This window comes from Ascidiaceihabitans sp. (genome assembly GCF_039986515.1).
GTDB lineage: Bacteria > Pseudomonadota > Alphaproteobacteria > Rhodobacterales > Rhodobacteraceae > Ascidiaceihabitans.
Window position 1 is genome coordinate 167780 of sequence record NZ_JBDWQO010000019.1, and the last position, 57493, is coordinate 225272.

At 55.7% G+C, this 57493-nt stretch carries 54 protein-coding genes, 1 tRNA gene, 1 other RNA gene and 1 pseudogene (2 of these 57 cut by a window edge); 27 read left to right on the plus strand and 30 right to left on the minus strand.

Annotated elements, in window-relative coordinates; genetic code table 11:
- Positions 1-401, plus strand: partial view of a guanine deaminase gene (gene guaD, locus ABJL60_RS19690; RefSeq protein WP_348374081.1) — the end only. 892 nt of this gene lie to the left of the window's left edge; only the last 401 of its 1293 coding nucleotides appear in the window; its start codon lies off the left edge, out of view; it ends in the stop codon at positions 399-401.
- A gap of 103 nt (positions 402-504) precedes the next feature.
- Here guaD and ABJL60_RS19695 read toward each other — a convergent pair whose 3' ends face one another.
- The 4 genes from ABJL60_RS19695 to ABJL60_RS19710 all read right to left on the minus strand — a co-directional run bounded on the left by ABJL60_RS19695 (position 505) and on the right by ABJL60_RS19710 (position 4390).
- Positions 505-1845 carry an 8-oxoguanine deaminase gene (locus ABJL60_RS19695; protein ID WP_348374082.1) on the minus strand — a complete coding sequence of 447 codons (1341 nt, stop codon included), beginning with the start codon at positions 1843-1845 and terminating at the stop codon, positions 505-507.
- Complete coding sequence (gene hisN / locus ABJL60_RS19700) at positions 1842-2645, minus strand: histidinol-phosphatase (protein ID WP_348374083.1); 804 nt, start codon at positions 2643-2645, stop codon at positions 1842-1844. The genes ABJL60_RS19695 and hisN overlap by 4 nt, the downstream gene beginning before the upstream one ends.
- Positions 2646-2718: 73 nt before the next feature.
- Positions 2719-3093, minus strand: a complete 375-nt coding sequence (locus tag ABJL60_RS19705) for a helix-turn-helix transcriptional regulator (protein WP_108829123.1) — start codon at positions 3091-3093, stop codon at positions 2719-2721.
- 415 nt (positions 3094-3508) lie between these two features.
- Positions 3509-4390: a LysR family transcriptional regulator gene (locus ABJL60_RS19710; RefSeq protein ID WP_348285135.1), complete on the minus strand. Its 882-nt coding sequence runs from the start codon at positions 4388-4390 to the stop codon at positions 3509-3511.
- Positions 4391-4519: 129 nt separating this feature from the next.
- Between ABJL60_RS19710 and ABJL60_RS19715 the strand changes: the two genes are divergently transcribed.
- Both ABJL60_RS19715 and ABJL60_RS19720 read left to right on the plus strand, forming a co-directional pair.
- On the plus strand, positions 4520-4738 hold the full coding sequence (locus tag ABJL60_RS19715; RefSeq protein WP_348374084.1) for a DUF1127 domain-containing protein: 219 nt from the start codon (positions 4520-4522) through the stop codon (positions 4736-4738).
- A gap of 171 nt (positions 4739-4909) precedes the next feature.
- Positions 4910-5710: a Bax inhibitor-1/YccA family protein gene (locus ABJL60_RS19720; RefSeq protein ID WP_348285137.1), complete on the plus strand. Its 801-nt coding sequence runs from the start codon at positions 4910-4912 to the stop codon at positions 5708-5710.
- A 71-nt stretch (positions 5711-5781) separates the two neighbouring features.
- Here ABJL60_RS19720 and ABJL60_RS19725 read toward each other — a convergent pair whose 3' ends face one another.
- The gene (locus ABJL60_RS19725; RefSeq protein ID WP_348374085.1) at positions 5782-6258 is read right to left on the minus strand and encodes a GNAT family N-acetyltransferase; all 477 of its coding nucleotides are present in this window, start codon (positions 6256-6258) and stop codon (positions 5782-5784) included.
- A 112-nt stretch (positions 6259-6370) separates the two neighbouring features.
- On the minus strand, positions 6371-6538 hold the full coding sequence (gene rpmG, locus ABJL60_RS19730; protein ID WP_011454349.1) for a 50S ribosomal protein L33: 168 nt from the start codon (positions 6536-6538) through the stop codon (positions 6371-6373).
- Between the two features lie 342 nt (positions 6539-6880).
- Here rpmG and ABJL60_RS19735 point away from each other — a divergent pair, with 342 nt between their 5' ends.
- Both ABJL60_RS19735 and ABJL60_RS19740 read left to right on the plus strand, forming a co-directional pair.
- Positions 6881-8695, plus strand: coding sequence for a CHASE domain-containing protein (locus ABJL60_RS19735; RefSeq protein ID WP_348374086.1), 1815 nt, complete (start codon positions 6881-6883; stop codon positions 8693-8695).
- Complete coding sequence (locus tag ABJL60_RS19740; RefSeq protein ID WP_348374087.1) at positions 8696-9166, plus strand: response regulator; 471 nt, start codon at positions 8696-8698, stop codon at positions 9164-9166.
- Positions 9167-9279: 113 nt separating this feature from the next.
- On the opposite strand, the gene rnpB is transcribed toward ABJL60_RS19740, so the two are convergent.
- The 5 genes from rnpB to gatC all read right to left on the minus strand — a co-directional run bounded on the left by rnpB (position 9280) and on the right by gatC (position 13002).
- Positions 9280-9697, minus strand: an RNA gene (rnpB, locus tag ABJL60_RS19745) — RNase P RNA component class A.
- Between the two features lie 91 nt (positions 9698-9788).
- Positions 9789-10328: an N-acetylmuramoyl-L-alanine amidase gene (locus tag ABJL60_RS19750; RefSeq protein ID WP_348374088.1), complete on the minus strand. Its 540-nt coding sequence runs from the start codon at positions 10326-10328 to the stop codon at positions 9789-9791.
- 53 nt (positions 10329-10381) lie between these two features.
- Positions 10382-11176 (minus strand): hypothetical protein, encoded by a 795-nt coding sequence (locus ABJL60_RS19755; RefSeq protein ID WP_348374089.1) that lies wholly within the window; start codon positions 11174-11176, stop codon positions 10382-10384.
- Positions 11177-11233: 57 nt separating this feature from the next.
- Positions 11234-12715 (minus strand): Asp-tRNA(Asn)/Glu-tRNA(Gln) amidotransferase subunit GatA, encoded by a 1482-nt coding sequence (gene gatA / locus ABJL60_RS19760; protein WP_348374090.1) that lies wholly within the window; start codon positions 12713-12715, stop codon positions 11234-11236.
- Positions 12715-13002: an Asp-tRNA(Asn)/Glu-tRNA(Gln) amidotransferase subunit GatC gene (gene gatC, locus ABJL60_RS19765; RefSeq protein WP_348285144.1), complete on the minus strand. Its 288-nt coding sequence runs from the start codon at positions 13000-13002 to the stop codon at positions 12715-12717. Before gatC ends, gatA begins: the two co-directional genes overlap by 1 nt.
- Before the next feature lie 113 nt (positions 13003-13115).
- On the opposite strand from gatC, the gene ABJL60_RS19770 reads away from it, so the two are divergent.
- Complete coding sequence (locus ABJL60_RS19770) at positions 13116-13526, plus strand: VOC family protein (RefSeq protein ID WP_348285145.1); 411 nt, start codon at positions 13116-13118, stop codon at positions 13524-13526.
- A gap of 12 nt (positions 13527-13538) precedes the next feature.
- Here the strand turns inward: ABJL60_RS19770 and ABJL60_RS19775 are convergent, their stop codons facing one another.
- Positions 13539-13997 (minus strand): nucleoside deaminase, encoded by a 459-nt coding sequence (locus ABJL60_RS19775; protein ID WP_348374091.1) that lies wholly within the window; start codon positions 13995-13997, stop codon positions 13539-13541.
- Positions 13998-14061: 64 nt separating this feature from the next.
- On the opposite strand from ABJL60_RS19775, the gene ABJL60_RS19780 reads away from it, so the two are divergent.
- From ABJL60_RS19780 to dtd, 10 genes are all read left to right on the plus strand, one after another.
- On the plus strand, positions 14062-15096 hold the full coding sequence (locus ABJL60_RS19780) for a pseudouridine synthase (protein ID WP_348374092.1): 1035 nt from the start codon (positions 14062-14064) through the stop codon (positions 15094-15096).
- A 165-nt stretch (positions 15097-15261) separates the two neighbouring features.
- Positions 15262-16080, plus strand: a complete 819-nt coding sequence (locus ABJL60_RS19785; RefSeq protein ID WP_108830201.1) for a tellurium resistance protein TerC — start codon at positions 15262-15264, stop codon at positions 16078-16080.
- 155 nt (positions 16081-16235) lie between these two features.
- On the plus strand, positions 16236-17138 hold the full coding sequence (locus ABJL60_RS19790) for a 5-bromo-4-chloroindolyl phosphate hydrolysis family protein (RefSeq protein ID WP_348374093.1): 903 nt from the start codon (positions 16236-16238) through the stop codon (positions 17136-17138).
- 17 nt (positions 17139-17155) lie between these two features.
- Entirely contained in the window at positions 17156-18352 is a 1197-nt protein-coding gene (locus ABJL60_RS19795; RefSeq protein ID WP_348285149.1) for a toxic anion resistance protein, read from the plus strand.
- Between the two features lie 38 nt (positions 18353-18390).
- Positions 18391-19332, plus strand: coding sequence for a DUF2927 domain-containing protein (locus tag ABJL60_RS19800; RefSeq protein ID WP_348318584.1), 942 nt, complete (start codon positions 18391-18393; stop codon positions 19330-19332).
- A gap of 25 nt (positions 19333-19357) precedes the next feature.
- Positions 19358-20473, plus strand: a complete 1116-nt coding sequence (locus tag ABJL60_RS19805) for an SPFH domain-containing protein (RefSeq protein ID WP_348285869.1) — start codon at positions 19358-19360, stop codon at positions 20471-20473.
- 43 nt (positions 20474-20516) lie between these two features.
- Positions 20517-20897: a hypothetical protein gene (locus tag ABJL60_RS19810; protein ID WP_348502181.1), complete on the plus strand. Its 381-nt coding sequence runs from the start codon at positions 20517-20519 to the stop codon at positions 20895-20897.
- A gap of 110 nt (positions 20898-21007) precedes the next feature.
- The gene (locus ABJL60_RS19815; RefSeq protein ID WP_348374095.1) at positions 21008-22123 is read left to right on the plus strand and encodes a TFIIB-type zinc finger domain-containing protein; all 1116 of its coding nucleotides are present in this window, start codon (positions 21008-21010) and stop codon (positions 22121-22123) included.
- Positions 22120-22794 (plus strand): nitroreductase family protein, encoded by a 675-nt coding sequence (locus ABJL60_RS19820; protein ID WP_348374096.1) that lies wholly within the window; start codon positions 22120-22122, stop codon positions 22792-22794. Before ABJL60_RS19815 ends, ABJL60_RS19820 begins: the two co-directional genes overlap by 4 nt.
- The gene (gene dtd / locus ABJL60_RS19825; RefSeq protein WP_348374097.1) at positions 22791-23234 is read left to right on the plus strand and encodes a D-aminoacyl-tRNA deacylase; all 444 of its coding nucleotides are present in this window, start codon (positions 22791-22793) and stop codon (positions 23232-23234) included. Before ABJL60_RS19820 ends, dtd begins: the two co-directional genes overlap by 4 nt.
- Before the next feature lie 139 nt (positions 23235-23373).
- Here dtd and ABJL60_RS19830 read toward each other — a convergent pair whose 3' ends face one another.
- From ABJL60_RS19830 to ABJL60_RS19845, 4 genes are all read right to left on the minus strand, one after another.
- Positions 23374-24564, minus strand: coding sequence for an HlyD family efflux transporter periplasmic adaptor subunit (locus tag ABJL60_RS19830; protein WP_348374098.1), 1191 nt, complete (start codon positions 24562-24564; stop codon positions 23374-23376).
- Positions 24561-26801, minus strand: a complete 2241-nt coding sequence (locus ABJL60_RS19835) for an ATP-binding cassette domain-containing protein (RefSeq protein WP_348285863.1) — start codon at positions 26799-26801, stop codon at positions 24561-24563. Before ABJL60_RS19835 ends, ABJL60_RS19830 begins: the two co-directional genes overlap by 4 nt.
- The gene (locus ABJL60_RS19840; protein WP_348502183.1) at positions 26801-28048 is read right to left on the minus strand and encodes a TolC family protein; all 1248 of its coding nucleotides are present in this window, start codon (positions 28046-28048) and stop codon (positions 26801-26803) included. Before ABJL60_RS19840 ends, ABJL60_RS19835 begins: the two co-directional genes overlap by 1 nt.
- Before the next feature lie 216 nt (positions 28049-28264).
- Positions 28265-31426: an Ig-like domain-containing protein gene (locus tag ABJL60_RS19845; protein WP_348374100.1), complete on the minus strand. Its 3162-nt coding sequence runs from the start codon at positions 31424-31426 to the stop codon at positions 28265-28267.
- Positions 31427-31676: 250 nt separating this feature from the next.
- On the opposite strand from ABJL60_RS19845, the gene ABJL60_RS19850 reads away from it, so the two are divergent.
- The 6 genes from ABJL60_RS19850 (at position 31677) to ABJL60_RS19875 (ending at position 40106) form a co-directional block, all read left to right on the plus strand.
- On the plus strand, positions 31677-32777 hold the full coding sequence (locus ABJL60_RS19850; protein ID WP_348374101.1) for a DUF4147 domain-containing protein: 1101 nt from the start codon (positions 31677-31679) through the stop codon (positions 32775-32777).
- 58 nt (positions 32778-32835) lie between these two features.
- Positions 32836-34845: a CocE/NonD family hydrolase gene (locus ABJL60_RS19855; protein WP_348374102.1), complete on the plus strand. Its 2010-nt coding sequence runs from the start codon at positions 32836-32838 to the stop codon at positions 34843-34845.
- A gap of 126 nt (positions 34846-34971) precedes the next feature.
- Positions 34972-36558: an ABC transporter substrate-binding protein gene (locus ABJL60_RS19860; protein WP_348285858.1), complete on the plus strand. Its 1587-nt coding sequence runs from the start codon at positions 34972-34974 to the stop codon at positions 36556-36558.
- 9 nt (positions 36559-36567) lie between these two features.
- A complete protein-coding gene (locus ABJL60_RS19865; protein WP_348285857.1) occupies positions 36568-37524 on the plus strand; it encodes an ABC transporter permease in 957 nt (318 codons plus the stop codon).
- A 55-nt stretch (positions 37525-37579) separates the two neighbouring features.
- A complete protein-coding gene (locus tag ABJL60_RS19870) occupies positions 37580-38395 on the plus strand; it encodes an ABC transporter permease (protein ID WP_348285873.1) in 816 nt (271 codons plus the stop codon).
- 73 nt (positions 38396-38468) lie between these two features.
- Positions 38469-40106, plus strand: coding sequence for an ABC transporter ATP-binding protein (locus tag ABJL60_RS19875; protein ID WP_348374103.1), 1638 nt, complete (start codon positions 38469-38471; stop codon positions 40104-40106).
- Between the two features lie 75 nt (positions 40107-40181).
- Here the strand turns inward: ABJL60_RS19875 and ABJL60_RS19880 are convergent, their stop codons facing one another.
- Complete coding sequence (locus ABJL60_RS19880; RefSeq protein WP_348374104.1) at positions 40182-40676, minus strand: thioredoxin family protein; 495 nt, start codon at positions 40674-40676, stop codon at positions 40182-40184.
- Positions 40677-40772: 96 nt separating this feature from the next.
- Complete coding sequence (locus ABJL60_RS19885) at positions 40773-41411, minus strand: glutathione S-transferase (protein ID WP_348374105.1); 639 nt, start codon at positions 41409-41411, stop codon at positions 40773-40775.
- A 112-nt stretch (positions 41412-41523) separates the two neighbouring features.
- Between ABJL60_RS19885 and ABJL60_RS19890 the strand changes: the two genes are divergently transcribed.
- Positions 41524-41964 (plus strand): ACT domain-containing protein, encoded by a 441-nt coding sequence (locus ABJL60_RS19890; protein ID WP_348374106.1) that lies wholly within the window; start codon positions 41524-41526, stop codon positions 41962-41964.
- A 3-nt stretch (positions 41965-41967) separates the two neighbouring features.
- A complete protein-coding gene (locus ABJL60_RS19895; RefSeq protein WP_348374107.1) occupies positions 41968-42804 on the plus strand; it encodes an alkaline phosphatase family protein in 837 nt (278 codons plus the stop codon).
- A 42-nt stretch (positions 42805-42846) separates the two neighbouring features.
- Here ABJL60_RS19895 and ABJL60_RS19900 read toward each other — a convergent pair whose 3' ends face one another.
- The 4 genes from ABJL60_RS19900 to ABJL60_RS19915 form a co-directional block, all read right to left on the minus strand.
- Positions 42847-43782, minus strand: a complete 936-nt coding sequence (locus ABJL60_RS19900) for an alpha/beta hydrolase (protein ID WP_348374108.1) — start codon at positions 43780-43782, stop codon at positions 42847-42849.
- Positions 43779-45680 carry an acyl-CoA synthetase gene (locus ABJL60_RS19905; RefSeq protein ID WP_348285850.1) on the minus strand — a complete coding sequence of 634 codons (1902 nt, stop codon included), beginning with the start codon at positions 45678-45680 and terminating at the stop codon, positions 43779-43781. Before ABJL60_RS19905 ends, ABJL60_RS19900 begins: the two co-directional genes overlap by 4 nt.
- Before the next feature lie 283 nt (positions 45681-45963).
- Entirely contained in the window at positions 45964-46392 is a 429-nt protein-coding gene (gene lysM / locus ABJL60_RS19910; RefSeq protein ID WP_108829156.1) for a peptidoglycan-binding protein LysM, read from the minus strand.
- A 68-nt stretch (positions 46393-46460) separates the two neighbouring features.
- Positions 46461-48275, minus strand: coding sequence for an ABC transporter transmembrane domain-containing protein (locus ABJL60_RS19915; RefSeq protein WP_348374109.1), 1815 nt, complete (start codon positions 48273-48275; stop codon positions 46461-46463).
- A gap of 239 nt (positions 48276-48514) precedes the next feature.
- Here ABJL60_RS19915 and ABJL60_RS19920 point away from each other — a divergent pair, with 239 nt between their 5' ends.
- Complete coding sequence (locus tag ABJL60_RS19920; protein ID WP_348285848.1) at positions 48515-49240, plus strand: hypothetical protein; 726 nt, start codon at positions 48515-48517, stop codon at positions 49238-49240.
- A gap of 49 nt (positions 49241-49289) precedes the next feature.
- Here the strand turns inward: ABJL60_RS19920 and ABJL60_RS19925 are convergent.
- Positions 49290-49363, minus strand: a tRNA-Gly gene (locus ABJL60_RS19925).
- 270 nt (positions 49364-49633) lie between these two features.
- On the opposite strand from ABJL60_RS19925, the gene ABJL60_RS19930 reads away from it, so the two are divergent.
- Positions 49634-49792: a hypothetical protein gene (locus ABJL60_RS19930; protein WP_348285847.1), complete on the plus strand. Its 159-nt coding sequence runs from the start codon at positions 49634-49636 to the stop codon at positions 49790-49792.
- Between the two features lie 35 nt (positions 49793-49827).
- On the opposite strand, the gene ABJL60_RS19935 is transcribed toward ABJL60_RS19930, so the two are convergent.
- The 4 genes from ABJL60_RS19935 to ABJL60_RS19950 form a co-directional block, all read right to left on the minus strand.
- On the minus strand, positions 49828-50568 hold the full coding sequence (locus tag ABJL60_RS19935) for an Asp/Glu racemase (protein ID WP_348374110.1): 741 nt from the start codon (positions 50566-50568) through the stop codon (positions 49828-49830).
- The gene (locus ABJL60_RS19940) at positions 50565-51599 is read right to left on the minus strand and encodes a pyridoxal-phosphate dependent enzyme (protein ID WP_348374111.1); all 1035 of its coding nucleotides are present in this window, start codon (positions 51597-51599) and stop codon (positions 50565-50567) included. The genes ABJL60_RS19935 and ABJL60_RS19940 overlap by 4 nt, the downstream gene beginning before the upstream one ends.
- A gap of 100 nt (positions 51600-51699) precedes the next feature.
- Positions 51700-53940 carry a molybdopterin cofactor-binding domain-containing protein gene (locus tag ABJL60_RS19945; RefSeq protein ID WP_348374112.1) on the minus strand — a complete coding sequence of 747 codons (2241 nt, stop codon included), beginning with the start codon at positions 53938-53940 and terminating at the stop codon, positions 51700-51702.
- A 4-nt stretch (positions 53941-53944) separates the two neighbouring features.
- On the minus strand, positions 53945-54403 hold the full coding sequence (locus ABJL60_RS19950) for a (2Fe-2S)-binding protein (protein WP_348374113.1): 459 nt from the start codon (positions 54401-54403) through the stop codon (positions 53945-53947).
- 78 nt (positions 54404-54481) lie between these two features.
- On the opposite strand from ABJL60_RS19950, the pseudogene ABJL60_RS19955 reads away from it, so the two are divergent.
- A pseudogene (locus ABJL60_RS19955) lies at positions 54482-54733 on the plus strand (CreA family protein); the annotation flags it as partial.
- A gap of 56 nt (positions 54734-54789) precedes the next feature.
- Here ABJL60_RS19955 and ABJL60_RS19960 read toward each other — a convergent pair.
- From ABJL60_RS19960 to ABJL60_RS19970, 3 genes are all read right to left on the minus strand, one after another.
- Positions 54790-55902: an S-(hydroxymethyl)glutathione dehydrogenase/class III alcohol dehydrogenase gene (locus ABJL60_RS19960; RefSeq protein WP_348285872.1), complete on the minus strand. Its 1113-nt coding sequence runs from the start codon at positions 55900-55902 to the stop codon at positions 54790-54792.
- A 79-nt stretch (positions 55903-55981) separates the two neighbouring features.
- Complete coding sequence (locus ABJL60_RS19965; RefSeq protein ID WP_108829165.1) at positions 55982-56761, minus strand: IclR family transcriptional regulator; 780 nt, start codon at positions 56759-56761, stop codon at positions 55982-55984.
- A 78-nt stretch (positions 56762-56839) separates the two neighbouring features.
- Positions 56840-57493 carry the final stretch of a TRAP transporter large permease gene (locus ABJL60_RS19970; protein WP_348374114.1) on the minus strand. 711 nt of this gene lie beyond the right edge of the window, so only the last 654 of its 1365 coding nucleotides appear in the window; its start codon lies beyond the right edge, outside the window; the stop codon is at positions 56840-56842.

Below are 57493 nucleotides of genomic sequence, written 5' to 3' on the forward strand. Positions count from 1 at the left end.
TCATTGGATCGGGCCTGTTCGATCTGGCGGGCATGAAAGCAAGGATGCCTGTAGGCTTGGCCACAGACACCGGGGGCGGATCATCCTTTTCGATGCTGCGCACGATGGCGGCAGCTTATGAAATCGCGCAGTTGCGCGGCACCCCCACACACGCCGCCCAGCTTTTGTGGTTGGGTACAGCGGGCTCTGCGCGCAGCCTTCATTTACAAGACAAGATTGGCCATCTGGGTGTCGGATTCGAAGCGGATGTTTGCGTGTTGGATCTGGCCTCAACGCCTGCCATTGCGCAACGCAGCCAGCGGGCCAAAGATGTCTGGGACGCAGTATTTGCGACCATCATGATGGGTGATGACCGTGCCGTGGCGGATCTGTGGGTTGCAGGGCGTCAGGTGCAAGAATAATTTTCAGGCCTGAATTCAGCTTTGGTTTCGCAATCGGGTGGCTTCGGGGGTCATTTGCGCCCCTGCCGATGCGATACCAAAGCCAATGCAACCAACAGGCGCGTTACAATGCATCTCTTAGTTGTCGCGCCAACCGGTTTTGCGTTTGAACCGTTTTCTCCAGATCCATCGTGACCATATGTCCGTCGCGCACAATCTGTCGCCCTTCAACGACCAAGTGCTTCACTGTCGTAGGTCCCGCCAAAAGCAACGCCGCAGGATCCCAGCTGCCAGCGCTTTCGATGCCGGAGACATCCCAGATCGCCACATCGCCCCGTGCGCCCGTTTGCAGTCGTCCGCATTCGGGGCGCCCCAGCACATCAGCACCGCCGCGCGTCGCTATTTCAAGGGCTTCGCCGGCGCTCATGGCGTCGGCCCCGTTTGCGACCCGTTGCAACAGCATCGCTTGTCGCGCTTCTGCGACCAAATTGCCCGCATCGTTGCTGGCCGATCCATCCACCCCCAACCCTGTGGGCACGCCTGCATCGCGCAAAGCGCGCACAGGCGCGATGCCACTGCCCAAGCGGCAGTTGGAACAGGGACAATGCGCAATCCCGGTTTTGGTTTCTGCGAACATTGCGATTTCGGACGCATCCAGTTTAACGCAGTGGGCATGCCAGACATCGGGACCCGTCCAGCCCAAATCCTGAGCATATTGCCCGGGTCTTTTGCCAAATTTTTCAAGACTGTACGCGATGTCTTCGTCGTTTTCGGCGAGATGCGTGTGCATCATCACGCCTTTGTCCCGCGCCAAAATAGCCGCATCACGCATCAATTCCGTGCTGACCGAGAACGGCGAACACGGGGCCACACCGACACGGCACATCGAATTGGGAGAAGCGTCATGGAAGGCGTCGATAACACGAATACAATCGTTCAGAATATCCGCCTCACGTTCCACCAGGCTGTCTGGTGGCAAACCGCCATCGCTTTCGCCAATGCTCATGGCCCCGCGTGTCGGTTGAAAGCGCAATCCGACTTCGGACGCGGCATGAATGGTGTCCTCAAGCCGTGCGCCGTTGGGATAAAGATACAAGTGATCCGAGCTTAACGTGCATCCAGACAGCGCCAGCTCTGCCAGCCCGATCTGTGCGGATGTAAACATATGATCTGGCGTGAAGCGTGCCCAGATGGGGTATAGCGTTTGCAACCAGCCAAACAACAGCGCGTCTTGTCCACCGGGCACCGCACGTGTCAGCGTTTGATACAGATGGTGATGCGTGTTCACCAGCCCCGGCGTCACAACACAACCCGCCGCATTGATGACGTCGCCCAAAGGCGTTAGCCCGTGCCCGACTTCGGTAATTTGCCCGTTTTCAATTTGCACGTCCGCACCGTGCAACGCGCGACGCGTGTCATCCATGGTCAGGACAACGTCGGCATTTTGGATCAAAACCGTAGTCACAAGTGGTTCTCTAGAACAGCCAATGCTGCTTTATGAATGTCTGCGTTGGCTGCGGCGATCACACGTCCCCCATGATGCGCAGGTCCCCCCGCCCAGTCCGTTACAATGCCGCCTGCCCCGTGAATGACGCCAATGGGTCCTTGAATGTCATAGGCATTCAACTGCGCTTCAATCACCAGATCAATCTGCCCTGCAGCCAGTAAAGCGTAAGCATAGCAATCCATGCCGTATCTTGTCAGCCGCGTTTGGCCTGCGACCGCATGAAAGGCTTTTGCCTCTGCAGCGGTTCCCACTTCCGGAAAAGTTGTGAAAATTGTCGCGTCGCTTAACGGGCGGGGGCCGCGCGTTTTGAGAGTTGAGTTGCCATGCGGTCCTTGAAGGTTGGCGCCTGCAGGTGTGCCAGTGAAACGTTCACCGATGTAAGGCTGGTCAATGACACCGATCACCGGCCCTGCATCGTCACCGACAGCGATCAAGACACCCCACGTTGGTGTCCCCGAAATGAAAGCACGCGTGCCATCTATCGGGTCCAATACCCAAGTCAGCCCAGTGGTGCCCGATGTCGCCCCGAATTCTTCACCCAAGATTGCATCATCAGGACGCAAGGCCGCCAAAACATCACGCATCGCTTGTTCCGCCGCCCTGTCGGCGACAGTGACGGGATCAAACCCGTCATTTAGCTTGTTGTCGGACACAAGGTCCACACTGCGGAAATGCGGCAGAATGGCCTGACGTGCAGCGTCCGCAAGCGCATGTGCCACTTCGGTCAGAGCTGCGATTTGATCATGTGAAACTGTCATAAAAAAGGGGTGCCACGACGCACCCCGTTTTGCAACTTAGGTTTTTGAATGCAATCACATGCCCAAGGCGTGATCAGGCCACATCACTAAGGACACGCGCCAATTCGAACAAACGACGACGCTGGGCTTCGGGGATCGCATAGTATGACCGAACCAAATCCATCGCTTCTTTGTCAGCAAACAGATCAGATGGTACCATGTTGCCCGCTTCGGCTGCTTCGGATCCTGCAGGTTCCAGCCCTTCGAAGAAGAATCCCACAGGCACGCCAAGCGATTCCGCGATGTCCCAAAGGCGTGATGCACTGACGCGATTTGCGCCCGTTTCATACTTTTGGATTTGTTGGAATTTGATCCCGACAAGCTCTGCAAGTTTTTGTTGGGTCATCCCGATAAGCCAGCGACGCTGCCTAATCCGTTTTCCGACGTGAGTGTCGACGATGTGAGCCATGAGTTTTTACCTGCGATGCGCAATGCCTGAAACCCGAGCCATACGACGCGCAATGCGCACAGTCCGAACGATCCCAAAGCAATACTAGCCTGTCGGGATTGGCCGTAAGGTACGCGACAACGCGCCTCATAAGCAACAAGTTCTGCACGTATGAGCTGATTTGCAGCACCTTTATGCTCGCTAGACGCTATAGCTTTGTTAACGTTTTTCGTCAGTTCGGAGTCCCCTCCTGATGCCTAAGCAGGGCCAGAATGGACCCTTTTTAAAAATAATCTGGCGATAACAACGCGCTAGCAGAGATGCGAACAAATGTAGAAAATTGACGCCAATTGACGTCAATTTTCACTAAATTCGATCCGAAGTAGCAGCAAACTTATACAAAATTTTTCAGATTATGCTGTGCATTTTGATGGTTTCAACCTGAAACTGCACGCAGCTTGACCGAATCACTGCCCGCAAAGGCACGCCTTAGAAGGTCAGCCAAAGTGTCATGCACGACCCCTTTGGTGCTTTGTGCCCCGTATAAGTTGATGTGTTGCGCAGGCAATTCAGGCAGGCTTTCGTTATGATCTATCTTCTCCAGATGCGGCGGCTCTGTGCCTTCGATCATTGCATGCACAGCAAGGTCAGCTGCAACAGTTGCTTCAATCGTCCTGTCACTTTCGGTTTCGACCATTAGTTCCCACTCCAAACCGGCGGTGTCCAACCGTTCCACCACTTTCGGACGGAATGTACATTGCCGCCCGAACGCAAGCCGTAATGGTCTTTGCCGCCACGCGGACCCATCGGGCGCCCCGATCCAACACAACGGCTTTGTACAAAGCAACTCACCGCCCGCATCAATCGTTGTCTCTGTTGTTAGGATCAAATCACAAGTGCCCTGCCCAAAATCCCGTTTCAAAGCGCGTGTATAGGATGAAATCAGCTGCACTTTCACACGCGGAAAGGCGGCATGAAATTGCTTCAGGACGCGCGGGATCGCTGGATAAACGATATCATGTGGTACCCCAAGCGTGATCTCACCTTCAAATGCCTGATCCGTCAGCCGGGTTATGACTTCATCGTTCAATGCAATCATGCGGCGCGCATAGACCAGCAACTGCTCTCCGGACGCTGTTAATGCAATCGTACGCCCTGAACGGTCAAGCAATTCAAGCCCCAGCATCTCTTCCAACCGCTTCAACTGCATGGACACCGCAGATTGCGTCAAATGCAAAAACCCTGCAGCCCGTGTCACCCCGCCGCTGTCAGCGACAGCAACAAAAGACCGTAGCGTCGTTATATCCAAATTTCTCATATATCACGATCCTTGATGATAACCTTAACAAACATTCGTTTTTAAAATGTACATAGCTTTGCCATATACATCAACATACCTGATGCAAAATATGAAACGCATCGTTTTTTGTTAAATTGGAGAGACCCGATGGCTGTTACTGATCAAACCGGCATGATGTGCCAATCATCCTTGCACACATCCCCCGCCACCCCGTCTGTTTGGCAAATGCTGAGTGTCTGGCGCACGCGCCGCCAATTGCGGTCGCTTGATGCAAAACAGCTTGCAGATATTGGCGTGACCGCGCAAGACGCCCAGAAAGAAGCCAACCGCCCGGTCTGGGATGTGCCTGCCACGTGGCGCCAATGATCCCATCCGCCATAACAATATAGGCAAAACGTCCATTCCTGACGTTTTTTGTTAACTTGTGACGTTTTGCCTGTCGAAAACACTTGAAACGCCCCCCTCAGAGCCCGATATTCAAATACAGATATGCGTGGGAAGGTCCCGCGCCTACAGTGTTTAACTTGGAGGTCTGAAATGGCTGACGTGAATACAATCCGGAGCGCGGCCGGTTCCCGCGCCGCCCAGATTGACGTAGGGCTTCGCGCCCACATGAACAAAGTGTACGGACAAATGTCCATCGGCATGCTGATCACGGCATTGGCGGCTTGGGCGATTGCAGGTCTGGCAGTCACAGCTGACCCTTCCGCAGCAGCAAGCACATCCGAAGGTGTCTACGCTTTGCGTGAAGGCCAATACCTGACAGGTCTAGGCGTGGCGTTGTTCGCTTCCCCCTTGAAATGGGTTGTGATGTTCGCCCCCTTGGCATTCTTGTTCTTTGGCTGGGGCGCTTTGATGAGCCGTGGTTCTGCCGCAGCTGTGCAAGTTGGCTTTTTCATCTTTGCCGCCGTAATGGGCATTTCCATGAGCTCCATTTTCCTGGTGTTCACATCGTTTTCCATCGTGCAGACGTTTTTGGTTACTGCGATCGCCTTCGCATCGCTAAGCCTTTACGGGTACACGACAAAACGTGACCTGAGCGGCATGGGCACATTCCTGATGATGGGTGTTATCGGCTTGGTCGTTGCGATGTTGCTGAACATGTTCATCTTCCAGTCTGGTCCGATGATGATGGCAATCTCTGCGATTGGCGTTCTGATCTTCGCCGGTCTGACGGCCTACTACACGCAGGACATCAAGGCGACTTATGTGGCGCATGCTGCACACGGCGATCAAGAATGGTTGGACAAGGCGGCATCTGATGGCGCGTTAAGCCTCTACATCTCTTTCTTGAACATGTTCCAGTTCCTGCTGATGTTCATGGGCCAACAAGAGTAAATTCTGTTTCACAGAAACTGCTGGGGCCATCCGGAAACGGGTGGCCCTTTTTCTTTGTACCGGTGATATTTTTACAAGAACATAGTCATACGGATTGAAGGGAAGGCCACGGTGCCTCCCGCCATCGCGTCGATAGGGCCAATCGTGCTAAACCCTAAGGTGGCATAAAACCCTTCAGCATAGCGTGTTGACCAGCATTCCATTTCCGTGATCCCAGCCGCTTTGGCTGTTGTAAGACAATGCATAATCAGCGCTTGTGCGATGCCTTTGCGCAGGTGCGCCGGGTCTGTTGCCACGTGCCGGATATGCCCCTTGTCAGCGCGTGTTTTGTCTACGCTCCAGCCCCCTGCCCCTGCAAGGGTACCAGCACAGTCCCAGACAAAGAAGGTACCCGATGACAGCAACGCAGGTTGCGCCCTGATCATCTGGGGCAAAGCCATCTTCAGTGTTTCTGCATCATAGACGTCTTTCAACAAAGTTGGGTAGCTTCGCTCAAAAAGCCCATCCAAAGCCGATTGATCGTCAAGATTTGCAACACGCAGTGTCATTTCCATTTCCCTTCTTTGAACCCCAATACCGCGCCGCTTGGGTCCGAAAGCTGAAAACGCAAAAAGCCGCGCTTTTCAGCGCGGCCTTTGCGGTTCAAATCAGGGTATGATCTTACTTGATCTTGCCTTCTTTGTATTCCACGTGCTTGCGCGCAACGGGGTCGTATTTACGGACGACCATCTTTTCGGTCATCGTACGCGCGTTCTTCTTCGTGACATAGAAATGGCCTGTGCCCGCGGACGAGTTCAGACGGATCTTGATCGTGGTTGGCTTCGCCATTTTGTATCTCCTGCTGCATCATCCCCCGGTAGGGATATGCGTGAATTCTGAGATTTGCGTTCTAACTGTCTTGGCCCCCGAGTCAACACCAAACGGCAATATTATCGCAACTCTGTCCTTATATCTTAAATACTCCGTTCTATGTGCGCTTTGAAGGCGCAAAAGGCGCTGAGTCAGGGTCTCGTGATCGTCTCTTACGGGCATTGGTTGCCTTGCACGCCCTTGCTGCGCGGTACGCAAACCCCTTCATCACTTCAACAACAGTTCACCAAGCGAAAGCGAATTTGTGAAAACCCAATGTGGCATCACGATTGTTTAAGGGTTTGATCATAGCGTGCGGGCATGAAGATACCCAACATCATACGATTTTTTCAAAATCTATGGATGCATCCGCGCAGAATTGGGCGGATTTCAGCGCCACACATCGCTTTGGTTGTGATGTCATTGACGCTTACGCTATCGGTTTGGCAGTTCTCGAAGGCCCAAATCGCGTCGCGGACACATGCACGTTTTGACACATCTGTCAGTCGTCTTGTCGATCTGATTGAAGACAGGATGAGCCTGCACGAAGATGCGCTTTGGGCTGGCGTTTCCACAATCGAATCACATGGCGGCGACATCTCGCGGGATCGTTGGCAAGCCTTTACAAAAACACTGCGGCTTGAAGAAAAATACCCCGGCATCACGGGTATCGGGGTAATCCATTTCCTCAATGCAAATTCAGTAGGCGATTATTTGAAGACCCGGCGGTTGGAACGCGCTGCGTTTGACATTTTTCCGCATCACGATCACCGCGACATCATGCCGATTTCCTTCATCGAACTGGAAGCAGAAAACACTGCTGCCCTTGGTTTGGATCTCGCCCATGAAACCAATCGCCGGACTGCAGCAATCGCCAGCCGCGACACCGGAACCGCCCAAATTTCAGGGCCAATTGTGTTGGTGCAAGACAAAGCCCAAACGCCCGGATTCTTATTCTACGCGCCAGTATATCACGCCACAGAAGCAAATGACGGTGACGCCCGGCCCCTGGACGCGGTGGGGGCTGTCTACGCGCCCTTTGTCGTTCACAAATTGATTGAAGGATTGCTCGCCAAGGAACGGCGTCATGTCCATTTTAGTATCTCTGATAAAGACGTCACACTTTACGACGAACACTTAAACACCGATGCCGCAAATGATCCCGACCCGATGTTCGCCACTCAGGTCGCACTTCATATGTACGGGCGCGAATGGCTTTTGGACATGCGCAGCAATGCAGCATTTCGTCTCCAGAATTCTTACGCGCAGCCCAGGATCATTCTGTTGGCTGGATTGACCATTGAAGGTCTCATCATTGTACTATTGATAATGATGTCGCGGGCCAATGCCTATTCGGAGCGCTACGCAGACAAGGTCACCGCGCAACTGAAGCTGCAAACCCAAGACCTCAAAAACACAAATCAAGAGTTAGAGCAGTTCGCGTATGTGGCATCGCACGATCTAAAAACACCTATTCGCGGCATTGCTGGCCTGACTGAAATGATACGGGAGGACCTTGAAGGATATTTTGCATCGCCTTCGAACAACCCCGAAGTGGGACACAATCTGGATCGCATCATGGACCGCGTCGCACGAATGAATGCGCTGACACAGGGCATAATGGAGCTGTCGAAAACTGGGACCAATGCAGCCGATCAACCGAAGCTAGAGTTCCAAGAAGCTGTCGATGCTTTGGTGCTTGATTTCGAACTGGATCAAACCGCCATAAAGCTCAACACCCGTGTTTCCTCCATTGCGTTTGATCCTTTCAATCTACGCCGCATTTTGGAAAACCTTATTGGAAATGCGATTAAATACCACGATGGGAAAAGACCGCTTTTGATCACATTAGAAGCTGTCCAAGCCGGCGATCGTTGTCGCATTTCGATACACGACAACGGCCCTGGAATCGATCCACGCTATCACACTCGTATTTTCAACATGTTTCAAACCCTGCGCCTGAATGGTGCGGCAGAAAGCACCGGCATCGGGCTGGCCATTGTGAAAAAGGCTGTAGAGCGACACGGGGGACGTATCACTGTGATATCTCCCCCCGAAGGCGGTGTTTTGTTTGCCTTTGATTGGCCCCTTTTCGGGTCCCCATCACCCACTCACCTCCAGAAAAAAGCGGCGTAAATGCAGAATAAAATGAATATCTCGCTGGTGGATGATGACGACTTTGACGCTGAATTCCTACAACGCAGCCTTAAAAAGTCGGATTTTTTGGGTACTCTTACGCGCACCTGTAACGGGTTGGATGCTCTTGAGATTTTGAACAATCACTGCGCCCACGGCGAAACGGATCACCCATTTACTATCCTGTTGGACATCAACATGCCGCGTATGGACGGGCATGAATTTTTGACCGAGCTACGTCAAAATCAGGCAGTGGCAAATTCCCGTGTGATCGTTTTGACAACATCCGGCAGCGAAGCGGACATAGGCCGCGCATATGAAAAACACGTTTTTGGATACATCGTCAAACCACACGGCATCAAGGAAATGGATAATGTAGTACAGGCCTTAACGGCCTTTTGGGATACCTGTAAACATCCCAAACATCCGGTTTTGAACATACCGCACGTCCAAATTCACCCACTCCATTAAAGTAACCCACTTCATTAAAATGACCCAAAGAGGTCATCCTTTGAAATCGCAAGGAATGCCCGCCTTTCAGATAAATCTGCAAAAAGAGCATACTTAAATATTGAACAAACAAATTGCGCGGAAGGCCTATAAGCCGGATTCTGTCATAAGCAGTTGCCTGCCCGAGACGACCATTCATCTTGAAACAGAGTTGCCCCTGCTTCTCTAGCTGCCAACCCGGACCTGCTGGGGCTAAAGCGGCCCCGAGGGCATGCCCTCGCGCGGTCCCTATTTGGCATTGCTCCCGGTGGGGCTTGCCGTGCCGGTCCGGTTGCCCGTCCCGCGGTGGGCTCTTACCCCACCGTTTCACCCTGACCCTGCGTGTGATATCGGTTGCCCGATCCGCGCACAGGGCGGTTTGTTTTCTGTGGCGCTGTCCCTAGGGTTACCCCCGCCGGGCGTTACCCGGCACCGTTGCTTTGTGGAGTCCGGACTTTCCTCTTACCCCTGTGTTCGCAAGAACCAAGTCTAAGCGGCCGTCCAGCCTTCCGCGCAGGGTTGCTTGTGGCGGGTGACGTCCAACGCGTCAATGGGCTTTTGTTGGGGGTTAAGTACGACGGCGACAACAGACGATGGCAGGACCTTAAAGAAAACCCTTTGTCCTTGGATCCGTACCCCATCGTAGCTGAACAGCAACGGCCCTATCGGCGTCAGACGCCGGTGCGGTATAGCCTGCGTCGGCTGCCGTTTTTCCAGCAGGTAGTGTTGCCGCAAGACCCTGTCGTGCCAAACGTGCCCAATCAAAATGAGCCCCGGGGTCAAACTTGCGGCCCGGCGCCATATCGGAATGTCCAATAACCCCTTCCGGCCCGATCCCCCATCGATCAAGAATGCGCGGCAACAGCCATTCCAGGCTGGCCATTTGCGGCTCTGCAAACGGGTATGTGCCACCATTGTCCAACTCAATTCCGATGGAACGTGAATTGACATCGTCTTGCCCGTGCCATTCGCCCGCACCAGCATGCCAGGCGCGCATTTCTTCGTCCACAAGCTGCGTAATCTCACCTCTGCGCCCAATCACATAGTGGGCAGAGACTTCGGCCGCCGGATCACACAGCCGCTCAATTGCCGCCTCGGCCGAGGCCATCGCAGTGTAATGCACAACCACAAGCGAGGGCCGCAACCCATTCCGGCGCGGTCCACAATTCGGTGAAGGGTGTTGATGAATATACAGGCTTAACCGCCTGATGCCGCACGGTATGGCGTCGGATCCCAACGGCACGCGTAGCCATCCCCGTCCGGATCAAGACCTTTACGATCTTTTTCGGGGCCTCCTCGGGCCAGAAAATCAATCTGCGCCTCATCCGCGGAACGGTAAACCGCACAGTTCTTTTCGAACTTGTTGGCTGCGTTGAACCCCAGGCGTCGGTACAATTGCGTGCCTTTGGGGTGCTTGTTTTGCAACGCATAGGCCACGACATTTGGCTGATTGCCACCTTCACGGCTGGGCAAAGCGGTGGGCTGCACCACGGTATATTGCGCACGATTGGCTGCAATTCTTGCCTTGTCGCTTTCGATGGACTGTCGGGACGATACGGCCCCAAAATCGTTTTCGTCTGAAATTCCCGGGTTGTTCACCAAGGTTGGTGCAGCATTGGCCGGGCTGGCATTCACCACCCCTGCGCCGGAATTCAGTGATGCAGCCCTTGCGTTTTCAACATCATTCGCGTTGGCCGCAGCCGTCGCAGGAGAGCTATTGTTCAATGCGCTTTCGGCTGTCGCAATCACCGGATCGGCTGCCGGTCGCGGAGCAGGCGCTGGCGCGGCACCGGCTGTAGGCAAAGCGGATGATTGCACGGGGGCGGCAGCAGGCACCTGCTGTTGTGTCACTTGCTGTTTGGCCTGTGTCGACGTGTCAAAACCCACACCGCGACCAGGAACACCAGGTTGCGCCCCGCTGTCGGGAACAGCAGGTTGGCACGCCGCCAAAGCGCCCAGCGCTCCTGCGATCAGGATCAGTTTTGGTATCATATTTGCCTCCGCCCGCCTTTGGACGGTGCGCTTATTTACGATGCTCTTTTGCGTCGTTTACCACCATTTAGACGGTTTGGCTACAAAACCAGCCGCTTTCTCCAACGCATAGGCGGAAGACAGCAAATCGCCCTCTTCCCATGGGCGTCCGATCAATTGCAGGCCCAACGGCAAACCCTGGGCATCCAAACCCGCAGGCACAGCCACACCGGGCAATCCGGCCATGTTCACTGTCACTGTAAAGACATCGTTGAGGTACATTTGCACAGGATCAACATCCGTCATTTCACCCAATCCAAACGCTGCAGAGGGCGTGGCCGGTGTCAAAATGGCGTCCACACCGGCGGCGAACACGTCTTCAAAGTCTTTCTTGATCAGCGTGCGCACACGCCGCGCCCGGTTGTAGTAAGCGTCATAAAACCCGGCCGACAACACGTAAGTCCCGATCATGACCCGGCGCTGCACTTCGGATCCGAAGCCTTCCGCGCGGGTTTTTTCGTACATTTCGGTGATCCCGTCGCCCGCATCCAAAGTCGCACGGTGCCCGTAGCGCACCCCGTCGTAGCGCGCCAAATTGGACGATGCCTCGGCCGGGGCGATCACGTAATAGGCAGGCAAAGCATATTTGGTGTGCGGCAAAGAAATGTCCACGATCTCTGCGCCCGCATCTTTCAACATGGCCGCGCCATTTTCCCAAAGTTTCTCGATTTCGGCGGGCATGCCTTCCATCCGGTATTCTTTAGGGATGCCGATTTTCTTGCCGCGAATATCGCCTGTCATCAGCGCCTCAAAGTTGGGCACTGGCAAATCCATACTGGTGCTGTCTTTGGCATCGTGGCCGCACATGGTTTCCAGCATTATTGCCGCATCACGGACAGATTTTGTCATGGGGCCTGCCTGATCCAAAGACGACGCAAACGCCACAACACCCCAACGCGAACACCGGCCATATGTGGGCTTGATGCCGACGGTGCCTGTAAATGCAGCAGGCTGGCGAATAGAACCACCCGTGTCGGTGCCGGTTGCTGCCAAACATAGATCCGCCGCAACAGCAGAGGCCGATCCACCCGAAGACCCACCGGGCGTCAGCTGGCGATCATCGACTTTCCACGGGTTGACCGCGTTGCCGTACACAGATGTTTCATTGGAGGACCCCATTGCGAATTCATCCATGTTGAGCTTGCCCAACATAACAGCGCCTGCATTGAACAAGTTCGATGTGATGGTGGATTCGTATTGCGGCAAGAAGCCTTCCAAGATGCGTGACCCCGCCTGGGACGGCACGTCTTTGGTGCAAAACAAATCCTTGATGCCCAAAGGCAGGCCACACATGTCTGGCGCGTCACCGGCTTTGATGCGGGCGTCTGCAGCTGTGGCCTGATCCATGGCCAGCTCTGGCGTGTGGTGGACAAAGGCGTTCAAGGCCCCTGCCCCTTCGATTGCTTTCAGACAGCTTTCGGTCAATTCGCGCGACGTGGTTTCGCCTTTGCGCAAAGCGTCACGGGCTTGCGCCAAACCCAATGTGTTCAGTTCAGTCATTATTCCACCACCTTGGGCACAGCAAAGAATCCCTCACGCGCGTCGGGCGCGTTTTTCAAAACAGCTTCCGGCTGGTTGCCGTCTGTCACCACGTCTTCGCGGCGTTTCAAACGCTGGGGCGTCACAGAGGTCATAGGTTCGACCCCTTCCACATCCACTTCATTGAGCTGTTCGATAAAGCCCAAAATTGTGTTAAATTCTTCGGCCAAGGCAGGAAGAGCATCTTCTTCTACCTTGATGCGTGCAAGCTTGGCGACACGCGCGGCTGTGCTTTGGTCAATCGACATGGGAACCTCATTTGTTGGTTTCCGTTTACCGCTCTGATCGCCCACTCGCAAGGTCTTGTGGGCGGGTTTGATTGCAGGCAGAGTTTGCCACAGACACAAAGAAAGGCCGGTCCATGAAACTTACCCTGCATCACGTCAGCTTCAGTTCTGAAAACGTCAGCCGTCTGGACACTTTTTACCGTGATGTTTTGCAATTGGACGCGGTCACCCAAGACATTCCGAAACAAGAAAAAAACAAAGGCTATGCAGGGCAATTGGCGTTTCGCACCGATGGCGCCGTGCAAACCCACATCGCGCAAAAGGATTTGACCGTCGGCTTTAAAACAGGTCATGCCGTCAATCCGGTCGAACGCGGTCACATTGCCTACCGCACCGACGACATTGAAGCCTTCAAGGCGCATCTGGATGCACAAGATATACCCTATTCAGATTGGGGGCACACCGCCGCTGCGGAATGGCATCAGGTTTTTTTCTACGACCCTGACGGCAACGTCATTGAAGTGCATCAAGCCAAAGACAGCTGACAAAACATTGGCTTAGCGACCTTCGCGCTTGGCTTGGAAAAACGCCCTAAGCAAAGTGGCAGATGCCTGCGCCCCGATTCCGTCGTAAATCTCAGGCGCGTGGTGGCATTGCGCGTGGGAAAACACCTTTGCGCCCACACCCACGCCCCCGGATTTAGGATCATCCGCCCCGAAGTACAGCCGCGCAATGCGGGCGTTGGAAATAGCCGCCGCACACATCGGGCAAGGTTCCAACGTGACGTATAGGTCGTGTCCCGCCAATCTGTCTGTGCCTGCCGCAACGCATGCGGACCGGATCGCCAAAATCTCAGCATGCGCCGTTGGGTCGTGCAATTCGCGTGTCCGGTTGCCCGCCTGCGCCACCACCTGCCCTGATGTGTCCACGACAACAGCGCCCACAGGCACTTCACCGCGCGCAGCGGCCGCTTTGGCTTCTTCCAAAGCAATATCCATGAACGATGTGAATGTCATTGTGTTACCCTTCCTCCAAACAGTGCGCTTTCGCAAGGTGCGCGGATAGGATAGAGGCGGCGTCATGACACAAGATACCCCATCCCAGCCGCCCAAAGGCGACCGCATCGCAAAAGTTCTGGCCCGCGCAGGTGTGGCCAGCCGCCGCGACGCCGAAAAGATCATTGAAGCAGGCCGCGTCGCCGTCAATGGCACCGTGCTGGACCGCGCCGCCTACAATGTACGCCCCGACGACACGATCACCGTCGACGGCAAACCCATAGCGGACGCCGAACCTGCCCGGATGTGGCTGTATCACAAGCCCGCCGGTTTGGTGACAACCAACCGCGACGAAAAAGACCGCGAGACAATCTTTGATCACATGCCCGAGGATCTGCCCCGCGTGATGTCCGTGGGCCGGCTGGACATCAATTCCGAAGGGCTTTTGTTGCTGACCAACGATGGCGGCATCAAACGCAAGCTTGAATTGCCTTCTACAGGCTGGCTGCGGCGCTACCGCGTGCGCGTCAACGGCCGCCCCACCGAAGATACCTTTACCCCATTGCGCAAAGGTATCGTCGTTGAAGGCGAAAAGTTCCAACCCATGCAAGTGTCGCTGGATCGCCAGCAAGGCGCAAATGCGTGGCTGACCGTGGGACTGCGCGAAGGCAAAAACCGCGAAATCCGCCGTGCTATGCAAGACATTGGCCTGACCGTAAACCGTTTGATCCGCATCAGCTATGGCCCTTTCCAGCTGGGTGACCTGAAACAAGGCGAAGTCGAAGAACTGCGCCGAAAAGTCATGCGTGATCAATTGGGCATGGAAGCCGAAGACCCCGTGGGCACAGCCAAGAAAAAAGAGGTTAAGCGCCCCGATCGCAAATACGCTGCCTCACGCAAGCCCTCCGAACAGGGCCGCACCCGCGACCGTGCGCGTGCCGAATACGCCCGTGAAAAAGCCGAAGGGTCAGGGGGGCGCCCAACTGCAACGGGGCCGAAATCAGGTGCCAAATCAGGCGCGAAGTTCGGGGCAAAGCCGTCAGGCAAACCTGCGCCCAAGTCGCGACAACGTCCGCAGGGCAAGCCAGGTGCCAAGCCGCAGGGCAAACCAAAAAGATAAACGCCATCCACAGGGGCGCCCCCGAAACACAGCGTGTTTTCCGCAAAAAGAGTGCAACCTTGCAGCACCTTGCGCAGTTTTCCCCCTTGCATGGGCTGTTGATTGTTACAAAGCTGCGCTACATGCGTGGAAATTCTGTTTTGGGGGACGGCTATGCTTGACTATGTGGCGCAACTGGCGACGTTAGAAAATCTTGGAAATCTGTTGATGCTTTGCTTTTTGCAAGCGGTTCTGGGTTTCGACAATCTGTTATACATTTCAATCGAAAGCCAGCGCGCCCCTGTGGCCCAACAAGCCGCCGTGCGCAGATGGGGTATTTTGATTGCTGTCGCTCTGCGTGTGATCTTGTTGTTTGTCATGATCCGCTTGATCGACGCAATGGCAGAACCCTTTTACATTTTCGATTGGACCGGCGTTCTTGAAGGTGGCGTGAACTTTGCGACTTTGGTCTTCGTCATCGGCGGCATTTTCATCATGTACACGGCCGTGAAAGAAATCGGACATATGCTGACCATTCACCAGCTCGACACAGATGTCGAACAAAAATCGGGCAAATCAGCGACACAGGTTGTGATGCTTATCGTGTTGATGAACCTGATCTTCTCTTTTGATTCTGTTTTGTCTGCCATCGCCATCACAGATGTGTTCCCAATTCTGGCGACTGCAATTTTGTTGTCCGGCCTTGCCATGTTGCTGTTGGCAGACGGGGTGACACGCTTTTTGGAAAAGAACCGCATGTATGAGGTGTTAGGCCTGTTCATCTTGCTGATCGTCGGTGTTGTTCTTTTGGGTGAAGCGGGTCAAGCCGCAGCGCATGCGATGCATGATGACAGTCTGGCTCTGAAAGTCGGCGGCTACGAAGTTATTCCGATGTCCAAGACCACCTTCTACTTTTCCGTTTTGGTTCTTGTTGCGGTCGAAGTCATTCAATCGGGCTACACCCGCAAGCTGAATGCGGAACGCCGCACAGGTGCCAAACACTGAACCGCAGCAGTTATCTGGCAAAAATGGTTAAGACGCCCTAAGCTGTGCATAAAGGGAAGCAAATGACACCAAATACCTTTCAAAAGATCGCATATGCCGCGTTGATCGTCCTGATGTTTGGGGTGACAACGGGCTGGCTTGGAGGACTTTGACACATGGCAAAGCGATTTGGTGGTCAATACAGCCCCGACGGCGAAACGTCTGATCTGGATGCGGTCACACCCGGGGCCTATGACAGTGCGGATGTGTCCCCTGTGGGGGCACGCGCCAATGTGCTGTTTATGCCTGCAATTCCAATGGTGTTTTTGTCGCTAAACGACGGAGCAATTGGCCTGGTCGCAGGACTGGGCGCCGCTGCCGTTCTGACGCTTGCGGCCTGGCTGTTGCGTGGCGGTCTGCAAGCAGAAGCTGCGTTCAATGCCCGCAAGGTCGCGCGTAAACCCGGCATCCCACGCAAGATGTTTGCCAGCGTGCTGACAGGCATCGGTATTGCGATGGCCGCCTTTCGGGTAGAGCCGGGCGTGATTGCGCCGGTGTTGTATGGATTGGCGGCAATGGGTCTGCATGTGGCCGCCTTCGGCATTGATCCGCTGCGATCAAAAGGGATGGCGGGCATTGATACGCACCAACAAGACCGTGTGGCCAAGGTGGTCGATAAGGCCGAAGCCTATCTTGACGAAATGACCGACGCGATGCGCCGCGCCAATGACCGGCGCATGGAACAAAAGCTGCAAGGGTTTCAAAACAAGGCCCGCGATCTTATCCGCACGGTCGAAGAAGACCCGCGCGATTTGACCGCCGCCCGCAAGTATTTGGGCGTCTACTTAAAGGCCTCGCGCGATGCCACGATCAAATTCGCAGACATCTACAGCCGCACACAAGATGCCCGTGCACGCGAAGACTATGCCACACTTTTGGACGATCTAAGCGCGGGCTTTGATGCCCGCACAAAGAAATTGCTGCTGGAGGACCGCGGCGATCTAAATGTTGAAATTGATGTGCTGCGTGAACGCTTGCAGCGCGAGGGCGTCCCCGTACGCCCGTCTGACGAGATATAAAAAAAGGAGGACCATGAATGTCCGAAACTGTACGCCAAAAAGCCGAAGCCACTTTAGCAGAAGTCGAAGCTGTCACAGCCGTGGCTTTGCGCGAGCCTGAGGATGCCGGGGCCGTCGTACCGCTTGCCCAAGCCGACGCCCCTGTCAGCGCCGAAATCACCAAGCGCATGGCTGAAATTGACATGGAAAGCACCAATTCCATCGTCTCGTTCGGGTCAAATGCACAAGCCGAATTGCAGGTTATCTCGCAATCTATGCTCGCCGATGTGCGCAACAAAGATTTGGGACCAGCTGGCGATTCACTGGCCAATATGGTCACGGCCATTCGTGGTTTTTCCATCTCCGAACTCGATGTGCGCCGCGAACGCACGTTTTGGGAAAAGCTTTTGGGCCGCGCAGCCCCATTCATGAAGTTCAAAGCGAAATTCGAAGATGTCCAAGGCCAGATTGACGAAATCACTGATGATCTGGAGGGTCACAAGCACACGCTGATGAAAGACATCAAATCGCTTGATCTGCTCTATGACAAAACGCTCGATTTCTACGACGAACTGGCGCTGTACATTGCAGCCGGTGAGGAAAAGCTGAAAGAGCTGGACGAGGTCACAATCCCTGCCAAGGCCGCTTCTGTTGAAGCCGCCGCCGAAAACGATCAAGTCATGGTGGCCCAAGAACTGCGTGACCTGCGTGCCGCGCGTGACGATCTGGAACGCCGTGTCCATGATCTGAAACTGACGCGTCAGGTGACGATGCAATCGTTGCCTTCGATCCGTTTGGTTCAGGAAAACGACAAAAGCCTTGTGACCAAGATCAGCTCGACTTTGATCAACACAGTGCCTTTGTGGGAAACGCAATTGGCCCAAGCTGTCACCATGCAACGCAGCGCTGAAGCGGCCAAAGCGGTGCGCAGCGCCAATGATCTGACCAACGAATTGTTGACGTCAAACGCCGAGAACCTGCGCACCAGCAACAAAATGGTCCGCGAAGAAATGGAACGCGGTGTGTTCGACATCGAAGCTGTCAAAAAGGCAAACGCCGATCTTATTGGCACCATCGAAGACAGCTTGAAAATCGCGGACGAAGGCAAAGCCAAACGCGCCGAAGCCGAGATTGAATTGCAGAAGATGGAAACAGATTTGCGCGACACTTTGGCGGCTGCCAAGTCACGCGAAGACGGTGTGGGCGACAACGCATCCACGTCTGTTCCAGCCTGATCTGAAGGGTGCGGTGGCGCGGTTATAAGGGCCGAAGAATGGCGGCGAAGCTCGGGGCATGTTTTGCATGTCTTGCGACACTCGGGGCGTGTTTGACCCCGGTGGAGCCTGTGCTGACCCCCAAAGCCCGCCCAGCCGCGCTGCGCCCCGCCCCCATTCAGGTGGCCCAAGCCACATCCGAAAAAAGTGCCGCTTTGCGCAGCTATTTGACCTCGGTGCAATCGTCGCAACTGACCCAAGGGTTGCTGCGGCAAGACGGCGGTGGACCAGACACCCCCTACAGCGCCGAAATGCTGGCCCGCAACTTCAAGCAAATCGTGTTTTACAACGAATACGGCGGTGCAGCCCAAGGTGTATCCGGCAAACTGCGCCGCTGGGACGCGCCTGTGCAGTTTGAGGTCTTTTTTGGCCCCTCTGTGCCCCCGTCACAACGTGCGCGCGACATGCAAGACGTCAAGGAATACGCAAAACGTCTGGCCCGCGCGACAGGGCATCCGATCAGTGCGAAATCCGGCGGTGCATCGCGTGGGAATTTCCTTGTGTTTTTCGTGTCCGAAGACGACCGCGCCGCAACCATAAACCAGATTGCCACCCGCCTGCCGGGTATCACACAGGCCAATCTAACGGCTGTGCGCGATCTAAGCCGCGACATTTACTGTGCAGTTGCTGCCTACGCCACAGGCCCTGATCGCAGCACTTATACTGCCGCTGTGGCTGTGATCCGTTCAGAAAATCCAGATTTGCTGCGTCTATCTTGTATCCACGAGGAACTGGCCCAAGGCCTTGGCCTGGCCAACGACAGCCCTGCGGCGCGGCCTTCCATTTTCAACGATGACGATGAGTTTGCGTTGTTGACCGACCACGACGAAGTGTTGCTGAAAATGTTGTATGACGACCGCCTCAGGGCCGGAATGACCCAGCCTGACGCCGATCCCATTGTGCGCATGCTGGCGCGAGAACAGACAAAAGGGCCGCTGTAACGGCCCCAAAAGAAGGAGACCCCTCATGGGTATTTTTGATTTTCTGACAGGCGAGTTTATCGACGTCATCCATTGGGTCGACGACACCCGTGACACGATGGTGTCGCGTTTTGAACGCGAGGGCCACGAGATCAAATACGGTGCCAAGCTGACAGTGCGCGAAGGCCAAGCCGCCGTTTTCGTACACGAAGGGCAGTTGGCGGATGTGTTTACGCCGGGACTGTACATGTTGGAAACCAACAACATGCCTATCATGACCACGCTGCAACACTGGGATCATGGCTTTCAAAGCCCGTTCAAGTCCGAAATCTACTTCGTCAACACCACCCGTTTCAACGACCTGAAATGGGGCACCAAGAACCCGATCATCGCCCGTGACCCCGAATTTGGGCCTGTGCGTTTGCGCGCCTTTGGCACCTATTCCGTTAAGGTGTCTGATCCGGCGCGTTTCTTGGTGGAAATCGTCGGCACCGATGGCGAATTCACTATGGACGAAATCAGCTACCAGATCCGCAACATCATCGTGCAGGAGTTTTCGCGCACTTTGGCCAAATCCGGCATCCCTGTGCTGGACATGGCCGCCAACACCCGCGAACTTAGCCAGCTGGTCGCCAAAGACATCAGCGCACAACTGGCGGAATATGGCCTGATGCTGCCCGAGCTTTACATCGAGAACATCTCGCTGCCTCCGGCCGTCGAAGAGGTCATGGACAAGCGGTCATCCATGGGTGTGATCGGAAATCTCAACGAATACATGCAATTCCAAGCCGCCGAAGCTTTGGGACGCGATGGTGGTGCCGCGGCTGCCATGCAAGCCGGCATGGGGGCTGGTTTGGGCATGCAGATGGGACAAGCAATGAGTGCCGGACCATGGGGCGCAAAACCCGCCGCAACCGCCCCCGCACCTGCGGCCATGGCCCCACCTCCACCGCCTGTAGAACATGTTTGGCACGTTGCGGAAAACGGGGCGACGTCTGGTCCATTTTCCAAAGCCAAAATGGGCCGCATGGTGTCCGAGGGCACACTGACCCGCGATACATTCGTGTGGACCGCAGGACAGGATGGCTGGATGAAAGCCGAAGATGTGCGTGAACTGGCGCAGCTTTTCACCATTTTGCCCCCACCTCCCCCCGGCGCATAAGCCTTTGCGCCGCCGGTTCACGATTGGGTTACATTGGACCGTTTTGGGTCTGCTTGTCCTGCTTTTGGCTGGCGGCGTTATCGCAGAAATCGCCTTGCTTTACGCGATATGCGGCTTCGCCATGGGCGCTATCGCCCTGTTCAAAGGACTGATGAATGGTCCGGGCCCGAAATTGACAGGCACGCTTCGCAGTGCACATCCCTGGTTAAGCTGGGGCATGTATGCCGTGTTGGTCCTATCCAGTGGCATCACGTTACGTGCGCTGATGGGAAACGGCAGTTTTGGCATTCCCTTGCCCCGCCTCTATTTCGTGACGCTTTCCATTGTCGCATTGCATGCGATCTTTCACTTGTGGCGGCACACAGCGCTTGGGGATGGCGCTTTGCAACGCATAACGCCAAAGGCGCTGCACGGCATTTTGTAGCGCACTCGGGGTCATCCGGTCCCAAATTCGAACGCAGCCTGCGCATTTCAACAGTGGAACCCGTGGCCTGCCTGCGCTAGTTTTGGCCCAAGCAACACGCAAGGTACCCCATGGACGCCTCAGGCCCCCAAGACGCCCCCGCACCACAATCGGAACACCGGTTTCCATGTGACAATTGCGGGGCAGATTTCCGCTTTGATCCAAGCGCCCATACCCTTGTCTGTGACCACTGCGGCAACACCGGCGACATGGACACACAAACGCCTTTTCATGCTATCAAGGAACTGGATTTTCGGGCCGCTCTTGACGCTGAATTGCCTCACTCGGAAATCGAAGAAACACGCGTTTCAAAATGCCCCAATTGCGCAGCTCAGGTTGAATTCGAACCCGATGTACACGCCGCCGAATGCCCGTTCTGCGCAACACCAGTCGTCACCGATACAGGCGCCCACCGCCATATCAAACCGCGTGGGCTGTTGCCTTTTGCAATGGATGAAAGTGCGGCCCGCTCATCAATGACAGACTGGTTGGGTGGGCTGTGGTTCGCCCCCTCAGGTTTGCAGGAATACGCCCGTAAAGGCCGGAAAATGCAGGGAATTTACGTGCCTTACTGGACTTTCGATGCAGATACGAAATCTGCATATGCCGGCGAACGGGGCACCGTCTACTACGAAAGCCAAACGGTCGTGCGCGACGGCAAACGCCAAACGGTACGGGTCGCCAAAGTCAGGTGGGCCCGCGTTCGGGGCCGCGTTGCACGCTTTTTTGACGATGTTTTGGTGTTAGCTTCAACCTCTTTGCCAAAACGGTTTACCGATGCGCTGGAACCATGGGATCTAAGTGCAATGGAGCCTTACGATCCTGCATATCTTGCTGGTTTTCGTGCAGAAGGGTATTCAATTGAACTGCAAGAGGGTTTCAAAGAGGCCCGCATGCGCATGGAAGCACAAATCACCCGTGACGTAAAATTCGACATTGGCGGTGACAAGCAACGGGTGCATGACATTCAGACCCAAATCAACGCCGTCACCTTCAAACACATTCTTCTGCCTGTATGGTTGGCAGCCTACAAATACCGCGGCAAAACCTACCGGTTTGTCGTCAACGGACGCACCGGGCGTGTGCAGGGTGAACGCCCCTATTCTGCCATCAAAATCACCATTGCTGTGGTGGTCGGACTGCTTGTTGCAGGGGCAATCGGGTTTGCTATGGCGATGAACCAATGACAGATTTCGAAACACTGAACCGCATCGCAACCGAACGCTATTCGTGCCGCGCCTATAAAGCCGATCCCGTGCCACGTGAAATAATCCAGAACATCGTGCAAGTCGCACAAAAAGTGCCAACATGGTGCAATGCTCAACCCTGGAAACTGACAATCACCGAAGGGGCAGGCACACAGCGCTTTGGTGCGGCATTGTACGATCAGGCGATGTCCAACGCGCCAGATCCCGATATCGAATGGCCCAAAGCCTATCCCGGAACGCTGGGGGAACGGCGACGGGCCTGCGGCTTTCAGCTGTATGATGCGTTGCAAATCCCCAAGGACGACCGCTCAGGACGCGCCGCACAGATGATGGAAAACTTCCGTTTCTTCGGGGCGCCGCATGTGGCAATTGTGACCACCCCCACTGTGCTTGGCACATATGGTGCCGTAGATTGTGGCGGCTTCGTTGCAGCCTTCACCCAAGCGGCCACAGCGCAGGGTTTGGGAACGATCGCACAAGGGGCAATCGCCGCTCAGGCCCCTTTCGTGCGGGGCTTTTTCGAATTGCCCGAAAATGAATGGGTATTGTGCGCAATATCCTTCGGCTATCCCGACACCAATCACCCCGCCAATGCCTTTCGAACAGACAGGGCAGCAGTTGGCGATGTCGTCACGTGGCACGACACATGAGGGCACTGATCCAAAGAGTGACCAAAGCCCGCGTGTCTGTGGACGGGTCTTGCGTCGGGGAATGTGGCGCGGGGGCATTGATCTTGGTCTGTGCCATGCCGGACGACACGCCAGTCACTGTTGAAAACCTAGCTGGCAAAATCGCCAAGCTGCGGATTTTCAAAGACGCAAACGGGAAAATGAACCTGTCATTGTTACAATCCGGCGGCCAAGCCTTGGTCGTCAGCCAATTCACACTGGCGGCAGACACTGCGCGGGGCAACAGGCCCGGGTTCTCGGGTGCGGCGAAACCAGACGTGGCAGAACGGCTTTACCGGCAATTCGTTGACGCGTTGCGGACCCTCGGGATTGAAACACAAACCGGCCAATTCGGCGCCGACATGGCCGTGGAACTGACAAACGACGGTCCGGTGACACTCTGGCTGGATACAGCAGACTAACCCGTCTGGTGCACCTGTCTTTTTCCTAAAAACACCCCCACCGAAGGCAAGGGGCCCATCAAATGAGATATCTACAATTCTCATGGCCGAAAACAATCGCTCCACCACATCGGACGACCGTTTCAAAGATGCCGTCAGCTTACGGTTCGCGAAACGCTTCGCGGGATTTGTAAAGCGGCTTCATAAGGTATTGCATAACCGTTTTGGCACCTGTGTGCAGCTCAACAGAAGCTTGCATGCCAGGACGGATGGCAATGCTGGCCTGCCTGTCCGTGAGGTTTTTAGTGTCCACACGCAACGTGACTTTGTAGTGTGGGTCGCCGTCAGCACGACGCGCCGTTTCATCTTTGAACGTATCAGCCGAGATCAGTTTTACCTCGCCCTGCAAAGACCCGAAAATCGTGTAATCATACGCAGACAGTTTTATTGTCGCCTTTTGGCCCGGGCGCACATTGGCGATGTTTTTGGGGTCAACGCGGGCTTCGACAAACAACTCTTCATCCATTGGAATGATCTGCAAAATTTCTTCGCCCGGACGTACAACGCCACCGATCGTAGTCACGCTCAGATTGTTCACAATGCCCTTCATCGGCGACAACAGCACGGTGCGCGACAGCTGGTCCAAGCTGGCTTTCAGATTTTGGCGCAATGTACCCAGCTCTTTCAGCGTGTCAGAAAACTGTTGTGCGCGTTCGAGTTCGGTTTGAGTCACGATCTCATCCATACGGATGCGGGCGTCGGCATGGGCTTTGCGGGCACGTGTGGCTTCGATCAGCGACACGATGTTGCGTTCCAGCAAATCTTCCAGCAGCGTTTTTTCTTTGGTCGCTTGATTGAGAACGCGCTGCGCACCCTCGCGGCGCGACACAAAATCGGATTGACGGGCTTGTAGCAAAGCACGCTCCGAGGCCACAATGCCGGGCGTGCGTTCAGCCAAGACCTCGGGCACGATGAAATCGAACTGTCCTGCCAGCTCGGCCTCAAGTCGCAAACGGCGAATTTCCAAAGCTGTAATCTGGTCTTGCAGGTCGTCCACAGCCGATTTGAATTGCGTGCCATGCAACCGCGCCAGAACGTCGCCCCGTTCCACAACATCCCCTTCTTGCACCGCAAGTTCGGCAAGAATACCGCCTTCAAGGTTTTGGATAATTTGCGGACGAGACGATGAAATCATCGACCCCTCGGCACGCACAATTTCGTCGACCCAAGCGAATGCGGCCCAGATCAAAAACACCAGAACCGATGCCGCGCACAACCAGACCACATAGCTTGGGCCTTTCATGTCGCCGCCCAACTGCGTGTTCAGGTTCGTCTGGCTTGCAACGCTCATCCGATGGCCCCTTTCATCGGAACCACAAGGCCCGTCTGGTTCAAATGCGCCAGCACCTGATCCCGCGGACCGTCTACTGTCATGCGCCCGTTCTGCAACAAAAGTGTGCGGTTCGTCAGGGCCAAAATCGGGGCACGGTGCGTGGCGATGATCGCTGTGCGCCCTTCCATCCAGCGTTCCAACCGGCTGACAAGCGTGGCTTCCAGCTTTTGATCCAGTGCCGCTGTCGGTTCATCCAAAAGGCAAATCTGCGGGTCTTGCAACCAAAGCCGCGCCCACCCGATGGATTGACGTTGCCCGATGGACAGCCCTTGGCCACCATCCAGAATTTCAAGATCAAGGCCTTTGTGATGTCCTTTGACAAATGGCCCAAGCCCCGCAAAATCCAATGCTTCCAACAGGCGCGTGTCGTCGCGTTCCAGCATGGTCAGGTTCAGGTTGTCCCGCAACGTGCCTGAAAACAGGCGCACATCTTGTCCAAGGTATCCAATCAAGCGGCGCAAGTCGCGTGGCTCAATCTGGCTCATTTCTGTGCCGTCCAACAAAACGCGGCCAGTGGATGGTGCGTAAAGCCCGCTTAAAACTTTCAAAAGCGATGATTTGCCAGACCCGTTGGCCCCAAGGATCGCGATGCGTTGTCCTGGCAGGATCGCAACGCCCGGAATATCTAGCGTCGGTGCGCCATCATCTTCGTAGCGAAACGTCAATTCACGCAACTCAAAATGCCCTTTCAGGCTTTCACGGCGCAAATATGTGCGGTCTTCGTCCGCGTCTTGTTCCGACATCGCCACTGCGTCCAAGCCGTCTAGCGCCGTTTTCACATTACCCCAACGCGCCATGGTGCCAGCCAACTGCGTCAGCGGCGCCAAGGTCCGGCTGGTCAAAATGCCCACCGCGATGATGGAACCCACGGTAAAATGCCCGGCAAACACCAGATACGTGCCCACGATCACAGCGGCGACATAGGTGGCCTGCTGGACCCCTTGGCTCCAGAATGTCAGCACAGACGCCAGCTTGCGTTGTTCGGAGGATTTCAGCGCAGACAGCGTTGTTAATTCCGACCACAAGCGCATCACACGGTCTTCGGCGCGCTGGGTCTTGACCGTATCACGTTCAAAGATCGCCTCGTGCAAAAGGCGCGAAGACTTGGCAGAGGCCCCTTGGGTTTCCGCCGTCAACTGCATCATTTTCTTTTGCATGAAAAAGCCCGGCACCACCATCAGGATACCGCCAAGCACCAGAACCCAAACAACATTTCCAGCGATTGAAGCCACAAGTAGCAAGAACACAAAGATAAACGGGATGTCTGCGATTGTTCCGATGGTCGAGGCGGTGAAAAATTCGCGCACCGACCCGAATTCGCGCATCGCAGAAAACGTCATTGACGGGGATTGCCCCCGCACGTCAGACCGCATGCCGATCACGCGTTCCATCAAAACGCCCAGAACAGACAATTCAATCTGGCGCCCTGCCCCATCCATCAAACGGGCGCGCGCAATTTTCAAAAACGCTTCCATCAACAGCGCAAGGCACGCGCCAACCGCCAACACCCAAAGCGTGGCTTCGGATTGATGCGGGATCACACGGTCGTAGACTTGCAACGAAAACAACGCCACGGCGACGGCAAGAAGGTTGGCGACAAACGATCCCAACGCGACTTCACCCAACTGGCGTTTGAAAGTATGAAACTGCCCCCAGAACCAATGTGCAGGCTTGGCTTCGGTCTTGTGCGTTTTGGCCACAGTCGCCAAAGGCGCTTCTGCCCGCACAAGAAGACCTGCAAAGTAGGGTTCAAAATCCGCCATCGGGACATGGGCGCGATTGTCGGTGCAGGTTTTGTCGTAAATCACCAAATCGCCGCGCGATTGACCCATCACAAGCACCACCTGCCCGCTGGTCATGTAAGCTAGGGCGGGCCATTGATCGGCGGTGAAATGTTGCAATGTGCAGACTTCGGTCACACAGCCGATATGCGACAGTCCTTTGGCGATGGCATGGGCTTCAACCGCATCGCTAGCGCCATCAGATGTGGCTTTGGAGATTGCATCAAACGCATCGGATTTCAACGCATCAACGCCAAGCAATCCCGCATAGACCACCGCCAGTTCGGCGCGCGCCTGAATGCGGTCACCAAACAGGTTTTTATTGTCCGCTTCTGGCGCTTGCACCTTGGCAGAGGCTTCAATGCGGCCCCGGTTGCCATTGGTGATGGTCAGCGTGAAAGGCTGCGTGCTCATTAAATCTGGCCCCCGTCGGCCAGCACACCCAAGATCCGCGCCATCTCAATGCGCAGACGTGCCGCTTCGTATTTGGTGGTAACTTCACTTGTTTGAGCGCGCGCAAAGGTTTCATAGACGCCAACAACGTCCATCACCTGACGCTGTCCTGCGCGGTATTGTTCCTGAAACAGGTCCAGGTTTTGCTTGGCTTGCTGGCGCAGGTTTGAGGCTTCGCCCGTTTGACGGGTTTTGGCCGCAATCTGGCTTTCAAGGCTTTTTAGCGCGCGATTGGAATCTTCCGTGGCTTCCAGCACCAAACGGCCAGCGGTTTCTTTGGCCACTTCGATGGATTTCAAACGCGCACCTGTGCCAAGACCCAACTGTGCGCCCCCACCATTGACCGTCACACCGCCATTTGCGCCCAGCGTGCCACGGGCCGAAAGGCCAGGCAATTGGCTTGCACGATCCACAGAAGCCGCAGCAATCGCACGTGTTTTTTCGGCTTCGGCACGCACCACAGCCAAAGGCTGCGCCGCATTTGCGGAGACCGGCAACCGCGTAATTCCGCGCACATCTGTCAGCGGATCAATCGCCATCGCGTTCAATTCCGACAGGTTTGTGCGGGCTGTTTCGCGGCTGGCTTCCAGATCGGCGCGGATTTCAGCCAGCTTCTGGCGGATAATGTTCAGATCAGAGCGGTCAGAAACACCACCGCGCACGCGCTCGGACATGATGTATTCAAAGCGGCTCATGTCCTCAAACGTGGTTTCGGAAAGTGACGCCTTTTCGCGCCCTTCTGCGGCGGCCAAGTACAATGTCAGCGCGGTTGCCGCGCGGTCGTTGGTGTCTTCGGCCAAGGCCACGGCTGCGACTTCGACATCCGCTTTAGCAAAGGCGCGTTCGCCCTTCTTGCGTCCGTTGTCAAAGATCACCTGATCCACAACCAGATTGGCCACCACAGATGACAAGGATGTCAGCGAGATTTGCGGCCCAATCGTCGGCAACCAGTTCTTGCTGGCCGCTTCCGCACGCAATCGTGCGGATTTCAATTCAGATTCAGCCGCGCGGTTGTTGGCGGCCATCACAGATGTTGTGACCCGTTCAAAAGAACTGCTTTCGGGCACGATAGATCGCCGGCTGACCAGCCCTTGAATGATCGTGCTTTCAGCGTTCAGCTTGTCATCGTATTTGGTGTCCGTTGAGGCATATGCGGTCGTTTTTGGCGCCGCTGCCGTTTCTGTCACACCGGTTTCGGGTGCGCGCATTCGCGAGACAAGATTACTGTCTCCGAAGTCACTCATACAGCCCGAAAGCCCAATTACTACTGCACAGGCTACGCCTGTACCTTTTACACCATGCCCCATGTCCTGCCCTTAACGTGCCGGTACTATTATTTTGTTGTGGTGGGCGCGGTTCGGGATCGCTTTTGTGGATCCCGTCCCCGCCTCAATTATAATGGATCGGCCAAAATCCTGTAGCCTTTAGCCGATCACAGTATTCACTGTGATTTCATCATCGATCAGCACGGTGCCTGCACCGACGTTGTAGATGTTGTAATCTGCGCCATCGACAGTTGTGGTCCCGGCGGCCTGTCCGCCTGTCAGGGTCACTTGGTCGTCGCCGCCACCTGTCACGATCAACTGATCCGTGTTCGAGGACAGGTTCACAAGCTGCGCTTCGTTGATTGTCAGATGCGCTTCTTCCGCAAAGTTCAGATCAACGGTTTCAACCTGATAATTGCCCAAGCCCGGTGTCGCCAAAGACGTTGTCGATCCTGCAACGCCGTCATCAAGCACAACATATGTGCCTGCGGTGTTGCCAGCATCGTCTGTTGCCGTGATCACAAGGTTTGAGCCGTCCGGCACATCACTGCCAAACCGGAATTCGGTTTCACCAAATGCGTTGTCTGCAGATTGCGCCGGTGTGGCGGTGATTGCAGAATCCGTAACCTGCGCAATGGACACATCATCATCGGTTTGCTCGATGGAAATGCCGCGCACACCATCACCAATTGTTGTCAGCGATGCCATGACCGGCCCGTCGGGCGCGTCCGTGTCAATACGCAGAGTGTCCGAAATCGTGGCCGTGTTGTCATGCGCATCGGTTGCCATAACCGTAATGTCAGCGTCATAGCTGCCAGCAGGGATCGCCGAAGCCGGAACATCCAGGCTCCAGTTGCCTGCCGCATCCACATTCGCCACCAGCGTGGTGCCGTGGAAGTCTACAACAACAGTAGACCCGGCTTCGACCTGCCCACCAAGGCTGATGCCCGTGCTGGCTTCGGACGCGTTCACCACGTTGTCGCCTGCCACGTTACCCGCCGAGAAGTTCAGCGTGTTGACCAATGTGTCGACTTCAACAGTGTCGTTAATGGTTGCCACGTTGCCAGCGGCATCCGTCGCCGTCACTTCCAAAGCGACATTTTGTTCGCCTGTTGTGATCTGGTTGGATTGGTACGCCGCCGTCCAGTTGCCGTTGGCATCCACAGTCGCAGGCACGGTAACACCGCCCAACGTGACCATTACGGACGATCCCGGTTCAGTTGTGCCTGTGATGGTAACGCCAGATGCCTGTTCGGACGCGTTGATCACGCCATCACCTGCAACTGTATTTGCGCTTACCGACATGTTGTCGACCTGCGTGTCTACCTGAACGCTGTCCGTGGCCGTGCGTGTGTTGCCTGCAGCGTCTGTTGTGGTCGCTTCGATATTGGCAGTGTACGTGCCCGGTGCGATTTCGCCTGCTGCAAATGTTGCATTCCAGACGCCGTTTGCGCCCGTCACTACGGTATGGCTGACGCCGCCCATTGTTACGGTCACAATTGCACTTGGGTCTGCGGTACCGGACAAGACAACACCGTCGCTGGCCTCGGCTGCGTTGATGATGTCATCGCCTTCGACCGGCGCAGGGCTGATGGTCAAAAGACCCGCTTCGGTATCAACGCTGACGGATTGCGTGATTTCAGACGTGTTGCCTGCCGCGTCCGTGGCTGTCGCCGTCATGGTCGTGGTGTATGTGCCGCCAGCCAGCTGATCGCTGCTGAAGGTCGCAGTCCAGCTGCCGTTTGCGGCAACTGTTGCTGTTGTTGTCACCCCACCCAGAACAACAGAGACTGTTGAACCCGGTTCGGCTTGCCCCGTGACCACCAGACCCGATTGTGCTTCGGCTTGGTTGATCACACCGTCTGCACCGCCTGCGGTAGAGGTGTAGTTGAAGGCATTTACAAAGGTGTCGACCTGCACTGTGCCCGTTGTGGTCGCAGAGTTGCCGTTGGCATCCGTCGCAACCGCGGTCACGGTTGCATCGTATTCGCCCGACGCCACCGCTGAGGCGGGGAAATCCACCGTCCAGCTGCCGTCAGACGCCACAGTCGCGGCCAGAGTTGTCGATCCGAATGTCACACTTACAGTCGATCCAGCCTGCGCGGACCCTGTCAGGGTGATCCCACCGGCAGCTTCGACGCCATTTACAGTACCATCACCGCCAACAGCTGATGTGTTGATGACAACTTCACTGACCGTGTCGATCACCAGAACTTCAGAATAGGTCGAGGCATTGCCCAGCGCATCTGTCGCCACAATCGTCATGGTCTCGGAATATTCGCCGCCAGCGAATGTGCCTGCGGGCCATGTCACGGACCAAGATCCGTCGTCGCCCACTGTGGTCGTTTGCGTGTTGCCCGCGACGGTCACGCTGACGGATGCACCTGCTTCACCGGTGCCGCCCACTGTCGCGCCGCCATCCAATTCGGATGCGTTAAAGATATCGCCATTGGATTCAGTGCCGAATGTAACGGACACTTCCGGCGGCGTTGTGTCGATGAGAAAAACAGGACCATCCAGATCATATGTCTCACCGCCGCCCGTGACTGTTACGTCTGCTTGGGATGTGCCGTCGCTTGGCAGATTGTCACCGTCAAAAGTCACGCCCCATGTGCCATCGTCGCCAATCAGCGTATCCAAGGATTGGTCCCCCACGACCACTTCGACCAGATCGCCGGGATGACCGGTGCCTGTCACAACAACCTCGTATGGCATCACCGTGCCGCCGACGCTTGGCGTGCTGTCGGCATTGTCCACAGTTGGTTCTGTGTGTGGTGGTTCACCCCCCCCGCCACCGCCACCGCCGCCACCACCGACAACGGCCAGACCGCCGACGCCAGCTGCGACACCTGCGGCACCCAAGCCGCCACCGCCCAGCAATGCGCCCAGTGGCGCAAGCATGGACACTTCGTCGTCAGCAACGGGGCCCACAGCAACTTCTGTGCGACCCAAATAGATCAAATCATCAGATGGGCTCCATTTGCCCCACTGCTCTGTTGGACCGAACTGGGCGTAAAGGCCACCATCGGTTGTTTCAACAAATGCAACTTCATTCAGGTAGCCGTCGGCGCTGATGAACAGGCGGTTCGCCTCGCCAGCGTCATTGAAGTAATTCTCGATCACGATAATGCGGCCATCCGAGAGCACGATGCTCAAATCGTCGCCGCTGCGCGAATGCCCCTCCATGTCCACTTGACGCAGATTGAGGGAAATTTCCTGACCATTTGTGACCTGGATTGTAGTCGTTTCAGCCTCTGCTGATACCGTACCACGATTTAATGCGCCCGCACCATCACGGACGACGAAATCAATCGCCTTCATAACACCACCACTCTACCTCGAAACCCATTCAATGCGGGTCTCATTTTGTGTTTTTCTTCAGCAGGCGTTGTTTTTTTTGCCGCTCTGCTTGCGTTCTGTGTTTTGCAACTTAACGCAAAGGCGAATCTAGGGCTAGTCTCTTTTTTCACCAAAATCGCTATTTCGTGAGGCTTTGGGTACATGTGGCCTTCAATTCGGGGCAGAAGTGTTGTCCTTATTGTGGCACCGCCAGCAACAAAAGGGGCCAAAGATGTCCACAGCAGATGATTTGGTCACCATATGGACGGCAGGCGTTGATGCCGTCATTGGACGTCGCGCTGTGTGCGATGCGCTGCGTCAGCACAATGTGATGCGCCCTGACGCGGTGATTGCAGTTGGAAAAGCGGCCGCATCTATGGCCGCAGCAGCACATGATGCCTTTGGCCCTTTGCCCATGTTGATTGTGACAAAGCACGGACATGTAAATGACGCCCCGCAAAACGCGGAAATTATCGAAGCCGCACATCCCGTGCCAGATGCACAAAGTCTGAAAGCCGGGGCGCGGTTGATCGACGCCGTGGACAATATGGCCCAAGACACACATCTGCTGGTGCTGACATCCGGCGGTGCCTCTGCTTTGGCCGAGCATCTCGTGGACGGGTTGTCTTTGGGCGATCTTGCGGACCGCACCCAAGCCCTGCTTGCGTCAGGGCAAGACATTCACGCCATCAATGCGCTGCGCAAAGATCTGTCCGCAATAAAGGGCGGCAAACTTCTGGCACGCTTCAAAGGGCAACGCATCACCAGCCTTGCCATTTCCGATGTCGAGGGGGACGCTTTGGGCGTCATAGGGTCAGGCATTGGCGATGCGCCTGCTGACACACCGTTTGATTTTGCCCCATACATCGTCGCCAGCAACGCCATCGCCCGTGCGGCAGCAGCACATGCGGCGCCGGGCGTTGTTTTAAGCAATACTGAAGACCTTTACGACGATGTCGTAGCGCTGGCACCGCGCATCGCGGCCCAAGTGCTTGCGGCAGGTCCGGGCCTGCACATCAAAGGGGGTGAGCCAACAGTGATATTGCCGCCCAACCCCGGCAAAGGCGGACGCAACATGGCATTGGCTTTGCTATTGGCCCGCGAAATTGCGGGGATCGAAGGCGTGCAAATTCTGGTTGCAGGCACCGATGGCACAGACGGGCCAACGGATGCGGCGGGCGCTTTGGTGGACGGGCACACGTGGGACGTGAGCGGGTCAGAGGCTTTGAACACTGCAAATGCCGCCCCGTGGCTGGACGCCCGTGGGGCGTTGTTTCGCAGCGGACCGACAGGAACAAACGTGATGGACATATTGATCGCCAAACGGACCTGACCCGGGTACGCACCGCGCCCGCTTGACAGCCACACCACCTTCGCCGCACCGTCGCGCCATGACACATCAAAAACTCCGCGCCATCGAAGAAAACGCCGATTATGGCATCACCCTGTCCGATGGCACCCGCCTGTCGGCCCGCGTCTGGATGCCAAAGGATGCCGGTGATGATCCGGTGCCTGCCATCCTCGAATTCCTACCCTACCGCAAGCGCGACGGCACAACCGCGCGGGACGCATTGACCCATCCCTATTTCGCGCAGCGCGGCTATGCCTGCGTGCGTGTCGATATGCGCGGCAATGGCGACAGTTATGGTGTGATGGAAGACGAATACACCCAACAGGAACTGGATGATGCCGTTGAAGTCATTCACCATCTTGCCACACAAGGTTGGTGCAACGGCCGCGTGGGTATGATGGGCATCAGCTGGGGCGGGTTCAACGGGTTACAAGTTGCCGCGATGACGCCTGAGCCTTTGAAAGCGGTGATAACTTTATGTTCGACTGTCGACCGCTTTGCCGACGACATCCACTATAAGGGCGGCTGCCTTTTGAATGAAAATCTGGGCTGGGGGGCGACCATGTGGTCCTATTCCAGCCGGGCACCGGACCCTGCCTTGCGTGAGGACTGGCGCGAAATGTGGTTGGAGCGTTTGGAAAACGAACCTTTCCTGCCGTCCACATGGCTGCGCCACCAGACACGAGACGACTATTGGAAACACGGCTCCGTTTGTGAAAGCTACGATACAATCAAGGCCAAGGTTCTCGCTGTTGGCGGTTGGGGAGATGCCTACAAAAATGCAGTCCCACAGATTGTCAAAAATATTCCCGGCGCCAAAGGTATCATCGGACCCTGGGTCCACAAATACCCGCATTTTGCAGTGCCCGAACCGCGTATCGGCTTTCTGCAAGAGGCGTTGCGGTGGTGGGACACATGGCTGAAGGATGCAGACACCGGGGTGGATCAAGATCCACCTTACCGCGTCTACCAGATGGACGGTGTGCGTCCTGCGACGTGGTACGCAGAGCGCCCCGGTCATTGGCGCGCTTTAGACCGATGGCCGGAAACAGGCATCCACGCCCCGGCGGCCCGATATTCCTTTCAGCAAGACGGCACTCTGACTGAGGGACATCCGCCCGAGCCCATCAACGTGTCGGTATCCTCGCCCCAGGATTGTGGAATGGACGCCGGTGAATACTGCGCCATATGGTTGGGCCCCGAACAGCCCGGCGACCAACGCCGCGACGATGCGCTGTCGGCCACATGGGACAGCGATCCCTTGACCTTTGATCTGAACATCACAGGCGCGCCGAATATCTTTTTGCGTGTGGCATCTGACAAACCTGTGGCGCAGATTGCAGTCCGCTTGAACCATGTGCATCCCGATGGGGCATCGACCCGCATCACCTATGGCGTATTGAACCTGAACACCCCTATCGCCGGACAAGCGCCGCATGATTTGGTAGACGGCGAATGGGGGTGGGGCACATTGAATTTGGACAATGTGGCCTACACCGTTCCTGCAGGTCACAGGCTACGCATTGCGGTGTCTGACACTTATTGGCCGCTGATCTGGCCATCGCCCGAAAAAACATCACTGCGTATCGTGAAGGGGGCCGCGACCCTGCCCACTTCTTTGGGCCCAAGCAAGCAGCGCCCCACGCCGCAGTTCGCAGCCCCCGAAGCGGCACCACCATGGGAAACTGAAACACTACGTCCCGAAAACCACATACGTCGCCAAGAAACCGACATGACCACAGGCATCGTATCTTTGGTCATCGAGGATGATTTTGGGAAAGTCCGCGATCTGGATCATGGCCTGATCAACGGCTCTATTGCCCGCGAACGCTGGGACATTCACCCGAATGACCCGCTGTCTGCAAGCGGCTCTTGCCACTGGAGCGACGAGATAGAGCGCGACAACTTGCGTCTGCGCACAGAGGCACGGTGCGACATGTGGTCGGACGCGACGCATTTCTACCTTGCCGCGAAAATGGAAGCCTTCGAAAATGACGTGCTGATCTATGAACGCGACATCACAGACAAAATAGAACGGAACGGCATCTGACGCATCTGTGTCATGAAAGCGTTATTAACACTTGCGAGCGCGGCATTAATGCGCAAACTTGATTCATCAATCAAGAAAAAGCCGCGCCACAGACGCGCGGATGTAGTCAACACGGGAGAAGATTTGATGACGACGGAACTACAACACCTTACGGATAAGGTAAAGGCCGGCACCATGACACGCCGCGAATTCATGAGCAAAGCTGCAGCACTTGGTGTGTCCGCAGCTGTTGCCACATCTTTCCTTGCGGATGCAGCCTATGCGGCAACGCCCGTCAAAGGCGGCACGTTCAAAATGGGCGTGCAGGGTGGCGAATCAACAAACAGCCAAGACCCTGCGACATGGGCCTCTGATGTGCCAATCGCCGGTGGCTTCTGCTGGGGTGAGACCTTGGCCTATGCGGGTCCGAATGGTCTGGAACCACGTGTTGCGGAAAGCTGGGAAGGCTCTTCAGATGCTAAAACATGGCGTTTCAAAGTCCGTCAGGGGATCACATTCTCTAACGGTGCCGCGGTAACAGCCGAAGACGTTCTGGCAACGATGCAGCGCCACTCGAACGAGGATTCCAAGTCCGGTGCTTTGGGCATCATGAAGGGCATCGAATCTATGCGCGCCGACGGCGACGTGTTTGAATTGACGCTGGCCATCGGCAACGCCGACTTGCCGTATCTGATGGCAGACTACCACTTGATCATTCAGCCCAACGGTGGCTTTGATGACGTGGCTGCCGCCATCGGCACCGGCCTTTACACGCTGGAAACCGATGAGCCGGGCGTGCGTATGACGTTCAAAAAGAACCCCAACCACTGGGCTGCAGACGAAATGGGCCACTATGACGCTGTTGAAGTGATCGTTTTGAACGATGCAACAGCGCGGACTGCTGCGTTGCAATCCGGTCAGGTCGACACAATCAACCGTGTTGAACCAAAGATCGCGAAACTGTTGGGTCGTGCACCAAACATCGATGTGCGCACAACATCGGGCCGTGGCCACTATGTGTTTATCGCCCACGTCGACACAGCACCTTTCGACAACAACGATCTGCGCCTTGCGTTGAAGTATGCGTTGAACCGTCAGGAAATGGTCGACAAAATCCTGCAAGGCTTTGGATCGGTCGGCAACGACATGCCCATCAACGAAGCCTACCCGCTGTTTGATGAATCGATCCCGCAGCGCGCGTTCGATCTTGAAAAGGCGGCAGAGCATTACAAAAAGTCCGGCCATGACGGATCGCCTATCATCCTGCGCGTTGCAGATGGTGCGTTCCCGGGTGCGGTTGATGCGGCAGCCTTGTTCCAGCAATCTTGCGAAGCGGCAGGCATTCCACTGGAAATCAAGCGTGAACCAAACGATGGTTACTGGTCCGAAGTCTGGAACGTGCAGCCATATTGCGCATCCTATTGGGGTGGTCGTCCGGTCCAGGACCAGATGTATACCACGGCCTATCTGTCTACAGCAGACTGGAACGACACCCGCTGGAAGCGCGAGGATTTCGACGCGATGCTGTTGGAGGCCCGCGCAGAGCTGGACGAAGGCGCACGCAAAGAGATCTATTCCAAAATGGGTCGCTTGTTGAACGAAGAAGGCGGCGTCATGGTGCCGATGTTCAACGACTTTGTGGATGCTGTGTCCTCAGACGTTCAGGGCTGGGAAACCAACCCGTCGGGTCCACAAATGTACTGGACTGCTTTCGCCAAGACATGGAAGGCGTAAGGACACCTTATGCATCCCATCCTTAAACTTGTTGCCCAGCGTTTAACGCTGGGCATCATTCTGCTCTTCGCCGCCTCTGCACTTATCTTTGGCTTGACCGAAATCCTGCCCGGCGACGCAGCACAAGCCCAATTGGGCCAAGCCGCCACCCCTGAAAGCCTTGCCAACCTGCGCGAGGAAATGGGGCTGAACCGCCCTGCCCTGACGCGCTACACCGAATGGATCGGTGGCATGATGACAGGCGATATGGGCAATGCCCTGTCCAACAAACTCTCCATCAGTGAACAAATCGGCAAACGCCTTGGGGCGACTATTTTCCTGGCCAGCTGGGCTGCCTTGATTTCTGTTCCTTTGGCTATTCTTCTGGGCCTGATTGCCGTGCGTTACCAAAACCGCTGGCCTGACAAAGTGATTTCGGGCTCTACGCTCACGTTCATTTCTTTGCCGGAATTCATGCTGGCCTATATCCTGATTTTTGTGATTGGCGTTAAGTTGCAGTGGGCCCCGTCATTCGCAAATGTGTCGCCTGACATGCCCTTGCTGGACAAGTTGCATGCCATTTCGCTGCCCGTGACCGTCCTGACGCTGGTGGTTCTTGCGCACATGATGCGCATGACCCGGGCGGCCATTTTGAACGTGATGCAGTCCGCTTATATCGAAACCGCAGAGCTGAAAGGCTTGACCACGTTTGAGGTGATCCGCAAACACGCTTTCCCAAACGCAATCGCGCCCATCGTCAATGTCGTCATGCTGAACCTTGCCTATCTGGTGGTTGGTGTTGTCGTGGTCGAAGCCGTTTTTGCCTATCCGGGCATGGGACAATATCTGGTGGATGCCGTGGTAAAACGCGACGTGCCTGTGGTGCTGACGTCCGGTGTCATTTTTGCAGCCGTTTACATTGTGCTGAACATGATCGCCGACGTTGTATCCATTCTGTCAAACCCAAGATTGAGGCATCCAAAGTGATTTTTGACCCACAAATCACCGCACGCCCTGCCTTGTATCAAACTTCGGGAGCATTCTGATGCGTATCCCCCTATCCGCTATGATTGGCCTGACCTTGACGGGCCTGTATTTTTTCGCCGCAATTTTTGCATCCTGGATCGCCCCGTATGGCATGGCCGAAGCCGTAGGCGACGTGTGGGAGCCCTCCTCGGCCGCGCATTGGCTGGGCACCGACCAAATCGGGCGGGACCTGCTGACGCGTATGATTTACGGCGGGCAAACCACTATTTTCATCGCCACTGCCGCAACCATCCTCAGCTTTTCAACGGGCTCTATTCTGGGCTTTATTGCGGCTGTGTCCGGTGGTTGGTTGGATCAGGTCCTGTCGCGGTTTGTGGACTTGATGATGTCCATTCCTTCGCTGATCCTGGCCCTTGTGATCTTGTCCGCCATTGATGTGACAGTGCTGACACTGATTGTGCTCATGGGGTTGTTGGACAGCACCCGTGTGTTCCGATTGGCGCGGGCTGTTGCCGTGGATATTTCCGTGATGGAATACGTCGAAGCCGCACGGTTGCGCGGCGAAAAGATCTTCTGGATCATCTTCCGTGAAATTCTACCCAATGCCTTGTCACCTTTGGTGGCTGAAATGGGGCTGCGGTTCATCTTTATGGTTCTCTTCATTTCGACACTGTCCTTCCTTGGCATTGGTGTGCAACCACCGCTGGCCGACTGGGGCGGGATCGTGAAGGAAAACAAAGACGGCATCAACTTTGGCATCGGGGCCGCTCTTTACCCGGCTGTGGCCATCTGTACGCTGGCGATCTCTGTGAACCTCGTGGCGGACTGGGTTTTGAACCGCACCACATCTCTCAAAGGGGGGCGCGGATAATGATCTTCATCCCTTTCATCTCGCCAAATAAACCTCGGGGGTGTGGGGGCAGAGCCCCCACGCAGGTGACACAATGACAGAACCACTTCTCAAAGTCCGTGGCCTGAAAATCGGGGCCACAATCTACCCACCTGACGCCAAACCCCACGACATCGAAATCGTACATGGCGTCGATTTTGACGTGATGCCGGGCAAAGTGCTTGGGCTGATCGGGGAATCCGGTGCGGGCAAATCCACCATCGGTCTTGCCGCCATGGCCTATGGGCGCGGCGGTGTGAAGCTGACGGGCGGCGAAGTCTGGGTCAACGGCCGTGATGTTTTGCAATCGGGGCGCGGTGACATCCGCAAACTGCGCGGCGCGGAAGTAACCTATGTGTCGCAATCTGCCGCCGCCTCTTTTAACCCTGCGAAAAAGATCATGGAACAGGTGACTGAGGCCGCGATCCAGCAAGGCAAATTCTCCAAATCGGACGCCGAAGCCCGCGCCGTGGAGCTGTTTCGCAAACTCGACCTGCCTGATCCCGAAAACATCGGATCACGGTTTCCGCATCAGGTCTCGGGCGGGCAGCTACAGCGCTGCATGACCGCGCTGGCCTTGTGCCCACAGCCCGATCTGGTGGTCTTTGACGAACCCACAACTGCGTTGGACGTAACCACCCAAATTGACGTGTTGAAAGCGATCAAGGAAGCCATCGCAGACACCGGCGTTGCAGCCCTGTACATCACTCACGATTTGGCCGTTGTGGCACAGGTCAGCGACCACATCATGGTGTTGCGCCAAGGCGAGATGGTGGAATACGGCGACGTAGACCAGATCATCAACGCACCACGTGAAGAATATACGCAAGCCCTTGTGTCGGTCCGATCGATCGATCACGAGGAAAAGACGCCCACAGACCGACCTTTGTTGACAGTTGAAAACGTCACCGCACGCTACAAGGGCACCAATTTTGACGTGTTGAAAAACATCAACGTCGATTTGCATCCCGGGCAAACCCTGGCCGTGGTCGGGGAATCCGGGTCCGGCAAATCCACGCTGGCGCGCGTCATCACAGGGCTTTTGCCACAATCACAAGGTCGCATCCATTTCGACGGGCGCGATCTGTCAGCTGATCTTGCAAGCCGAAAACTTGAAGACCTGCGTGAATTGCAGATGATTTACCAGATGGCCGACACAGCGATGAATCCCCGCCAAACAGTTGGCACGATCATCGGCAGGCCGCTGGAATTTTATTTCGGCCTGAAAGGTGCGGAAAAACAAAAGCGTATCCAGGAGCTTTTGGATGAAATCGAACTGGGCGACGGGTTTCAGGACCGCTATCCGGCCGAACTTTCGGGCGGCCAAAAGCAGCGTGTCTGTATTGCGCGCGCCTTGGCTGCCAAGCCTAAGCTGATCATCTGCGACGAAGTTACGTCGGCCCTTGATCCACTTGTTGCGGATGGCATCCTGAAGCTGCTTTTGAAGCTGCAGAAGATCGAAGACGTGTCGTATCTGTTCATCACCCACGATCTGGCCACTGTCAAAGCCATCGCAGACAGCATTGCGGTCATGTATCAAGGCGAAGTCGTGCGCTACGGCAGCAAGTCCGACGTGCTGGCACCGCCCTTTGATGACTACACAGACCTGCTGCTATCTTCTGTTCCAGAAATGGAACTGGGGTGGTTGGAAAAAGTGATTGCAGGTCGAAAAATGGTGAGCGCCGGAAACTAAGCGCCCCATTGGCATGCCAACACATACGGGATCGTATTCACTCAAGGAACGCGATCCCGTACTTCTAATTAATCGCTAAGTTGAGGCCGCGTGGTGGGATGTGAACACCTGTTGCAGCTCGTCTCGCTGGCGCATGCCCTGCAAAGTCTGTTGCAAGTCCCCTGCCCCGTCAAACAACAGCAGCGTCACATGCGGCACACCGTATTTTGCGGCAAAGGCGGCACCTTTTTCGGTCATGATATCTGCCACCAGATAAACGATGTCGCACTCCCCGAACTCTTTCAGGGCCTTGCGCGTTTCGCGTTGCAAAGACGTACAGGTCGGACACTGCGGGTCGTGGATTTGCACCACAACCGGTTTGCCCTGCCCAAGACGGCTTAGATCATGTTCCGCCGCATGTGCTTGAAACGACCCACGCGCAACGTAACCGCCCCCCGCCAAAACAACCCCGCCAATCGCGCCATTGCGCAACAGTTTCAGCACATTGCGCCGTGACGGTTGCGCAGCACCAGATGGTTGCGACTTTTTCTGCCGTGCCGCGGCTTGGCGGGTTTTGCGGGTCTGTTTCATAAATCAACTCCTTGGTGCAATAGGCGCAACCCTACCCGTGCCACCCGCTTTGATGCCATTCACACCAATCACACGCCGCATCACGTCACCGTGACTTCAAAGGGTGCCAGGAAAGACGATACCGTCACTGCCCGCGATCCACTGCGGGTATTTGCCCATGACATCAGCAAACGCTTGTGTGCCTAAAAAACCTGCCAACCACGCCTGCACCTGCGGTATGGCTTCGCGATCAAACTGCGCCTTATCAATGAAGGCGAACTGGCGCACAAACGGCAGTATCGCGTAGTCGGCGATGGTGGGCTGTGCAAACACCCATCCGTTAATCTGCTGATCCAAATCCTGCAGAAAGGCCATCGCCTTGGCGCGTTCCGCCTGCGGATCAACGTCAGGGTATCGCGTCGCGTATTTGGTGCGGTCCAATGCGGTTTTGAACGCACCATCACAGCGCGCGATCCAGTCCCAGCCTTCGGCGGGCATATCCAGCCAACCTTGGGGATCGTGCTGTTGCAACGCCCAGATCATCACATCAAGGCTTTCGTCGATCACCCCCTCGGCATGTTGCAAACACGGCACCGTTCCGCTGGGCGAGGTTTGCAAAAATGCGTCTGGCTTGTCACGCAGAACAACTTCACGCAGATCCACCTGCACCCGCGCCACAGCCAACGCCAATCGCGCCCGTATCGCGTAAGGGCAACGACGGAACGAATAGAAAATCGGGATATCGGTTTGGTTCATTGGCTCTGACCGGATTTTTCAAACAATGCCCGCAGACTTACGCGGGGGACGCCTTGCATGCAAATCCGATTGAACCCAAAGTGATGGCAGCACAGGGACTTGGAACAGCAAAATGACGACCGAAACACCCGGAATTGAAACCGGCGAACTGGAACTTTCCACGTTGTTGAAGACGCTGAAAGCCACCTTGGTGGATGGCGTTTATGTTTTTGTCACACGGCCCCCCGGAAGCCCTACAGATCACCTACCTGCGCGTATGGTCTTTCATGAAGCCAAAGGTCCAACCCTGATCATGCTTCAAAAAGATGCCGAAAAACACGGGCTTGATCACGCCTTTGCCTGTCGCATGATCACATTGGATGTGCATTCGGCATTGGAAGCTGTCGGGTTCATGGCTGTGATTGCCACAAAACTGGCGGCACACGACATGGGCGTTAATCCAGTTGCCGGATTTTTCCACGATCATGTCTTTGTACCCGAGGACAAAGCAGATGAAGCGATGCAGGTGCTGGCCCAAATCGCCATCGACGCACAAACAACAACAGGAGCCTAACCCATGGACCGCAAACTGCTTTTGATCATTTTGGACGGCGTTCCCTACCGCAACTGGCGCCGCCTGTTTGGCAACCTTGAAGGGTGGGTCGACAGCGGCGACGCGCGGGTATGGAAAATGCGGTCTGTGCTGCCGTCGATTTCGGCATCCTGCTACGCCTCAATCCACACAGGGGTTGCACCGGCCGAACACGGGTGCACAGGCAATGGCAACGTGTTCAAACTGTCCCATCCGGACGTCTTTTCCCAAACACGTAAAGCGGGGGGGATTACGGGGGCCGTCGCACACAGCTTCTGGTCAGAGTTCTTCAATCGCCACCCTTTCGATTACGTGCGTGACATCGAATATGACGAACCCGAAAGCACCAGCATCAATCATGGCCGGTTCCATTCGATGACAGGGTACGGCCACGCCAATCAGATGACCCCGTCTGATGTGGACCTGTTTGGGACGCTGACAAACCTGTGCCTGCGGTTCGGGTTGAACTACGGGATGCTGCACACCTGCACCCTCGACAGCATGGGGCACCGTTTTTTCCATGACTGTCAGGAAATGGACCACGCCTGTCATGTGATGGATGAAATGCTGGCACCGTTCATCCCGCGGTGGCGTGCAGCAGGATATGAGGTGATTGTAACGGCAGATCACGGTCAGGATGAACGCGGCCATCACGGTGGGCGCAGCGCGTTGCAACAAGAAGCCGCCTTGTACTATTTTGGCGATGCGGACGGCCCTGCCCCGGATGACGTCATCAACCAGCTGCAACTGGCCCCTACGATTTTGTCCAGATTGGGCGCAGAGATTCCGGACACAATGAAGGCCAAATCGTTTTTGACCTGACGTTTTTGACCGGACCCAGCAAAGCCTGCGAACCAAATGACACTACAGCTGGGGTAATTGCCCCAAAGACAACGCCTTTAAAGACGCAATGGAGCGGTCAAAACTAAGCGCGGCTTTGGCAGACATCCGCCGCGCACGCAAATGTCCGTGCACAAGGCCTTTCTCTTCCAACCAAACGGCTTTGCCACCCTGAGCGGTCACAGCGTCACGGTAGGCTGCGCCGTCGCTGGACAGCGGATCACATTGCGCCGTCAAAACCACCGTCGCCGGAAGACCGGAAAAGTCACTGTCATGCAACGGGGCCCACGTCGCATCACCCGTTTTATCGGCCCCGCCTGCACGAATGGCGGAATAAAAGGCCATGTCCTTTGTGGTCAGGCCAGGTGCCTCGGGGTGATCAATGTAGCTGCCCTTGGTCATATCCCCGCCCAAGCCGGGATAGATCAGCAATTGCCCGGTGATGCGCCCCTCTATGCTGCCGCGGGCATGATGGGCCACAGCCGCAACCAGATTGCCCCCCGCACTGTCACCGCATAATACGATAGGCCCCTGCGTTGATGCGGCAACGGCTTCGAAAGCGGCCCATGCGTCATTGAAGTCGTCAGGGTGCGGATGCTCTGGCGACATCCGGTAATCCACCGCCACCACCTTAAACCCTGTTTGGGTGCAGATATCCGCACACACACTGTCGTGGCTGTCCAACCCACCGACAACAAAGCCGCCCCCATGGCAGAAAAACACGGTCGTCGCACTGTCTTCCGCGTTTTCATAGATGCGACATGGCACGCCCCCAAAGGGAACATCAGACACCCGCAAACCATCAGGCCGACCAAAGTCAAAAGCAACGCACATCCGGTCATAGACCGCGCGTTGTTCCTGAACCGTCAAATCCACCGCATCCGGCGGGTAAAACTGGGCGGTTTTATCCAAAAACGCCCAGATTTCATCATCCAGAAGGGCTTGATAGTCCTGCATCATTCAGCGGCAGTGGCGACAGCGCCTGCATGTTCCCATGGGTTGATGAAGTCACCAAGAACCGTCTGCAACGCTGTGTCCGACGTCCCATTAGCATCAACCTGCGCCACCAAACCGCGCTTTTTGTCTTCCGTGACACTGACAACACGCGCAGGCACATCGGCCTCTTTCAGGGCCTCGTTGTAGATACGTGTGATGGCGTCTTTGCGCAGGTCAGGCTTAAAGATTTTTCCAACAGCGGTTTTGGGCAACTCGTCCATAACGGTGATGTGCTTGGGCTGGGCCGCGCGTTCCTGAACATGTTCTTTGCAAAAAGCGATCAATTCGTCTGCGGTGACTGTGGCACCGTCAACAAGTTCGACAAAGGCACAGGGGATTTCACCAGCATGCGCATCGGGTTGACCAATGGCGCCTGCAAATCCAACAGCCGGATGCGCCAGCAAGGCTTCTTCGATTTCGGCAGGGTCGATGTTGTGGCCCCCGCGAATGATCAGGTCTTTGGCACGGCCCGTGATCCACAGATACCCGTCGCTGTCGACACGCCCCAGATCGCCTGTGCGCAAATGACTGTCGTTGTAATACAGGCCCGCGTTCTTTTCGGTCTCGGTATAGGTGTTTCCGACGTAGACGCCCGGATTGGATACGCAAATCTCGCCGATTTCATCGACACCAGCTTCCACGTCGCCGTTCGCTGACCCTTTGACAATCTTGATATCGGTGTAGGGAAAGGGAATGCCGATAGATCCTACTTTTTTGAGACCATCCACGGGGTTGCCCGACACAAGGCACGTGGCTTCGGTCATGCCGTAGCCCTCAACGATGGTCATGTTTGTCGCTTCTTCAAATCGCTTGAACAATTCCAACGGCAAAGGGGCGGATCCAGAAAACGCGGTCTTCACCGACGAAATATCCGCATCAACGGCACGCTGCATGGTGGCTGCCAAAGCTGTTGGAACAGAGACAACAAACGTCACCTTATAGCGCTCAACAAGCTTCCAGATGTTGTCAAAGACACCTTCGCCACGGTATCCCTGCGGCGTCGGAAAGACGACATGGGCACCAGAAGCCATAGCGCCCATCATCATCACCTGACACGCCATCACATGGAACAATGGCAGCGGGCACAACAACACGTCGTTCTCATCCAGCAACATCTCTGCGCCAAGCCAGCCGTTGTAGATGGTGCCCGAGTACAGGTGTTGCGCAACCTTGGGCATGCCAGTTGTGCCGCCAGTGTGGAAGTAGAATGCAACGCGATCTTCTTGAACATCTTCAAACTGCAACGACGTGCTTTGTTTGTTCAGTTCCGCGTTGAAATTCTTATAGGTCTTTCCGGCGGGCGGCTTCATCTTTGGGCGGATCAGCGGAATGATCCAGCTTTTGGGCGGAGTGACATAGCGCAGTAAGTCAACCTCAAGGACCGTGTGCACATCAGGGGCCAATGCCACAGCTTTGGCGGTCTTTTCAGCAACATCGGTCTTTGGAAACGGACGCAATGTGACGACAACTTTTGCACCGGTCTCGCGCAGGATCGATGCGATTTGTTCGGGTTCCAAAAGCGGATTGATGGGGGCGGCAATACCCGCGACGCCAGCGCCCCAAAGGGTCAACACAGTCTCGTTGCAGTTGGGCAAGATGTAGGCCACGACATCCTTGGAACCAACACCCAAAGACCGGAACAGGTTTGCGGCTTGTGTTGTCTTGTCCTTGAGCTGTTGCCAGTTAAAGGTCTCTTTTTTGTCGTTGGGTCCAGAAAAAATTTGATAGCTCAAGGCATTGTGGTTGGGGAATTTCGCCGTGGTACGGCTCAGAAGGCCATAAAGCGTGACGGGCACGTCGCGCTCTTCCCATGTCATTTCCGCTTCAATGCGATTGCGGTCTTCCATGCCTTCATAAGCCATGCGGCGTCCTCCCTTTTGGCCCGTCTTTGCGAGCGTTAATTTCCCTAAAAGACAAGATGCGGCGGAATACTGGAATTCGCAAGGTTTACCGGAAAAACAAGGCAAATGAGACGCCGCGTCAAAGCAGCTGACCAAAGGTCAACAGCGGGATTAACCCTTCTTTTCGCCAAAAATATCCCGGGGGAGGTGCGCAGCACCGGGGGCAGAGCCCCCAAATGGGTGCAATCACGAAAAAAGGCCGCATACAGCAATGCGACCTTCTAAAATTTTGACAGGGTTAACCTTAGGCTTGCGGGATACGCAGCATCTGGCCCGGATAAATCTTGTCTGGATGGCTAAGCATTGGCTTGTTGGCTTCGAAGATTTCCTCGTAGCGTGCGCCATTGCCCAGAGTTTTTGACGAAATAGCCCAAAGCGTGTCGCCTTTTTCGACCGTGTGGAAAACAGGTTCGCCAGCACTTGGCACACTGTCTTCAACGGCAGCTACGCCTTCCACATTGCCCACAGCCAAAATGACTTTTTCTTTCATTTCCTGGCTAACGGCTTCGCCGGACACCTTGACCTTGTCGCCTTCGACAGTGATTTCCATGCCGGACGCATCCAAGCCCAGTTCTTTGATTTCATCTTGCAACGCCGCACCATCGACTTCGGCGTCACCGCCGCCCCCGAACAAGCTTTTGCCGCTGTCTTTTACAAAGCTCCAAAGACCCATAATCAACACTCCCATTATTTTTGTGTTGTCAAAGCCTATCCCCGATCCGCGTCAGGTGGAAAGGGGAATTATTCTGCAGCCATCCCATCGGTGAATTGCAGGCGCGCCAAGCGGGCGTACAGCCCGTCCTCGGCCACCAACGCCTCATGTGTGCCGGTGGCGATGATGCGCCCTGCATCCAGAACAACAATACGGTCTGCTTTTTTAACAGTGGCCAATCGGTGCGCCACGATCAACGTTGTGCGGTCCGCGCTCAGTTGATCGACAGCCGCTTGCACCGCCCGTTCGCTTTCCGCGTCCAAAGCCGATGTGGCTTCGTCCAACAGCAAGACCGGCGCATCGCGCAAAATGGCACGTGCAATTGCGATACGCTGCTTTTGTCCACCCGACAGCATAACACCACGTTCCCCCAAGGGGCTGTCGTAGCCTTGCGGCAAACCCGCGATAAAGTCATGCGCCGCCGCCGCTTGTGCTGCGGCTTCAATATCCGCATCACTGGCATCCGGTCGCCCAAAGCGAATATTTTCACGCGCGGACGTGGCAAAGATGGTCGGGTCTTGCGGCACCAGCGCGATATGCTTGCGAAATTCGGACCGCTCCATCGCCGCCAAATTCACGCCGTCCAGCAAAATACGCCCCTTTTGAGGGTCATAGAACCGCAAAAGCAGCTGGATAATGGTGGTTTTTCCGGCCCCCGACGGGCCGACAAAAGCCACGGTTTCACCCGGTGCGATATCCAGCGAAACCTCATCCAACGCTTGCACATTAGGACGCGCGGGATAGGCAAACCCCAAGTTTTCAAAGGCAATTTGTCCCCGCACAGGAGACGCCAAGGCGTCCGGCGCATCCGCATCCTGAACGCTATCGATGGTTTGCAGCAGCTCGACAAGTCGCTCTGTAGCGCCCGCAGCGCGTTGCAATTCGCCCCAAATCTCGGACAAGGCTGCAACCCCACCTGCCACCATAACCGCATAGATCACGAACTGGATCAAAGCCCCTTGGGTCATCACACCCGCGCGCACATCATTGGCCCCAATCCACAAAACGCCCACGATGCCGGTGAACACCAAAAAGATCACAATGACCGTCATAGCGGCCCGTGTTGTGATACGGCGCAGCGCCGCACCATAGCTAAGTTCAGTGACATCGGCGAATTGACTGCGGCTTGCATGTTCATGCGTAAAGGCCTGAACAGTCTGCACCGCGCTTAGCGCTTCGGACGCGTTGCCGGATGATGCCGCAATCCAGTCCTGGTTTTCGCGGCTGATCACACGCAGACGGCGCCCCAACACAAGGATCGGCACCACGACGGCAGGCACAATCAACAGCACCAAAGCCGCCAGCTTCACCGACGTTAAAAACATCAATGCCAAGCCACCCACAAATATCAGCAAGTTGCGCAAGGCAATCGACACGGACGATCCAATCACACTTAGGATCAATGTGGTGTCCGTCGTGATGCGGCTTAAGACTTCGCCAGTCATGATTTTTTCATAGAAGGCGGGCGACATGCCAATAACACGGTCAAACACAGCCTTGCGGATGTCTGCCACCACCCGTTCCCCCAAGCGTGTGACCAAGGCGTAACGCAACCCCGTGCCTATGGCGAGAAGTCCGGCAATGCCTAAAGCCGCCAGAAAGTACTGATCCAAAATCGCGGTATCTTCGGTCCGGAAATTATCGACAACGCGGCGCACGGCCAAAGGCAAGGTCAAAGAAATCACGGCCGTGGCGACAAGGGCTGCAATCGCCATCATCATCAAAACACGGTACGGGGCCATGAAGGGCCACAACGCGCGCAGTGCGCCTATCTCTTTGGATTTTTCGCGTTCTTCGTTGCCCGCAGCGGCTGGGGGCGGGGCTTGGGTCGTTTGATCAGACATGCGCACTCTCTTGACGTTCATAGGTTCATGGCCTTGCAGAGATGTCAGGTCAAGCGGACAGTTCCGCCCGAGTGCCCGGCAACCAAGCGGCAAAAAGCCTCATGTCGTCGCTGTGACTCACCCACAAATCGCCGCCAGATTTATTCAAAATTGTCACCAATTGCCCCAATTGGGTCATATTGTTTCGATAGATCCAAAATCAACAGGCACTTAACGCCCTCTGAATACTGGATTTTATCATGTCTCGCCTCACTCGTTCCGTTTCCGTCTTTGTCATTTTTGCAATAGCCGGGTGCACACAAAGCCAAACAGATGGCTTTGGCTTTGTCGCACGACAGAACACAGGGTTCGAGACACAGGTTGCACATTACGATGTGGTCGCCCTGACAGATCAGACCGCGCATCTGGACGTTCTTATGCAGGACGTCGTGCGGAAATCGACACGCAAAGGCATCGCAATGGGGGCCGCCGTCGGTTGCGGTTTGACTGTCTTATCCGCAAGCAACGCCCAAAACTGCGTCGCGGGCGCTTTGGTTGGTGGCGCAACGGGTGGCATCATGGGCCACGCCGCAGGAAAGCGCGATGTGGCACGCCGTGTTGAATTGGTTTCAGCCAACGCTTTGACCAAAAGTATCCGCAAAACCAATGACCAGATGGAAACCATCACAATCGATTTGCCGCGCAGTCTGGCCGCCCAAGACATCGAATTGGCCGATTTGGCCCGCGAGAAAGCAAAAGGCAACATCAGCGCCGATGCGTATGATGAACGCCTGAATCAAGTGCGCGCAGAACGTCAAAAATTAGTCGAAGCCCTAACGATGACTGCCGCCCAAGCCAAAGCCGCAACAAAGAACCTTGAGCACGCGACAGCGCAGGGGCAAACAGGTCTTGATTGGCACATGAGCGCCACCAATCAGTTGGCCCGTGATGTGGCGTCTGCGCGATCACAAATCACGCTGTTCTGATTGGTCAGAAGAAGGCGTTCGCACTGTTTCGGGTGTAGGGGATTTTATTTGGAGCGGGCGGCGGGAATCGAACCCGCGTCATTAGCTTGGAAGGCTAAGGTCTTACCACTACACAACGCCCGCGCTGTTGGTGCAGGTAAGCCATCCCCTTGGAACCGTCAAGACCTGTAAGGGCAAGAACTGTGCACATGTCACGTTTATAGGTGGATCGTGACACACGTTGTTGGCGCGATCCCTTCACAACCAGAACGCACCAAAAACAGTGTGTTCCGCATTGTCTGACATCCCGAGGATTGCAGTCAACGCAAGACGGCTTTGCTCTTGCGGCACTTTTCCACGCTGCACTGCAGCACTATCTGCCAATCAACGTAAAATGATAAAACGAGATTGACAATGACACGTATCCTCAAAGCCCTGCGCACCCGCTTTGCAACACCGTCCAGCTTGCAAACGCACATGGCTGTTCACGGCTTCAACGACGCCGAATTTGCAGATCGTGGCATGAAGCGCACCGACGTGGCCCGCATGATCATGACAAACGCTGCTTGGTGATAAAACGCCAATAGCTGCAAATGCAGAACCAGCGGCTAACCCGCTGGATATGCTGCAATCAATTGTCCGGGCCCGATAATTTGGGCGTGGCCAAGCTGCGCCATATGCCATGCCAGCACCAAGTTACTGCTTAGGACTGGAATGCCTAACGCGGTCTCTAGCGGTGCTATGACATCCAAGGTGCGCAAATTGGTGCAGGACAAAAACACCGCATCGACAGATTGGCCCTGACACAGATCGACAGCCGCCGCTTCGATTGACGCCGCATCTATTCGGACAACTTTTGCTTCTTCATCTTCGTCGAAACTGCCGAATATCGGCGTCTCGATACCATTTTGGTTCAGTGTGTCCCGTAATCTGGCCGATACGTCGGCCACATAAGGCGATAAAAACGCGAGTTTCTTCACCTTCAACGCGCGACAAGCCGCAAGCAATGCACTTAGCGGGTCCGTGACAGCGCCGGTATCCGCCCCTGCCCCAACCAATTCGGCAATGCGCCCAGCCCCGATTTGGGCGGTAGCGGATGTACACCCATATCCGATTGCACCATACCGCAACGCCGCAGGCAAAAGGGCCGCGGACTGCGTAACATGTCCTGCCATCGCTTGCAGCGTTTCCGGCGTTACATTGAGCCCGCTTTGAACGCGACTGACGTAAGGGGCACGATCGCCCAGCAGACGCCGCATGTCCCTTTCAATCGTTTCATCGGTTTGCAAAACGACCAGCCCCAACGGGGCGGCATCATCCTGCGCAAGGGTGTAGGTGTAGCGGGTCATGCGGGCCCTTCGCTTAGAATGCAGAACACCCGCGACGCGGCATCCAGTTTTAAGGCGTCGCGGTGCGCATCCGCCTGCAACAACGCGGCGATCCCCGCAGCCCCGGACGCACTGGCCGCAATATCATTTTGCACAGTTGCTTGTGCGCCTTCGGCCCCTTCTTGTTCTGTCAATGTCACGAACGCATCTGCGTCACGTGAAAGCCCTTTCAGCGCAATCAAAGACGCTTCTTTGCAATCCAAACGCCCCATGTCGGACACACCACCTTGGGTGACGACAAAAGCGCCAGCTTTGATCGACGCCACCAATGCAGGCGCTTGATCAGGTTCGACCACAACAATCACAGGATCCTCCCCCCATGTTTTGCGCGCCATTGCCGCACAGGCTCCAGCAAGGCCGCCAACGCCAGCTTGCAAGAAAATATGTGTGGGCGCTTGCGGCATTTGCGCAATCGCTTCAGCCATCAAAACGAGGTACCCTTCCATCAGGCGGAAAGGCCGATCCGTGTAGCCGGGCCAAGAGCTGTCGGACAACAAGATCCAGTCATTGTCCTTTGCAGCTTTCGCCGCTGCAGCCATGCTGTCTTCATAGATGTCGCCTTCACGGCGGACTTCAGCCCCGATCGACCGCAGTCTTTCCGCGAAGCTTTCAGGTACTGATTGTGCAATATAAACCACAGCATTGGCCCCAAAGGCGTCTGCCCCTGCGGCCACTGACATCCCGTGGTTGCCAGCACTTGCTGTGACGTAGGTGTTATTGGACACATCCGCCCCCGCTGCATCATGCGCAATGACATATGCAGCCCCCAACGCCTTGAAGCTGCCCAACCCCATGCGGCCCCGTTCGTCTTTCAGCCACAGGTTTTGTACGCCTGCTTGAGCTGCCAGTTCATGCGCGTCCAGCAGTGGTGTCTGTGCGGCATGCGGGCATTTACCCAGAAGGCTTTGCACGGCTTCAACGTCTGTGCTGGGCGTCGGAATAGCATCCAGACCAGAAACAGAACGGCGGGGGGTGTTTAGCAAAATATCCATGCCCCCAAAGACTGCCAGAAGCGACTTCGGTCAAGTAATTTTTCAAATATGCAGTAGACGGCCAAGAATGGAGGCGGGCCATTGCAGCCCGCCCCTAACTTCATACGAAGTCGATGAACTTGTTCATTGGCATCTCGCGGATGCGTTGCCCCGTTGCCGCGAAGATCGCATTGGACAAGGCTGCAGCAGCCGGAGGTACCATGGGTTCGCCCATGCCGCGCACCTGATCTGCATTTTCCAGTCCGGCAACTTCGATGTTGGGAACCTGATACATGCGCATGGCTTCAAAGCTGTCGTAGTTGTCCTGTTCGACCATTCCATCGGAATAGGTAATTTCTGACAGAATGGCGTGGCCAAGGCCCCAAACGACCCCACCTTGCACCATGTTTTCGAAGTTTACAGGATCAACCACTGTTCCGACGTCGGCTGCGACCCAGACGTTATCAAGTCGGATGCCATCCTCGGTCGCGGTCACCTCCACCACCTCTGCGGTGGGCACGCCAAAGGACATGCAGAACGCCACGCCGCGCCCTTGGTTGGGGGCCAAAGGAGCGCCCCAGTTGGACATGTCAGCAACCTTTTCCAACACCTTGCGGGACGGATCATGCCAGCAAAGACGCAAGCGCTCTGCCATAGGATCAGCACCTGCGGCCTGGATCAATTCATCCAAAAACACATCGTGGAAAAAACCGTTTGATGACGCGCCAACCGACCGCCAGCTGGAAATCGGAGCAAGCTCAGGCGCACGGTAGCCTGTCACCCGGTAGTTGGGAATGCGCATCGGCTGTTCCCAAGCCCCCGCCACAATCTGCGTATCGGGTCCCGGCACGCTTAACCCTTGGCGGCCCATCTGGCTTGCGATCACCGATGGCATAGCTATGCCCAAATCAAAGCTTTCCACCTGACCGTTTTTGACCGTCCCGCGCCCTCGCGCCATAGCGATTTGACGGGTGTCATTGTGCGTCATGTCTTCTTCGCGGCTGTAGGTCAACTTTACAGGCGTGCCTTTCATTTTCACCGCGATTTCCGCGGCTTCCTGAACAATACGCGCTTCCAGCCGGTGGCCAAAGCTTCCGCCCATCATCAACATGTGAATGTGGACGTCGTCTTTGTCCAAGCCCGTGATATCAGCTACGTTTCCGCGCAAAAAGCTGGGAATTTGGGTGCCTGTCCAAACGTCGGCACGATTGTCTTGCACCAGCACTGTCGCCGACAATGGTTCTAGCGGAGCGTGGGCCAGATAGGGGGCTCGGTATTCTGCCGCGATGACATCGCCAGCCTCCAAAGCCGCCTGAACGTCGCCTTCGTCTTTCATGGTGCTGTCCACACGGTCCGCGACAAAGCTGTCGGACAAGGTTTGCCAGTGAGCGTCCATTTCCGCAGGATAAGGTGCTGCATCCCATTCGATTTCAATTGAATTTGCAGCTTGGATCGCGCGCCATGTGTTGTCTGCGATCACGGCCACGCCTGTGCTGATTTCAAACACCTGACTGACACCGCGCATCGCTTTTGCGTCCGATGCATCGAATTTCTGCATCGCGCCGCCACGGCGCGGATTGGTGCGTACTGTGGCATGAACCATGCCATCAAGCGCAAAGTCGATGCCATAATCTTGCGTCCCTGTGGACTTTGACACGATATCAAGCCGTTGCGTTGCCTTGCCCATCAACCGCCATGTGGAAGGGTCGCGCAATTGCACTTCATCGACAGGGTCCAAAGTGCCCGCAATCGCCGCCAGTTCCGTATAAGGCAGCGACGTGCCATCGGGCAAAATAACAGCACCTTTGGAGGTCCGCAGATCGGTGAGGGCCACACCGGTTTTCTGCGCGGCAGCGGCCTTTAGTGTTTCGCGGGCAACTGCACCGGCAACACGCAATTTGGTAAACCCGTCGGGGACCGTCGTAGAGCCGCCCGTGATGTCCATCCCGAGAAACTTCATCATTGCATCCATGACACCGCGCATGGAGTTGGCTGTGAAACTGTCATTGGTCGATGGGAAGGGGGCTGCTTCTTGCGCCAAAGCCGTGTTGTAGTAGGCCCGTGATGGAACCCCCGGATCGACCTTGATTTGATCCAGCTCCACATCCAGCTCTTCGGCAATCATAATTGCCTGAACCGAATAGGCCCCCTGCCCGCTGTCCACACGCGGTGTGATCAACGTGATCCCGTCCGCATCAATTTTGACGTAAGCCGTCAGTGCGGTTTCGCCCTCCGCCAGCCCCTTCAAAAGCGGGTTCGCAACAGGCTTTTTGTAGGCGTAGTAACCGAACGCAACGCCGCCCACGATTGCGGCCGATCCGATCAAAAATGTACGACGGGCAATTTTTCCAATTTTACTCATGGTCTTATGCCCTTTCCATTTTCGCTGCAGCCGATTTCACTGCGGCGCGAATACGGGGGTACGTGCCGCATCGGCACAAATTGGACGACATGGCGTCATCAATATCAGCGTCCGTCGGGTTCGGGGTCTGGGCCAGAAAAGCGGCTGCCGCCATGATCTGGCCTGACTGGCAATAGCCGCATTGGGCAACTTGATGTTCGATCCATGCCTCTTGCACAGAGTGCAACGCATCCGGATTGCCCAACCCTTCGATGGTTGTGATCGGGCTTTCCACATCCGCGGCACTGATCTGGCAGGATTTCACGGCTTCACCGTCAATATGCACTGTGCATGCACCACACTGCGCGACGCCACACCCGTATTTAACGCCTGTGATCCCAAGCTCATCGCGCAAGACCCAAAGCAGGGGCATGTCGTCTTCGACATCCACATCGTGATTGGTTCCGTTGACCGTAAGTTGCATTTGTGCCCCTCCTGAATGTTGTTGATTTATACATAAGGCACCAGCGATTAAGAAAAACCTGCATTTCACGCCAATGGACTTGCAGAACGCGACGTTGAAGGCGTGACGTGCCATGTCGCTTACTTTGAGCGCGGCGTGATCGACCGGTCAGACGATGGTGAGAACGTCTTTTCCGAACGACGGTCTATTGTTTGGAAGTCTTTGCGCGTACGTCGGATCTTTGATGAATCCAATCAAACGCTGATCTATCTCGCGCACGCCCGAGAGGTGCAAAACGGCTCTGCCAAGATGTCCGTATCGACAGTGCCCCTGTTCCAAAACCCCCAATAAAAAACGCCGCCTGCGCAGTGCAAGCGGCGTTTTTCATGTGCGCAGTATGGCGTTCTTTAGAATTCGACAACCGCGCGGATGGATTTACCCTGATGCATCAGGTCAAAGCCGTGGTTGATCTCGTCCAACGTCAATTTGTGCGTGATCATCGGATCGATTTCAATTTTTCCGTCCATGTACCAATCGACGATTTTTGGAACGTCCGTGCGGCCCTTGGCCCCGCCAAAAGCTGTGCCGCGCCATGAACGGCCTGTGACCAATTGGAACGGACGGGTCGAGATTTCAGCACCGGCAGGGGCCACGCCGATGATGATGCTTTCGCCCCAACCCTTATGCGACGCCTCAAGCGCTGTGCGCATCACGTTGACGTTGCCTGTGGCATCAAATGTATAATCAGCACCGCCACCTGTCAGCTCCACCAGATGGGCCACCAAATCGCCCTCGACTTTGGAAGGGTTCACGAAGTCGGTCATGCCGAAATGTTCGCCCATGGTGACTTTGTCGTCGTTCAAATCCACACCCACGATCTGGTCGGCGCCGGCCAGTTTCAAGCCCTGAATCACGTTTAGACCAATGCCGCCCAGCCCAAAAACGATCGCGCGGCTGCCGATTTCAACTTTGGCTGTGTTGATGACAGCGCCGATGCCCGTGGTCACGCCGCACCCGATGTAGCAGATTTTGTCAAACGGTGCGTCTTTGCGCACCTTGGCCAGTGCGATTTCGGGCACAACCGTGTGGTTGGCGAAGGTCGAGCAGCCCATGTAGTGGTGGATCGGGGTGCCATCCAACATGGAAAAGCGGGTGGAGCCATCGGGCAACAAGCCTTGGCCTTGGGTGGCGCGCACCTTTTGGCACAGGTTGGTTTTGGGGTTCAGGCAGTATTCGCATTCGCGGCATTCCGGCGTGTAAAGCGGGATCACGTGATCGCCAACTTCCAGCGTCGTGACGCCTTCCCCGACTTCGATCACAACGCCCGCGCCCTCATGGCCCAGAATGGCCGGAAAAATGCCTTCGGGGTCATCACCGGAACGGGTAAATTCGTCGGTGTGGCACAGACCTGTGGCTTTGATCTCTACCAACACTTCGCCTTTGCGCGGTCCGTCCAGATTCACTTCCATAATTTCAAGTGGCTTGCCAGCGGCAACGGCAACAGCAGCACGGGTGCGCATCATCAGTTCTCTCCCAAAAACGGTATGTTATTGGGCACGATCAAGGCCAGTCGCGGCCCGCATTGTCAAGACATCCGGCTTAATTCAGTAGCAATTCAGACAGTTTTTCAGCGCCTTCCCGAAGCGTCGGCAGGTGCTGTTGAATTTGCTCAAGCGACAACCGCTGCATCGGGGTGTGCGCAGACAGGGTTGAGACCAGTCGCCCCTGATCGTCCAGAATGGGCACTGCGACGGCGACCATGCCTTCCATAAATTCTTCGTTGTCCGTGGCGTAGCCCCGTTTGCGAGTCGCACTTAGCTCTGCCTTTAAAGCACTTGGGTTTGTGATGGTTCTTGCTGTTCGCGCTTCAAGAACCTGCGCGTTCAAAAAGCGGTCAATGTAGCGCGGGTTCAATGAACTGAGGTACATTTTGCCGGATGCCGTGCAGTGGAAAGGCACCTGGGTGCCGATGGGCAACTGGATGCGCAGCGGCCATTTTGTTTCGATGCGGTCAAGGTAGATCATGCCATCGCGATCAGGAACGGCGATGTTGCAGGTCTCTTCGACGCTTTCCACAACCGAATTCAGGATCGCCAAACGCACGGTGCGCAGCCGTTGCGAGCTAAGTGTGTTGACAGACAACCGACGCAAACGCGGGCCCGGACCGTAACTGCGGCCATCAATGTCGCGTTGCAAAAAGCCTTCGGATTCAGCGGTGTGGAAAAGGCGATGAACTGTGGGTTTCGGCAACCCGAGTGCTTCGACAAGATCGGCAGGGGTGACCGGAACACCGGCCTTTGCAACCTCTTCTAGAAGCAACAGCAGTCTCAGGTTTGTCGGAATTTGCCCCGGCTTTCCAGAGGTATCTTCAGCAGTCATTCACGCTTCCCACTTTGTCAGAACACTGGCCAGCAAAACCGGCCAGTGCGTTCTTTATAGGTCACTCACGTCATGTGTCTATCGTGCCATCTGTGCAGGCAACCAAGTTGCAAGTTCAGGCACCAAGGCAACAAACAGCCAGACCGCAATCAGCGAAACCAGATACATCGTCGAGTACCGCAGAAGCCGGAAGTAAGGAACCCCGGTCACACCAGACGCCACGTAAAGGTTCAGACCGTAAGGCGGCGTGATAAAGCCGATCGATGCCCCCACAAGGAACACAACCGAGAAGTGGATCGGATCAACGCCAACGCTGGCCGCAATCGGTGCCAGGATCGGTGCAAGGATGATTGTGACAGGCAGGGATTCAAGGATCATCCCCGACACAAACACAATCGCCATGGATGCAAACAGCACCGGATAGTAACCGCCCATACCGCGCAACAGCTCTCCGATGACTTCGGACGCACCAAGCGCCCCAAGGACCTGTTGCATCACGATAGACACCGCGATCAACGGCGTCAGGATGCCCGCAATTTGTGCAGACCGCACAACAACCGCTGGCACATCACGCAACCTGAAACCTTCGACAACAACCATCGCCCCAAAGGGTTTTTCATCAACCGGCGCAGATTGGTCCACCCCCATCAGTTTGTTCAGCGGGTAGCTGATCACACCGACGATGATCCCGAAGCCAACAGTAACCCCTGCCGCTTCAGTCGGTGAAAACTT

Bases quoted from the DNA above. Each gene is read 5' to 3' on its own strand.
- hisN (WP_348374083.1), bottom strand. From the start codon at position 2,645: ATGACAGTTTCACATGATCAAATCGCAGCTCTGACCGAAGTGGCACAT.
- ABJL60_RS19705 (WP_108829123.1), bottom strand. From the start codon at position 3,093: ATGGCTCACATCGTCGACACTCACGTCGGAAAACGGATTAGGCAGCGT.
- ABJL60_RS19710 (WP_348285135.1), bottom strand. From the start codon at position 4,390: ATGAGAAATTTGGATATAACGACGCTACGGTCTTTTGTTGCTGTCGCT.
- ABJL60_RS19715 (WP_348374084.1), top strand. From the start codon at position 4,520: ATGGCTGTTACTGATCAAACCGGCATGATGTGCCAATCATCCTTGCAC.
- ABJL60_RS19720 (WP_348285137.1), top strand. From the start codon at position 4,910: ATGGCTGACGTGAATACAATCCGGAGCGCGGCCGGTTCCCGCGCCGCC.
- ABJL60_RS19725 (WP_348374085.1), bottom strand. From the start codon at position 6,258: ATGACACTGCGTGTTGCAAATCTTGACGATCAATCGGCTTTGGATGGG.
- rpmG (WP_011454349.1), bottom strand. From the start codon at position 6,538: ATGGCGAAGCCAACCACGATCAAGATCCGTCTGAACTCGTCCGCGGGC.
- ABJL60_RS19735 (WP_348374086.1), top strand. From the start codon at position 6,881: ATGAAGATACCCAACATCATACGATTTTTTCAAAATCTATGGATGCAT.
- ABJL60_RS19740 (WP_348374087.1), top strand. From the start codon at position 8,696: ATGCAGAATAAAATGAATATCTCGCTGGTGGATGATGACGACTTTGAC.
- ABJL60_RS19755 (WP_348374089.1), bottom strand. From the start codon at position 11,176: ATGATACCAAAACTGATCCTGATCGCAGGAGCGCTGGGCGCTTTGGCG.
- gatA (WP_348374090.1), bottom strand. From the start codon at position 12,715: ATGACTGAACTGAACACATTGGGTTTGGCGCAAGCCCGTGACGCTTTG.
- gatC (WP_348285144.1), bottom strand. From the start codon at position 13,002: ATGTCGATTGACCAAAGCACAGCCGCGCGTGTCGCCAAGCTTGCACGC.
- ABJL60_RS19770 (WP_348285145.1), top strand. From the start codon at position 13,116: ATGAAACTTACCCTGCATCACGTCAGCTTCAGTTCTGAAAACGTCAGC.
- ABJL60_RS19775 (WP_348374091.1), bottom strand. From the start codon at position 13,997: ATGACATTCACATCGTTCATGGATATTGCTTTGGAAGAAGCCAAAGCG.
- ABJL60_RS19780 (WP_348374092.1), top strand. From the start codon at position 14,062: ATGACACAAGATACCCCATCCCAGCCGCCCAAAGGCGACCGCATCGCA.
- ABJL60_RS19790 (WP_348374093.1), top strand. From the start codon at position 16,236: ATGGCAAAGCGATTTGGTGGTCAATACAGCCCCGACGGCGAAACGTCT.
- ABJL60_RS19795 (WP_348285149.1), top strand. From the start codon at position 17,156: ATGTCCGAAACTGTACGCCAAAAAGCCGAAGCCACTTTAGCAGAAGTC.
- ABJL60_RS19800 (WP_348318584.1), top strand. From the start codon at position 18,391: ATGGCGGCGAAGCTCGGGGCATGTTTTGCATGTCTTGCGACACTCGGG.
- ABJL60_RS19805 (WP_348285869.1), top strand. From the start codon at position 19,358: ATGGGTATTTTTGATTTTCTGACAGGCGAGTTTATCGACGTCATCCAT.
- ABJL60_RS19815 (WP_348374095.1), top strand. From the start codon at position 21,008: ATGGACGCCTCAGGCCCCCAAGACGCCCCCGCACCACAATCGGAACAC.
- ABJL60_RS19820 (WP_348374096.1), top strand. From the start codon at position 22,120: ATGACAGATTTCGAAACACTGAACCGCATCGCAACCGAACGCTATTCG.
- dtd (WP_348374097.1), top strand. From the start codon at position 22,791: ATGAGGGCACTGATCCAAAGAGTGACCAAAGCCCGCGTGTCTGTGGAC.
- ABJL60_RS19830 (WP_348374098.1), bottom strand. From the start codon at position 24,564: ATGAGCGTTGCAAGCCAGACGAACCTGAACACGCAGTTGGGCGGCGAC.
- ABJL60_RS19835 (WP_348285863.1), bottom strand. From the start codon at position 26,801: ATGAGCACGCAGCCTTTCACGCTGACCATCACCAATGGCAACCGGGGC.
- ABJL60_RS19840 (WP_348502183.1), bottom strand. From the start codon at position 28,048: ATGCGCGCACCCGAAACCGGTGTGACAGAAACGGCAGCGGCGCCAAAA.
- ABJL60_RS19845 (WP_348374100.1), bottom strand. From the start codon at position 31,426: ATGAAGGCGATTGATTTCGTCGTCCGTGATGGTGCGGGCGCATTAAAT.
- ABJL60_RS19850 (WP_348374101.1), top strand. From the start codon at position 31,677: ATGTCCACAGCAGATGATTTGGTCACCATATGGACGGCAGGCGTTGAT.
- ABJL60_RS19855 (WP_348374102.1), top strand. From the start codon at position 32,836: ATGACACATCAAAAACTCCGCGCCATCGAAGAAAACGCCGATTATGGC.
- ABJL60_RS19860 (WP_348285858.1), top strand. From the start codon at position 34,972: ATGACGACGGAACTACAACACCTTACGGATAAGGTAAAGGCCGGCACC.
- ABJL60_RS19865 (WP_348285857.1), top strand. From the start codon at position 36,568: ATGCATCCCATCCTTAAACTTGTTGCCCAGCGTTTAACGCTGGGCATC.
- ABJL60_RS19875 (WP_348374103.1), top strand. From the start codon at position 38,469: ATGACAGAACCACTTCTCAAAGTCCGTGGCCTGAAAATCGGGGCCACA.
- ABJL60_RS19880 (WP_348374104.1), bottom strand. From the start codon at position 40,676: ATGAAACAGACCCGCAAAACCCGCCAAGCCGCGGCACGGCAGAAAAAG.
- ABJL60_RS19885 (WP_348374105.1), bottom strand. From the start codon at position 41,411: ATGAACCAAACCGATATCCCGATTTTCTATTCGTTCCGTCGTTGCCCT.
- ABJL60_RS19890 (WP_348374106.1), top strand. From the start codon at position 41,524: ATGACGACCGAAACACCCGGAATTGAAACCGGCGAACTGGAACTTTCC.
- ABJL60_RS19895 (WP_348374107.1), top strand. From the start codon at position 41,968: ATGGACCGCAAACTGCTTTTGATCATTTTGGACGGCGTTCCCTACCGC.
- ABJL60_RS19900 (WP_348374108.1), bottom strand. From the start codon at position 43,782: ATGATGCAGGACTATCAAGCCCTTCTGGATGATGAAATCTGGGCGTTT.
- ABJL60_RS19905 (WP_348285850.1), bottom strand. From the start codon at position 45,680: ATGGCTTATGAAGGCATGGAAGACCGCAATCGCATTGAAGCGGAAATG.
- lysM (WP_108829156.1), bottom strand. From the start codon at position 46,392: ATGGGTCTTTGGAGCTTTGTAAAAGACAGCGGCAAAAGCTTGTTCGGG.
- ABJL60_RS19915 (WP_348374109.1), bottom strand. From the start codon at position 48,275: ATGTCTGATCAAACGACCCAAGCCCCGCCCCCAGCCGCTGCGGGCAAC.
- ABJL60_RS19920 (WP_348285848.1), top strand. From the start codon at position 48,515: ATGTCTCGCCTCACTCGTTCCGTTTCCGTCTTTGTCATTTTTGCAATA.
- ABJL60_RS19930 (WP_348285847.1), top strand. From the start codon at position 49,634: ATGACACGTATCCTCAAAGCCCTGCGCACCCGCTTTGCAACACCGTCC.
- ABJL60_RS19935 (WP_348374110.1), bottom strand. From the start codon at position 50,568: ATGACCCGCTACACCTACACCCTTGCGCAGGATGATGCCGCCCCGTTG.
- ABJL60_RS19940 (WP_348374111.1), bottom strand. From the start codon at position 51,599: ATGGATATTTTGCTAAACACCCCCCGCCGTTCTGTTTCTGGTCTGGAT.
- ABJL60_RS19945 (WP_348374112.1), bottom strand. From the start codon at position 53,940: ATGAGTAAAATTGGAAAAATTGCCCGTCGTACATTTTTGATCGGATCG.
- ABJL60_RS19950 (WP_348374113.1), bottom strand. From the start codon at position 54,403: ATGCAACTTACGGTCAACGGAACCAATCACGATGTGGATGTCGAAGAC.
- ABJL60_RS19960 (WP_348285872.1), bottom strand. From the start codon at position 55,902: ATGCGCACCCGTGCTGCTGTTGCCGTTGCCGCTGGCAAGCCACTTGAA.
- ABJL60_RS19965 (WP_108829165.1), bottom strand. From the start codon at position 56,761: ATGACTGCTGAAGATACCTCTGGAAAGCCGGGGCAAATTCCGACAAAC.